The sequence below is a fragment of the Auraticoccus cholistanensis genome, from assembly GCF_009742705.1.
GTDB classification, from domain to species: domain Bacteria; phylum Actinomycetota; class Actinomycetes; order Propionibacteriales; family Propionibacteriaceae; genus Auraticoccus; species Auraticoccus cholistanensis.
Genome location: NZ_WPCU01000005.1, coordinates 729,950 through 772,195 on the forward strand (window position 1 = coordinate 729,950; position 42,246 = coordinate 772,195).

At 73.8% G+C, this 42,246-nt stretch carries 43 protein-coding genes (1 of these 43 running past the window's edge); 17 read left to right on the top strand and 26 right to left on the bottom strand.

Annotated features, from left to right (window positions below):
• The 4 genes from GC722_RS09215 to dapE form a co-directional block, all read right to left on the bottom strand.
• Positions 1 to 131: the 5' end (the start) of an iron chelate uptake ABC transporter family permease subunit gene (locus GC722_RS09215; protein WP_197429922.1), read on the bottom strand. Its footprint begins 916 nt before the window's first position; 131 of the gene's 1,047 nt are visible here — the first part of the coding sequence; the start codon lies at positions 129 to 131; the stop codon falls past the left edge of the window.
• Positions 128 to 1,174, bottom strand: a complete 1,047-nt coding sequence (locus GC722_RS09220) for an ABC transporter permease (RefSeq protein WP_197429923.1) — start codon at positions 1,172 to 1,174, stop codon at positions 128 to 130. The genes GC722_RS09215 and GC722_RS09220 overlap by 4 nt, the downstream gene beginning before the upstream one ends.
• The gene (locus GC722_RS09225) at positions 1,171 to 2,172 is read right to left on the bottom strand and encodes a siderophore ABC transporter substrate-binding protein (RefSeq protein ID WP_156609606.1); all 1,002 of its coding nucleotides are present in this window, start codon (positions 2,170 to 2,172) and stop codon (positions 1,171 to 1,173) included. The genes GC722_RS09220 and GC722_RS09225 overlap by 4 nt, the downstream gene beginning before the upstream one ends.
• Positions 2,173 to 2,297: 125 nt before the next feature.
• A complete protein-coding gene (gene dapE, locus GC722_RS09230; protein ID WP_156609607.1) occupies positions 2,298 to 3,368 on the bottom strand; it encodes a succinyl-diaminopimelate desuccinylase in 1,071 nt (356 codons plus the stop codon).
• An 82-nt stretch (positions 3,369 to 3,450) separates the two neighbouring features.
• On the opposite strand from dapE, the gene dapD reads away from it, so the two are divergent.
• The 3 genes from dapD to GC722_RS09245 all read left to right on the top strand — a co-directional run bounded on the left by dapD (position 3,451) and on the right by GC722_RS09245 (position 5,842).
• Entirely contained in the window at positions 3,451 to 4,371 is a 921-nt protein-coding gene (gene dapD, locus GC722_RS09235; RefSeq protein ID WP_156609608.1) for a 2,3,4,5-tetrahydropyridine-2,6-dicarboxylate N-succinyltransferase, read from the top strand.
• 22 nt (positions 4,372 to 4,393) lie between these two features.
• A complete protein-coding gene (locus GC722_RS09240) occupies positions 4,394 to 5,284 on the top strand; it encodes a hypothetical protein (protein WP_156609609.1) in 891 nt (296 codons plus the stop codon).
• A gap of 90 nt (positions 5,285 to 5,374) precedes the next feature.
• The gene (locus GC722_RS09245; RefSeq protein ID WP_156609610.1) at positions 5,375 to 5,842 is read left to right on the top strand and encodes a hypothetical protein; all 468 of its coding nucleotides are present in this window, start codon (positions 5,375 to 5,377) and stop codon (positions 5,840 to 5,842) included.
• A 19-nt stretch (positions 5,843 to 5,861) separates the two neighbouring features.
• On the opposite strand, the gene GC722_RS09250 is transcribed toward GC722_RS09245, so the two are convergent.
• From GC722_RS09250 to GC722_RS09265, 4 genes are all read right to left on the bottom strand, one after another.
• Positions 5,862 to 6,608, bottom strand: a complete 747-nt coding sequence (locus GC722_RS09250; RefSeq protein ID WP_331714601.1) for an SDR family NAD(P)-dependent oxidoreductase — start codon at positions 6,606 to 6,608, stop codon at positions 5,862 to 5,864.
• Positions 6,605 to 7,456 carry a fumarylacetoacetate hydrolase family protein gene (locus GC722_RS09255; protein WP_156609611.1) on the bottom strand — a complete coding sequence of 284 codons (852 nt, stop codon included), beginning with the start codon at positions 7,454 to 7,456 and terminating at the stop codon, positions 6,605 to 6,607. The genes GC722_RS09250 and GC722_RS09255 overlap by 4 nt, the downstream gene beginning before the upstream one ends.
• Before the next feature lie 62 nt (positions 7,457 to 7,518).
• Positions 7,519 to 8,493, bottom strand: coding sequence for an aldo/keto reductase (locus GC722_RS09260; RefSeq protein WP_197429924.1), 975 nt, complete (start codon positions 8,491 to 8,493; stop codon positions 7,519 to 7,521).
• A complete protein-coding gene (locus GC722_RS09265) occupies positions 8,490 to 9,350 on the bottom strand; it encodes an amidohydrolase family protein (RefSeq protein WP_197429925.1) in 861 nt (286 codons plus the stop codon). The genes GC722_RS09260 and GC722_RS09265 overlap by 4 nt, the downstream gene beginning before the upstream one ends.
• Positions 9,351 to 9,471: 121 nt before the next feature.
• Here GC722_RS09265 and GC722_RS09270 point away from each other — a divergent pair, with 121 nt between their 5' ends.
• On the top strand, positions 9,472 to 10,179 hold the full coding sequence (locus GC722_RS09270; RefSeq protein WP_156609613.1) for a FadR/GntR family transcriptional regulator: 708 nt from the start codon (positions 9,472 to 9,474) through the stop codon (positions 10,177 to 10,179).
• On the opposite strand, the gene dapC is transcribed toward GC722_RS09270, so the two are convergent.
• From dapC to GC722_RS09290, 4 genes are all read right to left on the bottom strand, one after another.
• Complete coding sequence (gene dapC / locus GC722_RS09275) at positions 10,166 to 11,290, bottom strand: succinyldiaminopimelate transaminase (protein ID WP_331714602.1); 1,125 nt, start codon at positions 11,288 to 11,290, stop codon at positions 10,166 to 10,168. The two genes, GC722_RS09270 and dapC, sit on opposite strands and share 14 nt — an antisense overlap.
• Before the next feature lie 68 nt (positions 11,291 to 11,358).
• Complete coding sequence (fdxA, locus tag GC722_RS09280; RefSeq protein WP_331714603.1) at positions 11,359 to 11,685, bottom strand: ferredoxin; 327 nt, start codon at positions 11,683 to 11,685, stop codon at positions 11,359 to 11,361.
• A gap of 96 nt (positions 11,686 to 11,781) precedes the next feature.
• A complete protein-coding gene (locus GC722_RS09285; RefSeq protein WP_156609614.1) occupies positions 11,782 to 13,521 on the bottom strand; it encodes a VanW family protein in 1,740 nt (579 codons plus the stop codon).
• Positions 13,522 to 13,638: 117 nt separating this feature from the next.
• Positions 13,639 to 14,484, bottom strand: a complete 846-nt coding sequence (locus tag GC722_RS09290; RefSeq protein ID WP_156609615.1) for an SDR family oxidoreductase — start codon at positions 14,482 to 14,484, stop codon at positions 13,639 to 13,641.
• A 75-nt stretch (positions 14,485 to 14,559) separates the two neighbouring features.
• On the opposite strand from GC722_RS09290, the gene GC722_RS09295 reads away from it, so the two are divergent.
• A complete protein-coding gene (locus GC722_RS09295) occupies positions 14,560 to 15,654 on the top strand; it encodes a lipoate--protein ligase family protein (protein WP_331714604.1) in 1,095 nt (364 codons plus the stop codon).
• Positions 15,655 to 15,660: 6 nt separating this feature from the next.
• On the opposite strand, the gene GC722_RS09300 is transcribed toward GC722_RS09295, so the two are convergent.
• A complete protein-coding gene (locus GC722_RS09300; protein ID WP_156609616.1) occupies positions 15,661 to 16,173 on the bottom strand; it encodes a flavin reductase family protein in 513 nt (170 codons plus the stop codon).
• Positions 16,170 to 17,078, bottom strand: coding sequence for an N-acetyl-1-D-myo-inositol-2-amino-2-deoxy-alpha-D-glucopyranoside deacetylase (gene mshB, locus GC722_RS09305; RefSeq protein WP_331714605.1), 909 nt, complete (start codon positions 17,076 to 17,078; stop codon positions 16,170 to 16,172). Before mshB ends, GC722_RS09300 begins: the two co-directional genes overlap by 4 nt.
• 74 nt (positions 17,079 to 17,152) lie before the next feature.
• Between mshB and GC722_RS09310 the strand changes: the two genes are divergently transcribed.
• Complete coding sequence (locus GC722_RS09310; RefSeq protein WP_197429927.1) at positions 17,153 to 18,043, top strand: hypothetical protein; 891 nt, start codon at positions 17,153 to 17,155, stop codon at positions 18,041 to 18,043.
• A 93-nt stretch (positions 18,044 to 18,136) separates the two neighbouring features.
• Here GC722_RS09310 and GC722_RS09315 read toward each other — a convergent pair whose 3' ends face one another.
• The 7 genes from GC722_RS09315 to pepN all read right to left on the bottom strand — a co-directional run bounded on the left by GC722_RS09315 (position 18,137) and on the right by pepN (position 27,411).
• Positions 18,137 to 18,901 carry an alpha/beta hydrolase gene (locus GC722_RS09315; RefSeq protein WP_197429928.1) on the bottom strand — a complete coding sequence of 255 codons (765 nt, stop codon included), beginning with the start codon at positions 18,899 to 18,901 and terminating at the stop codon, positions 18,137 to 18,139.
• Between the two features lie 91 nt (positions 18,902 to 18,992).
• Complete coding sequence (locus GC722_RS09320) at positions 18,993 to 20,051, bottom strand: ABC transporter ATP-binding protein (protein WP_156609618.1); 1,059 nt, start codon at positions 20,049 to 20,051, stop codon at positions 18,993 to 18,995.
• Positions 20,048 to 21,145: an ABC transporter ATP-binding protein gene (locus tag GC722_RS09325; protein WP_156609619.1), complete on the bottom strand. Its 1,098-nt coding sequence runs from the start codon at positions 21,143 to 21,145 to the stop codon at positions 20,048 to 20,050. Before GC722_RS09325 ends, GC722_RS09320 begins: the two co-directional genes overlap by 4 nt.
• Positions 21,146 to 21,152: 7 nt before the next feature.
• Positions 21,153 to 22,103, bottom strand: coding sequence for an ABC transporter permease (locus GC722_RS09330; protein ID WP_156609620.1), 951 nt, complete (start codon positions 22,101 to 22,103; stop codon positions 21,153 to 21,155).
• Positions 22,096 to 23,016 (bottom strand): ABC transporter permease, encoded by a 921-nt coding sequence (locus tag GC722_RS09335; protein ID WP_331714606.1) that lies wholly within the window; start codon positions 23,014 to 23,016, stop codon positions 22,096 to 22,098. Before GC722_RS09335 ends, GC722_RS09330 begins: the two co-directional genes overlap by 8 nt.
• 104 nt (positions 23,017 to 23,120) lie before the next feature.
• Complete coding sequence (locus GC722_RS09340; protein WP_156609621.1) at positions 23,121 to 24,761, bottom strand: peptide ABC transporter substrate-binding protein; 1,641 nt, start codon at positions 24,759 to 24,761, stop codon at positions 23,121 to 23,123.
• A gap of 184 nt (positions 24,762 to 24,945) precedes the next feature.
• Positions 24,946 to 27,411 carry an aminopeptidase N gene (pepN, locus tag GC722_RS09345; RefSeq protein WP_156609622.1) on the bottom strand — a complete coding sequence of 822 codons (2,466 nt, stop codon included), beginning with the start codon at positions 27,409 to 27,411 and terminating at the stop codon, positions 24,946 to 24,948.
• A gap of 80 nt (positions 27,412 to 27,491) precedes the next feature.
• Between pepN and GC722_RS09350 the strand changes: the two genes are divergently transcribed.
• Together GC722_RS09350 and GC722_RS09355 are read left to right on the top strand one after the other, a co-directional pair.
• Positions 27,492 to 28,667 (top strand): GNAT family N-acetyltransferase, encoded by a 1,176-nt coding sequence (locus GC722_RS09350; RefSeq protein ID WP_197429929.1) that lies wholly within the window; start codon positions 27,492 to 27,494, stop codon positions 28,665 to 28,667.
• A gap of 45 nt (positions 28,668 to 28,712) precedes the next feature.
• Positions 28,713 to 29,714, top strand: a complete 1,002-nt coding sequence (locus GC722_RS09355) for an LLM class F420-dependent oxidoreductase (protein WP_231747553.1) — start codon at positions 28,713 to 28,715, stop codon at positions 29,712 to 29,714.
• On the opposite strand, the gene GC722_RS09360 is transcribed toward GC722_RS09355, so the two are convergent.
• Complete coding sequence (locus GC722_RS09360; RefSeq protein WP_156609624.1) at positions 29,695 to 30,279, bottom strand: TetR/AcrR family transcriptional regulator; 585 nt, start codon at positions 30,277 to 30,279, stop codon at positions 29,695 to 29,697. The two genes, GC722_RS09355 and GC722_RS09360, sit on opposite strands and share 20 nt — an antisense overlap.
• An 89-nt stretch (positions 30,280 to 30,368) precedes the next feature.
• Here GC722_RS09360 and GC722_RS09365 point away from each other — a divergent pair, with 89 nt between their 5' ends.
• On the top strand, positions 30,369 to 31,349 hold the full coding sequence (locus GC722_RS09365; protein WP_197429930.1) for an alpha/beta fold hydrolase: 981 nt from the start codon (positions 30,369 to 30,371) through the stop codon (positions 31,347 to 31,349).
• A gap of 81 nt (positions 31,350 to 31,430) precedes the next feature.
• Positions 31,431 to 32,861, top strand: coding sequence for a hypothetical protein (locus tag GC722_RS09370; RefSeq protein ID WP_156609625.1), 1,431 nt, complete (start codon positions 31,431 to 31,433; stop codon positions 32,859 to 32,861).
• Between the two features lie 25 nt (positions 32,862 to 32,886).
• On the opposite strand, the gene GC722_RS09375 is transcribed toward GC722_RS09370, so the two are convergent.
• On the bottom strand, positions 32,887 to 33,924 hold the full coding sequence (locus tag GC722_RS09375; protein ID WP_156609626.1) for an alpha/beta hydrolase: 1,038 nt from the start codon (positions 33,922 to 33,924) through the stop codon (positions 32,887 to 32,889).
• A gap of 4 nt (positions 33,925 to 33,928) precedes the next feature.
• Positions 33,929 to 34,267, bottom strand: a complete 339-nt coding sequence (locus GC722_RS09380; protein WP_331714607.1) for an HIT family protein — start codon at positions 34,265 to 34,267, stop codon at positions 33,929 to 33,931.
• 79 nt (positions 34,268 to 34,346) lie between these two features.
• On the opposite strand from GC722_RS09380, the gene ligD reads away from it, so the two are divergent.
• The 3 genes from ligD (at position 34,347) to GC722_RS09395 (ending at position 38,505) form a co-directional block, all read left to right on the top strand.
• Positions 34,347 to 35,972 carry a non-homologous end-joining DNA ligase LigD gene (gene ligD / locus GC722_RS09385; RefSeq protein WP_156609628.1) on the top strand — a complete coding sequence of 542 codons (1,626 nt, stop codon included), beginning with the start codon at positions 34,347 to 34,349 and terminating at the stop codon, positions 35,970 to 35,972.
• A gap of 71 nt (positions 35,973 to 36,043) precedes the next feature.
• Positions 36,044 to 37,021, top strand: coding sequence for a non-homologous end joining protein Ku (ku, locus tag GC722_RS09390; RefSeq protein ID WP_331714608.1), 978 nt, complete (start codon positions 36,044 to 36,046; stop codon positions 37,019 to 37,021).
• Between the two features lie 71 nt (positions 37,022 to 37,092).
• Positions 37,093 to 38,505 carry a serine hydrolase domain-containing protein gene (locus GC722_RS09395; protein ID WP_156609629.1) on the top strand — a complete coding sequence of 471 codons (1,413 nt, stop codon included), beginning with the start codon at positions 37,093 to 37,095 and terminating at the stop codon, positions 38,503 to 38,505.
• Positions 38,506 to 38,517: 12 nt separating this feature from the next.
• Here the strand turns inward: GC722_RS09395 and GC722_RS09400 are convergent, their stop codons facing one another.
• A complete protein-coding gene (locus GC722_RS09400; RefSeq protein ID WP_156609630.1) occupies positions 38,518 to 39,156 on the bottom strand; it encodes an NAD(P)-dependent oxidoreductase in 639 nt (212 codons plus the stop codon).
• Positions 39,157 to 39,352: 196 nt separating this feature from the next.
• Here GC722_RS09400 and GC722_RS09405 point away from each other — a divergent pair, with 196 nt between their 5' ends.
• From GC722_RS09405 to GC722_RS09420, 4 genes are read left to right on the top strand one after another with little or no spacing between them, the layout of a single operon-like run.
• On the top strand, positions 39,353 to 39,703 hold the full coding sequence (locus tag GC722_RS09405) for a PadR family transcriptional regulator (RefSeq protein ID WP_331714609.1): 351 nt from the start codon (positions 39,353 to 39,355) through the stop codon (positions 39,701 to 39,703).
• 2 nt (positions 39,704 to 39,705) lie between these two features.
• Positions 39,706 to 40,065, top strand: coding sequence for a DUF1048 domain-containing protein (locus GC722_RS09410; protein WP_156609631.1), 360 nt, complete (start codon positions 39,706 to 39,708; stop codon positions 40,063 to 40,065).
• Between the two features lie 25 nt (positions 40,066 to 40,090).
• A complete protein-coding gene (locus GC722_RS09415) occupies positions 40,091 to 40,924 on the top strand; it encodes an ABC transporter ATP-binding protein (protein ID WP_156609632.1) in 834 nt (277 codons plus the stop codon).
• The gene (locus GC722_RS09420; RefSeq protein ID WP_156609633.1) at positions 40,921 to 41,685 is read left to right on the top strand and encodes an ABC transporter permease; all 765 of its coding nucleotides are present in this window, start codon (positions 40,921 to 40,923) and stop codon (positions 41,683 to 41,685) included. The genes GC722_RS09415 and GC722_RS09420 overlap by 4 nt, the downstream gene beginning before the upstream one ends.
• 63 nt (positions 41,686 to 41,748) lie before the next feature.
• On the opposite strand, the gene GC722_RS09425 is transcribed toward GC722_RS09420, so the two are convergent.
• A partial coding sequence (locus tag GC722_RS09425; protein WP_156609892.1) for an MFS transporter occupies positions 41,749 to 42,246 on the bottom strand: 498 nt, incomplete at its 5' end.

Consider the following 42,246-nt stretch of genomic DNA (forward strand, 5'->3'; position numbering starts at 1 on the left):
GCCAGCGCCACCAGGGTGAGCCGCACCCGGCGACGACGGCCGCACTCGACGTCGCTGTGGACGACCGCCGGCTCCTGCGGCGACAGACCCGGAGCGCCCCGCCCGGTGGTGGCGGGGGCGGAAGCGCTCACAGCGTGCTCCCGGCGTTGCGCGGCGACCCGGCGGCTCTGAGGATCAGCAGCACGAAGACCACACCGCCGACCACCCCGGCGATGGTGCTCGCCGGGATCTCGTAGGGGAAGCGGAGCAGCCGGCCGACGACGTCGCAGACGAGCACGAACCCGGCACCGGCCAGCGCGGTCACCGGCAGCACGGCACGCACGTTGTCGCCCAGCAGCAGGCTCACCACGTTGGGCACCACCAGCCCCAGGAAGGGCAGCGCGCCGACCACCACCGTCACCACGGCGGCCATCACCGAGACCACCACCAGCCCGGTGTACAGCACGACCCGGTAGTTGACCCCCAGGTTGGTGGCGAAGTCCGCGCCCATCCCCACCACGGTGAAGCGGTCGGCGAACAGGTAGCCGACCACCCCGGCCAGCACCACCACGAAGATCGGCTCGTAGCGGCCCTCGAGCACGCCGGAGAAGGAGCCGGTGGTCCACACGTCCAGCATCTGCAGCAGGTCGAGCTGGTAGGCCACGAAGGTGGTCACCGCGCTGATCACGCCGCCGTACATGATCCCGACCAGCGCGACGACGATCCCGTCGTTGTGCCGGATCCCCTCGAGCAGCCGCAGGAACACCAGCGTGCCGGCGATCGAGGTGACGATGGCCACGAGCATCTTGACCACCAGCGGCGCCGAGGCCATCAGCAGGGTGGCCAGCAGGATGCCGAGCACCGCCGACTCGACCGTGCCGGAGGTGGAGGGGCTGACGAACCGGTTCTGGGTGATCCGCTGCATGATCAGCCCGGCGACGCTGAGGGCGGCACCGGCCAGCAGCACGGCCAGCAGCCGCGGCACCCGCGACACGGCCAGCAGCTCCCACTGCTCCGGCGTGGGGCTCAGCAGGTCGTGCGGGCGCAGGTTCGACACGCCGACGCCCAGGCTGAGCCAGGACGCCAGCAGCAGCCCGGCCGTCATCACGGCCAGGTGCCAGGGACGCAGGCCGGAGCGGACGCCAGGCGTCCGCTCCGGTCTGGTGCCCCGCTCCCCGCGGGTCGAGGTGGTCACGAGGCCGAGAAGGCCCGGTCGACGTCGGCGGTCATCTGCTCGATGGAGGACGGTGCGGCGTTGGCCAGGTACCAGGCGAACCCGTCGACCTCGAGGACCTTGCCGTTGCGGGCGGCGGTGGTGGAGTTCACCAGGCCGTTGTCGAGCACGTCGAGGGCCGGGGTCTCGTCGTCGCCGATGGCCTTGGCGCGGTCCAGGACGTAGACCACGTCGGGGTCGTACTCGGCGAAGAACTCCGCGGAGATCTCCTGGCCGTGGCCGCCCTCGTCGTCGACGGGGGCGTCGGTGGGCACGAAGCCGTAGTCGGAGTAGATGGTGCCGAAGCGGGAGCCGGGGCCGTAGGCGCTGGCGGTGCCGCCGGAGACCTGGACGAACATGGCCGTCTCGCCGGACTCCTCGGCCTTGGCCGCGACCTCCTCGACGGCGGCCGTGGCCTCGGCCATCCGCTGCTCGGCCTCGGCCTCCAGGCCGAAGATCGACCCCAGCTGCACCACGCGCTCGGTGGTCAGCGGCAGGGTCTGCTCCGGCGTCTCGGGACGCACCGACATGTCGACCACGGCCGGGGTGATCTTCTCCATCTCGGCCACGATCTCGGGCGTGCCCGAGCGGGAGCCGACCAGCACCACGTCGGGCTCCAGGGCGTTGATCGCCTCGTAGTCGAGCTCCTTCACGCCGCCGATCTTGGGCACCTCGTCACCGGCGTAGCGGGCCAGGTCCTCCGGCAGCGCGCCGGCCGAGGACGGCACGGCGTCGACCTCGACACCGAGGTCGTTCAGCGTGCGCACCACGCTCCAGTCGGTGGCGACGACGACCTCGGGGTCCTTCGGCACGGCCACGGTGCGGCCCTGGGAGTCGGTGATCGAGACGGTCTCGACGGGCCCGGTCTCGGCGTCGGCGGTCCCGGTGCCGCAGCCCGCGGCGGTCAGGGCCAGCGCGGCGGCGATCGCGGGGACGGTGAGCAGACGACGTCCGCGGGCACCGAGGTGCAGGTCGGTCATGACCGGCGGTCCTTCCAGATAGGTGAACCTCACTTAGGTGAGACAAACCTAAAGCCGCTCCCACGGTGGTGGCCACTCCGTCTCAGGTGGGATGGATCACACCCCACCCCGTCGTCCGGAGTCCGTCAGACACCGAGCCAGCGGCGCAGCGCCTCCGCGCAGGTCTCGAGGTCGGCCACCGGGCAGAACTCGTCGTCGGCGTGGGCCTTGCTGGGGTCGCCGGGGCCGAAGTTCACCGCCGGGACCCCCACGGCGGAGAAGCGGGCCACGTCGGTCCAGCCGAACTTGGCCTGCGGCTCACCGCCGACGGCGGCCACGAAGGCCGCGGCGGCGGGCTGGTCCAGACCGGGACGGGCCCCGGCGGAGAGGTCGACCACCTCCAGCGCGTGGGGGGCGAAGAAGTCGCGGACGAACTCCACCGCCTGCTCGGGGCTGCGGTCGGGGGCGAAGCGGAAGTTGACGTCGACCACGCACCGGTCGGGGATGACGTTGCCGGCGATGCCGCCGCTGATGGCCACCGCGTTGAGGCCCTCGTGGTAGCGCAGGCCGTCCACCACGACCTGGCGCGGCTCGTGGTCGGCGAGCCGCTGCAGCACGTCGGCGGCGTCGTGGATGGCGTTGTGACCCATCCAGGCCCGGGCGGAGTGGGCGGCGGTGCCGCTCAGCTCGATCCGGGTCCGCAGCGTGCCCTGGCAGCCGCCCTCGACGCGGGCGTTGGACGGCTCACCCAGCACCGCGAAGGACCCCTCCAGCCACTCGGGGTGGTTGCGCGAGATGCGGCCGAGCCCGTTGCGCTCGGCCTCGACCTCCTCCTGGTCGTAGAAGATCCAGGTCACGTCGTGCACCGGCGTCACGGCCCGGGCGGCCACGGCCAGCGCGACGGCCACACCGCCCTTCATGTCGCAGCTGCCGCGCCCCCAGACGGCGTCGACGCCGTCGACCAGCAGCCGTCGCGACGGGAGGTTCCCGGCCACCGGCACCGTGTCGAGGTGGCCGGCGACCACCACCCGCTCCGCCCGGCCGAGCTCGGTGCGCGCCACCACCGTGTCGCCGTCGCGGTCGACGCGCAGGTGGCCGCAGCCGCGCAGCGCCTGCTCGACCTCGTCGGCGATCCGGGCCTCGTCCCCGCTGACGGACTCGAGGTCCACGAGGGCCTGCAGCAGGTCGGGCAGCGGGGCGGTGAGGTCGAGGGCCATGGCCGCGACCCTATCCGCGCCCGGCCGCCGTCCGGGTGCCAGCCGGACGGCGCTGTCGCCGGCAGCCACTACGCTCTGCGCCATGCCCGACGACATCCGCACCGCCTCCGGCTGGGGCCTGGCCACCGTCACCGACGGCGGCCAGGTGCTCGACACCTGGTTCCCCGCGCCCGCGCTGGGCGCCGCTCCGGCCGAGGCCCCGGCCGAGCTGGTCGCCGCCGAGGACCCGACCCGGCGCGTGCGCACCGAGGTCGTCCGCGTCGAGATCGACCTGGACGAGTCGCCGAGCGGCACCGCGGACGCCTACCTGCGGCTGCACCTGCTCAGCCACCGCCTGGTCCGCCCGCGCGAGCTGAACCTCGACGGCCTGTTCGGCGTGCTGCCCAACGTGGTGTGGACGACCGCCGGCCCCTGCGCCGTCGACGGCTTCGAGCAGGTCCGGGCCGCGCTGCGGGCCCGTGACGGCCACGTCACCGTGCTCGGCGTCGACAAGTTCCCGCGGATGGTCGACTACGTGCTGCCGGCGGGGGTGCGGGTGGCCGACGCCGACCGGGTCCGCCTCGGCGCCCACCTGGCCCCCGGCACCACGGTGATGCACGAGGGCTTCGTCAACTTCAACGCCGGCACGCTGGGCGCCTCCATGGTCGAGGGGCGGATCAGCCAGGGCGTGGTGGTCGGGGACGGCTCCGACATCGGCGGCGGCGCCTCCATCATGGGCACCCTCTCCGGCGGCGGCACCGAGGTGGTCTCCATCGGCGAGCGCTGCCTGCTGGGCGCGCAGTCCGGGCTGGGCATCGCCCTCGGTGACGACTGCGTGGTCGAGGCGGGGCTGTACCTCACCGCCGGGACCAAGGTGACGCTGCCCGACGGCCGGGTGGTCAAGGCCCGCGAGCTCTCCGGCGCCGACGGGCTGCAGTTCTGGCGCAACTCCACCACCGGGGTGGTGGAGGCCCGTCCGCGCGCCGGCAGCTTCAGCCTGAACGCCGACCTGCACGCCAACTGAGCCCGCCGCCGGACCAGCTGCGATGCCACCGCCTGCACGACGGACCCGGCTGCTGCGCTCCCTCGGCTGCCTCGGGCTGGCCGTGGTGGTGCTGCTCGGCCTCGCGGTGGGCGGGTTCGCCCTGCTGCGCTCGCGCGGCCTGGCCGACCCCTCGCCGTTCGAGCCGCGCTGCGTCGCGGTGGCCAACGACCTCGCGGTGACGATCACCCCCGACCAGGCCCACTACACCGCCATCATCACCGGGGTGTCGGTCGAGCGGGGGCTGTCCCCGCGGGCGGCCTCGATCGCGATGGCGACGGTCTACCAGGAGACCGGGATCCGCAACCTCGACGGCGGCGACCGGGACTCGGTGGGGCTGTTCCAGCAGCGCCCCTCCCAGGGCTGGGGCACGGTCGAGGAGATCATGGACCCCTACTACAGCACCGGACGCTTCTACGACGCCCTGGTGGAGGTCGACGGCTGGGAGACCGGCGACATCAACGACGTCGCCCAGGAGGTGCAGCGCAGCGGCTACCCAGAGGCCTACCGCGACCACGAGGCCGACGCCCGGGTGCTGGCCAGCGTCTTCACCGGCCACTCCCCCGCCGCGCTGCGCTGCTCCCACGGCGAGCTGGGCCGGGCCGACGTCGACGGGCTCACCGAGTCCCTCACCGACACCCTGGGAGACCTCGAGACGACCGAGGCGCCGGCCGGCGAGGACGGCACCCCCGCGTCGCTGTCGGTCCGCGCCCCGCGGGAGACGCTGGCGTGGACGGTGGCCGCCCACGCCGTCGCCAACGCCGGCCGCCACGGCGTGCAGTCGGTCGAGGTCGCCGGCACCACCTGGACCCACGACCCCGACGGGCTCGGCGAGTGGCTGCCGAGCGCCGCCACCGACCCCGACGCCGTCCGCATCACCTTCACCGCCGGCTGAGGGGCGCACCCGGCGAGGTGGCCACCATCACACCCCGGGCGGCCCTGCGAGGCCCCGCACGTGGCACCCGCGCTCCCTAGGCTGCCCGGCATGTCGACCTCCTTCCGCCCGCTGTGGCTTGCCGTCCCCGCCGTCCTCCTGCTCGCCGGCTGCGGCAACGCCGCAGAGGTGGCGATCGGGGAACCGGCGGAGATCGCGAACGGGACGCTGACGGTGACCGAGGTGAGGCAGGGCACGGCGCAGGACGTCGAGGTCCTGGACCTCGAGGACCTGCAGCAGCACACGCCCTACTTCGTCCGCTACCAGGTGGCCTTCGAGGAGGGCACCCCCGAGAACGAGCAGAACCTGTCGACCGCCCTCTGGGACGGGGAGGCGACCGGAGGCGAGATCTCGCCGGTGTGGGTGCAGCAGCTCGGTGACGTGTTCCCCTGCAACGGCGTGGCCGAGGTGACCGCCGGGAGGGGCGAGGGCTGCCAGCTCCTCATGGTCGAGCCCGGTGAGACCCTGGAGGCGGTGGAGTACGCCGGTCGCGCACGGTGGCCGGTCAACGGCAGCTGACCGGCCACCGCCGACCGGCTCAGGCCGGGCGCAGCCTCAGTGCCTGCATCCCGCCGTCGACCGCCAGCTCCACCCCGCTGGTGGACGAGCTGAGCGGGCTGGCCAGGTAGGCCACCGCCTGCGCGACCTCGTCGGGGCTGACCAGGCGCCCGTGCGGCTGACGGGCCTCCAGCGCCGCGCGCTCGGCGGCGGGGTCCTCGGCGCTGTCCAGCAGCCGCTGCACCCACGGGGTGTCGGCGGTGCCGGGGTTGACGCAGTTGACCCGGATGCCCTCGCGCAGGTGGTCGGCCGCCATGGCGCGGGTCAGCGCCGACACCGCGCCCTTGGTGGCGCTGTAGAGGGCCCGCTGCGGCAGCCCGGCCGTCGCGGCGATCGAGGAGGTGTTGACCACCGCCGCGGCGGGCGAGCGCCGCAGGTGCGGCAGGGCGGCGCGGGCCACCCGCACCATGCCCACCACGTTGACGTCGAAGACCCGGTGCCAGGTCTCGTCGTCGTTGGCGCTGACGTCGCCCTGGGCGCCGATGCCGGCGTTGTTGACCACCACGTCGAGCCGGCCGTGCCGCTCGACCACCGCGGCCACGGCCGCGTCCACCGACTCGGTCGAGGACACGTCGCAGCGGATGGAGGTGAAGGGGCTGTCGGGGTCCGGACGAAGGTCGAGCACCGCCACGGTGGCGCCGCGGCCGGCCAGCACCTCGGCGGTGCGGGCGCCGATGCCGGAGGCGCCGCCGGTGACCACGGCCACCAGGCCGTCGAAGTCGTTCACGACTGCTCCCCGCTCCGGTAGATCTGACGCTGCCGTCCCAGACCGTCGATCTCCAGCTCGACCACGTCGCCGGGCTGCAGGTAGGGGAAGCGGCCGGACAGCGCCACGCCCTCCGGGGTGCCGGTGAGGATGAGGTCGCCCGGCTCGAGGGTCATGTACTGGCTCAGGTCGCGGACCAGGTCGGCGACGGAGAACACCATGTCGCTGGTGCTGGAGTCCTGGCGCGGTTCGCCGTTGACCCAGCTGCGCAGCCGCAGCGCGGCGGCGTCCACCTCGTCGGGGGTCGCGACGTAGGGACCGAGCGGCAGGAAGCCCTTGCAGCACTTGCCCTTGCTCCACTGCCCGCCGCTGAGCTCGATCTGGAAGGTGCGCTCGGAGAGGTCGTTGGCCAGCACGTACCCGGCCACGTGAGCCAGCGGGTCGTCGTCGGGGCCGAGGTTCGCGGCCTCGGCACCGATCACCACGCCGAGCTCGACCTCCCAGTCGGTCTTGGTGGAGCCGCGCGGGATGGTCACCTCGTCGTCGGGGCCGGCCAGCGTGGCCGGGGACTTGAGGAAGATGATCGGCCGGCTCGGCGGCTCCGACCCGCTCTCGGCGGCGTGGGCGGCGTAGTTCATGCCGATGCAGATGAGGGCGCCGCCGCGGGGCAGGGCCGCGCCCACCCGCTCGCCGTCGACCGTGGTGGCCGGCAGGCTGCCTGCCGCCACCGCCTCGGCCAGCCGGGCCGGGCCCTCGGCCCAGAAGTCGTGCCCGAAGTCGGGGGTGAGGCCGCTGGCGTCGTAGTGGCGCCCCTCCACCTCGACCACCGGACGCTCGGCGCCCGGCGCGCCGATCCGCATCAGTCTCATCTGCTGCTCCTTCTCGTTTCTCGGGTGCCCGGCGGACCGGGCGGCTCTGGGGGTGGCCCCGCTCAGCCCGGCGCGGGCACCAGCCCGGCGGCGTCGAGGGCCTCGAACAGCTCGTCGGGGACCTGCTGGGCCACCCGGGCGAGGTTCTGGCGGACGTGGTCGGGGCTCTGCATCCCCAGGGCGACGCTGACCACGGCCGGCTCGCGCAGCGGGTAGGCGATGGCGGCGGCGGGCAGGGTGGTGCCGAACTCCCGGCACAGCTCGCCGATCGCGCGGACCCGGGTCAGGACGTCCTCGGGCACCGCGCCGTAGTTGTAGTGGCTGGCGGCACCCGGGTCGTCCTCGGCGAGCACCCCGGAGTTGAAGACGGCGGCGCAGACCACCGCCACCCCGGTGCGCCGACAGGTGGCGAAGAGCTCGCCCGCCCGCTGCTCGAGCAGGGTGTGGCGCCCGGCCAGCATCATGACGTCGGCGTCGGTCTCGGCGGCGAACCGCTGCAGCATCCCGGCCTGGTTCATGCCGGCCCCCCAGGCGCGCACCAGCCCCTCGTCCCGGAGCCGCGACAGCTCGGGGACCGCGCCGGCCATCGCCTCCTCGAAGTGGTCGTCGGGGTCGTGGATGTAGGCGATGTCGAGGTGGTCCAGCCCCAGCCGCTCCAGGCTCTCGTGGACGCTGCGACGCACCCCCTCGGCGCTGAAGTCCCACACCCGGACGAGGTCGTCGGGGACGTGGAACTCCCCGTCGCGTCCGGTGGGCGAGGGGTTGGGCCGCAGCAGCCGGCCCACCTTGGTCGAGAGCACGTACTCCTGCCGCGGCCGCTCCCGCAGGGCACGGCCGAGACGACGCTCGGAGACGCCCAGCCCGTAGTGCGGGGCGGTGTCGAAGTAGCGGATGCCGCCGTCCCAGGCCGCGGCGACGGTGGCCTCGGCCTGCTCGTCGTCGATGGCCTGGTACAGGTTGCCCAGCTGCGCGGTGCCGAGCGCCACCGGGGTGGGGTGCACGCCGCGGTCGTGCAGCCGCGAGGCCGGCGCGCTCACCGGACGTCCCAGCGGTAGGTGCGGCGGGCGGTGCCTCGCAGCAGCTCGTCCAGCTCCGTGCCGCTCGCCCCCGACTCACGCGCGACCAGGCCCACCCACTCCGACCAGGAGCGCCCCGGGGCGCTCCCCAGCGAGGACACCGGCCAGTCCGAGCCGACCACCGCGCGGTCGGTGCCGAAGAGCTCCAGGCCACGACGGACGTACCAGGCGGCCTGCTCGGCCAGCGGCTGGTCGGGGTCGGACTCGGCTCCGAGCCCGGACACCTTGAGCACCACGTTCGGCTGCCCGGCGAGCGCGCGGACGTCGTGCAGCCAGCCGTCGCGCAGCTCCGGCCGGCGCAGCGGCGGCTTGCCCAGGTGGTCCAGCACGAACCGCACCGAGGGGCTCCGGCGGACCAGCTCCACGACCTCCCCCAGCTGCGTGTGGCGGACCGTGACGTCGAAGACGAGGTTCCGCTCCGCCACCTCCGCCAGCCCGGCCAGCATCGCGTCGGTGACGACCGCACCCTCGGGCTCGTCCTGCAGCAGCCGTCGCACCCCCGTGACCAGCGGGTGCTCGGCCAGCCGGTCGAGGTGGTCGACCAGGCCGGGGCCGTCGACGGGGGCGGCGGCGACCATGGCCACCAGCCGCAGACCGCTCCCGCGGCCCGCCTCCGCCTGCTCCTCGACCCAGCGGACCTCGTCCAGCGACTGCTCGGGCAGGCAGTCGGCCTGCACCACCACCGACGCGGCAGCGGGGACGTCGACGGCCGCCTGCTCGACCAGGTGCGGGCGGGCGAGCTCGGGCGTGGCGTCCAGCCACGGGTAGCGCAGCCGCTGGGTATCCCAGAGGTGGAGGTGGGTGTCGACGACGTCCAACGCGGCTGTTCCCTTCGACGGCGAGCCAGAGATCCGACAACTTGCCGCCCACCGCTGGACGGTCCGGTGGCCCGCTCGACTCACCCTAGTGACGGCCTCCGACATGGTCCACACTGGTCCGATGAATGGTCCACGGTCGCAGACCGATGTGGTGGTCACCGGCGTCCAGCAGATGATCCTCGACGGCACCTTCGCCCCCGGTTCGCAGCTGCCGGTGGAGAAGGTCCTGGCCGAGCAGCTCGGCGTCTCCCGGGGTTCGCTGCGCGAGGGGGTGAGGGCGCTGTCGGCGCTCGGGGTGCTCGAGACCCGGCAGGGAGCAGGCACCTTCGTCACCACGCTGGCGCCGGAGCGGCTGCTGGGCGGTCTCGGCTTCTGGGTGCAGCTGCAGGCCGGACCCTCGGCGGCGCACGCCCACACGGTGCGCCGGGTGCTGGAGGTCGAGGCCGTGCAGCGGGCGGCGGAGCGTTTCACGCAGGCCCACACCGCCCGCGCCCGCGAGCTGCTGGACGGAGCGAGGCGGGCCATCGACGCCGACCCGGTCGACCACGAGGCGGCGATGCGCTCCGACCTCGGCTTCCACCGGCTGATCTCGGAGGTGGCGGGCAACCCGGTGCTGTCGGCGCTGATCGACGCCATGTCGGCGCCCACGCTGGCCGCCCGCTGGCAGGCGCTGTTCAACTCGCCCCGCCTGCACGACACCCACCGCGAGCACGAGGCCATCCTGGCCGCGCTCACCGACCGGGCACCGGACCGGGCCCGCGCCTGGATGGAGGTCCACCTGCACGGCGTCGAGGCGACCCTGCCGGAGTCGCCGGTCAGCCCGCGGTGAGCCGGGCCGCCGCGGCGGCGATCCGCTCGTCGGTGGCGGTCAGCGCCACCCGGACGTGCTGCCCGGTGACCTCGGGCTCGCCGTAGAAGTCGCCGGGGGCGACCAGGATGCCCAGGTCGGCCAGCCGGTCGACGCTGCGCCGGCAGTCCTCGCCGCGGGTGGCCCACAGGTAGAGGCCCGCGGTGGAGTGGTCGACGCGGAACCCGGCGGCCTCCAGCGCCGGCCGCAGCAGGTCACGGCGGGCGCGGTAGCGCTCGCGCTGGAGCGCCACCTCGGAGTCGTCGTCGAGCAGCGCGGTCATCGCCGCCTGCACCGGGGCCGGGACGATCATCCCCAGGTGCTTGCGGACCGCCAGCAGGGCGGCGACGAGGGCGGCGTCGCCGAGCACGAAGCCCGCCCGGTAGCCGGCCAGGTTGGACCGCTTGGACAGCGAGTGCACCGCCAGCAGACCGCTGTGGTCGCCGTCGCAGACGTCGGGGTGGAGCACCGAGACCGGCTCGGCCTCCCAGCCGAGCTCGCCGTAGCACTCGTCGGACGCCAGCACCGCACCGCGCTCGCGGCACCAGCGCACCCACTCCCGCAGCCGCTGCGGCGCGAGCACCTCACCGGTGGGGTTGGAGGGGGAGTTGATCCAGACCAGGGACGGCCGCAGGTCACCCAGCTCGTCGGGGTGGTCGGCGGCCACCGCGCGCGCCCCGGCCACCAGGGCCCCGACCCGGTAGGTGGGGTAGGCGGCGCGCGGGAAGACGACCGACGGGGGCGTGCCGTCCGCGGCGGGCGCCAGCCCGAGCAGGGTGGGCAGCCAGCCCACGAGCTCCTTGGTGCCGATGACCGGCAGGCACGCGTCGGGCGCCAGGCCCTCGACGGCCCAGCGGCGGGCCGCCCAGCCGGCCATCGCCCGGCGCAGCGCCGGCGTGCCGGCGGTGAGCGGGTACCCGGGCGCGTCGGCCGCGCCGGTCAGCGCGTCGCGGGCCCGGGCCGGGGTCGGGTCGACCGGGGTGCCGACCGACAGGTCGACGATGCCGTCGGGGTGGGCCCGGGCGCGCGCCGAGGCGTCGGCCAGCGAGTCCCAGGGGAAGTCCGGCAGGCCGCCGGCGATGCCGGAGCTCACCGCGCCCCCCGGACGGTCGCCGGGGCGGACGTCACGCGTCCGGCCCGGTGCGCTCCCGGGGAGGAGCCTCACTCATCGTGCTCCTGCGGCGGCAGGGCGGAGACCAGCTCGTGGTCCTTGTCGATGGGGCCCATCTTGGCCGCCCCGCCCGGCATGCCGATGCCGTCGAAGAACTGCACGTTGGCGTCGTAGTAGGCCTTCCACTCCTCGGGGACGTCGTCCTCGTAGAAGATCGCCTCCACCGGGCAGACCGGCTCGCAGGCGCCGCAGTCGACGCACTCCTCGGGGTGGATGTACAGCATCCGGTTGCCCTCGTAGATGCAGTCCACGGGGCACTCCTCCACGCAGGCACGGTCCTTCAGGTCGACACAGGGCTGCGCGATGACGTACGTCACTTCAGAACTCTCCTCTGGTGCGTGTGCGGTGCCGAGACGGCGACACGTCCCAGTATGGCTGCTCGGGGCGGGTGGTGCAGGCCAGGTCCACCTGGCTCACCGGCAGACGATCTCGTCACCGGGGTCGTAGGTCCAGGTGTAGCTGTCCCGCTTGACCTCCTTGCCGTCGCGGATGAACGCGCGGTGGTAGCGCGCGGTCAGCCCCGGCGTCGGCGCCTGGTACTCGCAGTCCGGCGCGTCGCTCTCGATGCGGCGGCCGGAGGTGAAGTCGGACTTCGTCGGCTCCGGGGTGCGGATCTCGTCCCAGACCTTGGTGCTCCAGATCTTCACCGTCAGCGAGCCCTGGTCGCGACCGGCGGAGCTGCGCCGGTCGGCCTGGATCACGACGCCGTAGGGGGTGTTGTTCTTGAACCTCAGGTCGAGCGAGCCGTAGTACACGGTCGCCTCCCGGCCCGCCGGGTAGCGCTCGAAGTAGAGCGTGTGCGGGTGGTGCTCGACGTCCTCGAGCCCGGCGGCGAAGGCGGCGTTGAACAGCGTGGTGGCGCCCTGCGAGACACCGCCGCCGGACTCCTTGACCAGCGTGCCGCCCTGGATGACGTAGCCCTCGGCGAAGCCGTTCTCGGGGGTGCGCTCCCCCACCACGTCGTTCATCGAGAAGGTCTCGCCGGGAGCCAGCCAGTAGTTGTCGACCCGCTCGGCGACCTGGCCGAGGTTGATGTCGCGGTACTCCGCCGGCGGGTAGTAGGTGGTGAACTCCCCCACCACCTCGGTGACCTTGGCCTCCTCCGCCTCGGCGGTGGTGAACTCGGGCTCCTCCTCGGTCAGCTCGACCTCGGCGGAGCGCTCCCGGCCGGACTTCGCGAGCACCGGCTGGACGGCGGTGAGCAGGTCCTCGGCGGCGACGGTGGCCCCCTTCTCGGCCTCCACCAGGGTGGGCTCGCCACCCTCGAGGCGCCAGTAGGCGTCCTTCGGCTCGTCGACGTCGAGCTCGGCCTCGATGCTGTCCTCGCTGCCGGCGAGCAGCTTCTCGGCGTCGTAGCGGGCCACGTAGGTGCCCTCGGCCACCTCGAAGCGGGTGGCGGCGGCGATGGCCTCCGGCGGCACCTCGAAGCTGCCGGCCTCGCCGGCGTCGACCCGGACCGGTCCGTCCACGGCCGGCTCGGCCACCTCCTCGGCGACCTGCTCGGCCTCCTCGGTGGTGACCTCGGGCTCGACGACGCTGGCGGCGGCCTCGACGGAGGTGCTGCTCAGGTAGGCCTCGGCCAGAGCCTCGGCGGTGAGGTCGCGGTCCACGGTGACGCCCGGGGAGGACTCGCCCACCTCCACCTCCAGCCCGTCGTAGGCGAGGGTGGCGTTGCGGGGTTCGCCGTCGACCTCCTCGGCGAAGTCGGCCACGGCGGCGTCCAGGGCTCCCTGGTCGACGCGGACCACGGGTTCACGGGCGCTGCCGCCGGTGAGCACCTGCCAGATGTGCAGCGGGTCCCAGGACCGGCCGGCGCCGGCCTCCTCGACCGAGGCCGCGGCGTCCAGCGCCAGACCCGCCTCGGCCGGCTCCACCTCGCTGCTGACCTCCCCCGCCGTCAGCGTGATCGGCGCGGTGGCGCGGGGCGCCAGCTCGCGCTCGAGGGTGGCCACCGCGTCCTCGCGGCTGAGTCCCCCGATGGGCACGCCCCCGACGGAGGCGTTGCGGGGTGCGCGGTCGCCGGCGAGCAGGTAGCCGGCCAGGTAGATCCCGCCCAGGACCAGCACGACGGTGGCGACGGCGACGCCGACGACCAGCCCCCGGCTGCGCCTGGGGCGGTTCGGGGACGTCGTGGCGGTGGTCTTCTCGGTCAATTCAGACAGCCTCGGTTGACTGGGCCTGGGCACGCTGGATGCGCGCCCGAGGGGGCACGGACTGCACGATCCTACGACAGCGGGGTGCGCCGCCGCGGTCGGACGACGGCGCGGCCGTCAGGCCCAGCGGCGGAACCCGCCCTCGGAGTCGATGACCTGCCCGACCACCCAGCGGCCGTCGTCGCTGACCAGCCAGGCGATCAGCCGGGCGGGGTCGTCGGGTTCGCCGAACCGTCCTCCAGGGAAGGCGGCGAGCACCTGCTCCAGCACCGCCGGGTCGCGGTCGGTCGTCGCGACGTCGAGGTAGCCGGTGTTCACCGGTCCGGGGTTGACCGCGTTGACCACGATGCCGCGCTCGATGAGGTGGTCGGCCACCGTGCGCAGGGCGCCCAGCAGGGCACCCTTGGAGGCCACGTAGGCCACCTCGTCGCGCATCGGGCCGAGGTGCTGGCCCGAGGACAGCCACACCACCCGGCCCGGCGGCTGCTGACCGGGGCGCCAGCCGTCGAAACCGGGCTGGGCGGCGAAGGCCTTGGTGAGCAGCAGCGTGGAGCGCGCGTTCACCTGCCAGTGGCCGTCGAGCATCTCCGGCGTCTGCTGCGGCAGGGCGGCGTCGCCGCCGGAGCGGGCGTGCACGCAGACCAGGGCGTCCAGGTGGCCGAGCTCGGCCGCCAGGGCCGCGACCACCCGGTCGGGGGCGTCGGGATCGGCGAGGTCGGCCGGCACCTCCGCCAGCCGGGCCCCCGGCACCAGCTGCTCGCGCAGCTCGGCGGTGACCGCGGCGGGGTCGTCGGCGCCCCAGGGCTGGGCGGCGTCGTGGGCGGCGTGGGAGGTGAGGGCCAGCGAGGCGCCCATCCGGGCCAGCCGCGAGGCGACGGCGAAGGCGATGCCGCGGCGCCGGCTGACGCCGGTCACCAGCGCGGTGCGCCCGTGCAGGGGGTGTTCGGAGCTCACCGTCGGCATGCTGCCGCAGCGCCGGCGCGGGCACCACCGTCTTTCCGGCTGGCATAACCGGGGCGCCCGCGGCGTTGCGCCGACGTGCACACGAACACGTCGCCCGGCCCCGTCCAGCAGCAGCCCGGCCGGTACCACGGGGAGTACAAGGTCACCGAGGGCAAGCTCGTGGTCGCCGACCTGAGCGTCGAGGACGGCCGGATCGCCTCGGTCGTCCTCTCCGGGGACTTCTTCCTCGAGCCCGACGACGCGCTGGGCTGGATGAGCCGGGCGCTGGTCGGGCAGCCCGCCGACGCCACGGTGGCCGAGCTCAGCGACGCGGTCGACCGGGCCGCCGGCGCCGCGGTGCTGGTGGGCTTCGACGCGCGGGCGGTCGCCCTGGCCGTGCTCCGCGCGCTCGGCCGCTCGACGAGCTGGTCCGACCACCGCTTCGAGCTGCTGGAGACCGGGCCGCAGCACCCGGCCATGCAGATGGCGCTGGACGAGGTGATCGCCCGCCAGCTCGGCGAGGGGCGGCGGGGACCGGCGCTGCGGGTGTGGCAGTGGGCCTCCAACGCCGTCATCATCGGCTCCTTCCAGTCGCTGTCCAACGAGGTGGACCTGGCTGCGGCCGCCCGCCACGAGGCGACGGTGGTGCGCCGGATGTCCGGCGGCGGCGCCATGTTCGTGGAACCGGGCAACACCATCACCTACTCGCTGTACGTGCCCTCGACGCTGGTGGAGGGCCTCAGCTTCGCCGAGTCCTACGCCTTCCTCGACGCCTGGGTGGTGCGGGCGCTGCGCGGGCTCGGGGTGGACGCCCGCTACGTCCCGCTCAACGACATCGCCTCACCCGCGGGCAAGATCGGCGGGGCGGCCCAGAAGCGGCTGGCCAGCGGGGTGGTGCTGCACCACGTGACCATGTCCTACGACATCGACGCGAGGAAGATGCTCGACATCCTGCGCATCGGGCGGGAGAAGGTCTCCGACAAGGGGATCGTCAGCGCGGCCAAGCGGGTGGACCCGATCCGCTCCCAGACCGGTCTCCCGCGCGACGCCGTGGTGGAGGCGATGACGAGCCACTTCCGTGACAGCTACGGGCTGCAGCCGGCCGACGTCGACGCCGCCACGCTGGCCGAGGCCGAGGCGCTGGCCGTCTCGAAGTACTCCGACCCCGCCTGGCTGGCGCGCGTCCCCTGACCCGGCTCAGCCGGTGAGGTAGCGGCGACGGCGGTACAGCAGGGCGGGGTCGTCGCGCTCGCCGGGGTCGGTGGCGACGACCCGGCCGATCACCACGGTGTGGTCGCCGGCGTCCACGACCCGCTCGGTGCGGCACTCCAGCCAGGTGAGGGCGCCCACCACGACGGGCGTGCCCGAGACCGGGCTGGGGCGCAGCTCGATGTCCGGCAGGCTGGCCAGCCGCTGCGGCCGGGGCCTCGACAGCGCCCGTGCCACCGGCTCCTGGTCACCGGCCAGCAGCGAGACCACCCAGTGCCCGGCCGCGCTCAGGTGTCGGCGGAAGCTGCCCTCCTGGCGCACGCTGACCATCACCATGGGCGGGCGCAGCGACAGCGAGGTGAAGGACGTGCACGTCATGGCGTCGAACTGGCCCTGCTCGATGTCGCTGCCCGGACCGCCCAGCGCCGCCACCACGCTCACCCCGGCGCCCAGGTGGCTCATGGCACGGCGCAGCTCGTCCCCGCTGACCCCCTCGCTCACAGCAGCCCGGCGAAGACGTCGTCGGCCATCCCCTCACCGGGGAAGGGGACGCCCTGGGCCAGCCGGTAGTACTCGTCGGACCAGCCCTCCCCGGAGGTGATGAGCCGCCAGAACGGGTGCTCGAGGTCCACCTGGCTGCGGTGGGCCCGCAGCGCGGCCGCCTTGTGGCCCGCCCAGTCGTCGCCCGGGATCCGGACGTCGATGTCGTCGTCGGCCACCAGCGTCGGCGGGATCTCGTCGCCCTCGACGTCCCAGTCGCTGAAGGACTCCGTGTCACCGGACTCGCGCAGCCGCTGCAGCGCCCGCCGCATCGCCGAGACGGCCATCGCCGACCACAGCAGCCGCGAGACCGTCCAGGCCGGCCCGAGGTCGCGGCGGTAGCTGGCGGTCTGGGCCAGCGCCACCGCGTAGGTGGTGACGCGGTGGGCCTGGACGTGGTCGGGGTGGCCGTAGCCGCCGAACTGGTCGTAGGTGATCACCACCTGCGGGCGCCGGTCGCGGATCAGGGCGACCAGGTGGTCCGCGGCCTGCAGCAGGTCGGCCCGCCAGAAGCTGTCCTCGTGCACCACCGGGGCGGGGACGACGCCACCGCGCTCGTCGTAGGCCATGCCGGAGTCGCGGTAGGTGCCGTCACCGCCGAGCCGGACGAAGTCCTCCACCCCGAGGGCGGCCATCGCCTCGGTCAGCTCGGTGACCCGGTGCCGGCCCAGCGCGTCGTCCTCGCGCAGGTGGGCCAGGTCCTCGGCGACGATCTCGCCCTCCTCGCCCAGCGTGCAGGTCACCAGCGTGACCTGGGCCCCCTCCGCGGCGTAGCGGGCCATGGTGGCCGCCGTCTGGCTGGCCTCGTCGTCGGGGTGGGCGTGCACGAACATCACCCGGCGCTCGGCCGGCGGGCTGGAGGTCACCCGCCCGATCCTAGACCGGGCCGACGCCGGACCTGGCCGGGTGGCGCCCGCGCGGGCGCCCGTAGGCTGCCGCCGTGCCCGCCGCCGACCCGTGGATCCGCCCCGAGCCCGGAGGTGCCCCGCGGTGGGGCCACCGCGAGGGCCTCAGCGTCGGGCTGCCGCCGCTGCTCGGCCCGCGGGGGCTGCTGCGGGTGTACGCCCCGTACCTCGGCCACGAGCCGGAGCGGATGGTGAACTACGTGGCCGTCGAGCCGCGTCCGCGCCGCCGCTGGCGCCGTGGGTTCTCCGAGCTGGAGCGCAGCCGCCTCGACGACGACCAGGGGCTGCGGCTGTGGACGGGCGAGGACGGCCCAGACCCCGGCACCGTGGCCGAGGTGGACGGCGTGGCGACGCTGACGGTGCTGGTGCACTGCGAGCGCTTCGCCAACGGCGCCGAGGTCGACGTGCGCGTCCGCTTCCGCGCCGACCGGCCCCACGAGGTCGAGCTGGCCGCCGCGGCCCGGCCGGGGTCGGCCCCGCTGGCCAGCTGCGTGCTCACCGCCACCATGGGCAACTACGCCCGGCTGCGCACCCTGCGGCTGGCCGACGGCCCGGTCGGAGCCGGGCAGCTGTGGCCCCGCCACCGGGGACGCCGGTTCACCCGCCGGGCCCGGTTCGGCCTGGACCGGCTGCCCCGTGACGCCGACGGCTGCGCGGTGGTGGCGGTCACCGGGGACGAGCCCGACCCCGCGGCCGCCGTCTACGCACCGGGCGTGGCGGCGCACTGGCACTGGCACGGGCTGCCCGCCGAGCAGGCCTGGGTCGTGCCCGACCCGCACCCGCGGCTGGTCGCGGCCGTCAACGGTCGCGTGACCTACTGGGCCAGCGACGCCCCCATCCCCGGCGGGGTGGCCTTCGAGAACGTCGAGGTGGTCGAGCCCTACCGTCCGCTGCGGCCGCTGCGGTTCCGCGTCGAGCCGCGCTGATCCGACGGCGGGCGCCCCGGTGCTCCGACCTCGGACACGGCGGAGCCCGTCCTGCTGCGTAGTCGCAGCGGAACGGGCTCCGCTGCCGGGCCGTCAGGAGATCTCGGAGAACCACCGCAGACTCTCCACCACGTGAGGCCGGAGGACGGAGTGCCCGCCGTCGAACTCGTGGTAGGTCACGTCGTAGCCGTCGCGGCGCAGGGCCGGGACGAGACGGCGGCTGGTGCGCCCGATCGGCAGCACCTCGTCCCGGGTGCCGTGGGTGACGAAGAACGCCGGCCGGCCCTGACGGCGGTCGGCCGCCTGGAAACCCGGCGAGAAGGCCACCACCTTGCCGAAGACGTCGCCGTTGGCCAGCCCCAGGGACAGCGCGTACGAGGCGCCGTCGGAGAAGCCGGCGACGCCCACCTCGGACGGGTCGAAGCTGTGCTGCTGGAACAGCGCCTGCAGCGCGGCGTCGAGCGCGGGGGTGTCGGGATCGGCGCCGCCGCGGACCATCGACCAGGTGGGGCCGGCGCTGGCAGGCGCCAGCACGACCAGGCCGAACTCGTCGGCCACCGGCTCGAAGAGACCCAGCGCGTCAGCCGGTGCACCGCCGGCGCCGTGCAGCGCCACCACGAGACCGGACACCTCGCCCCGCGGCACCCGGAGCAGGCCCTTCCGGCCGTTGGTCAGGTCGAGGGTCGTGGTGCCGGGCGACGGCGACGACGACCCGACGGGTCCCGGGCGGGCCCTGAGCTGCAGCCGCGACCGCGGCGACGGCGGCGGCGGCGGCGGCGGCGGCGGCGAAGGGTGGCAGGCCGCCGCCGCGAGCAGCAGCCCGCTCAGCACCCAGCGACGGCTCATCCGGCTCAGCACGGACGAGCACTACCCGCACCCCGCGCCGGCTCACCGGTCGGACGTCACGGAGCCTGGTCCCCGCGGGGCCCGGCCGGACGCCAGGCTGCGCTCAGGAGACGTCGACGGTCTCCACGATGGTCCGCGGCTCGGCGAAGTGGCAGGCGGAGTCGTGCGCCGACACCCCGTCCGGGCGCGGCGCGAGCGGCGGGGGCTCGACGGCGCAGACGTCCTGGGCCTTCCAGCAGCGGGTGTGGAAGCGGCAGCCGGAGGGCGGGTTGGCCGGGCTGGGCACGTCACCGGAGAGGACGATCTCCTCCCGCCGGCCCCGCAGCGTGGGGTCCGGCACGGGCACGGCCGACAGCAGCGCCTGGGTGTAGGGGTGGGTGGGGCGTTCGTAGATCTGCTCCTCGTCGCCGAGCTCGACCATCGAGCCCAGGTACATCACCCCCACCCGGTCGGAGATGTGGCGCACCACCGACAGGTCGTGGGCCACGAACACGTAGGACAGCCCCAGCTCGTCCTGCAGCCGCTCCATCAGGTTGACCACCTGCGCCTGCACCGACACGTCCAGCGCCGACACCGGCTCGTCGCAGACCAGCACCTTCGGGTTCAGGGCGATCCCCCGGGCGATCCCGATGCGCTGGCGCTGGCCGCCGGAGAACTGGTGGGGGTAGCGGTTGATGTGCTCGGGGTTCAGCCCCACCAGCTCGAGCAGCTCCTGCACCCGCCGGCGGCGGCCCTGCCGCGGCTCCACGGCCGGGTGGATGTCGAAGGGCTCCTGGATGATGTCGCCCACGGTCTTGCGAGGGTTGAGCGAGGTGTAGGGGTCCTGGAACACGATCTGGACGTCGCGGCGCAGCTGGCGCAGCCGGTTGCCGTCGGCGGCCACCATGTCGACGACGTCGGGGGCGCCGGCGTCGAGGTCCTCCACGGTGCCGCCGAACGCCAGCCGCCCGCTGGTGGGGCGCTCCAGCTGCACCAGCAGCCGGCCCAGGGTGGACTTGCCGCAGCCGGACTCGCCGACGATGCCCAGCGTCTCGCCCTTGTACAGGTCGAAGCTGACGCCGGCGACGGCGCGGACCTGCCCGGTGGTGCGGCGCAGCACGCCGGTCCTGATCGGGTAGTGCTTGACCAGGTCGCGTGCGCTGAGGATGACCTCGCGGCTCATCGTCCCTCCTCCTGGGCTCCCGGGTGCGTGTGGTCGAACTCGACCTCGCTGTCGGCCAGCACCCGGTCGGTGAAGTGGCAGGCCGAGCGCCGGCCGGGGCGCACCTCGATCAGCGGCGGCGGCGGGTCGTGCCGGCAGACGTCCTGGGCGTAGGGACAGCGCGGGTTGAACGGGCACCCCGGCGGGATCCGGGTCAGGTTGGGCGGCAGCCCGCCGATCGCCGACAGCTCCTGGCCCTTCTGGTCCAGCCGCGGGATGGAGGCCAGCAGCCCCTTGGTGTAGGGGTGCGCGGGAGCGGCATAGATCGGGTGGACGTCGGCGGTCTCGACCAGCCGCCCGGCGTACATCACCGCGATCCGGTCGGCCACGTCGGCCACCACGCCGAGGTCGTGGGTGATCAGGATGAGGCCCATCCGGCGCTCCTCCTGCAGCTCGGCCAGCAGCGCCATGATCTGGGCCTGCACGGTGACGTCGAGGGCCGTCGTGGGCTCGTCGGCGATCAGCACCGCCGGGTCGAGAGCGATCGCCATGGCGATCATGATCCGCTGCCGCATGCCGCCGGAGAACTGGTGCGGGAAGGCGTTGACCCGCTGCCGGGCCGCGGGGATGTTCACCCGCTCCATCAGCCGGATCGCGCCCTCGCGGGCGTCGCTGCGGTTGGCCCCGCGGTGCACCCGCAGCATCTCCGCGATCTGCCAGCCCACCGGGAACACCGGGTTCAGCGAGCTCAGCGCGTCCTGGAAGATCATCGAGATCTCCGGGCCGCGGACCTCACGACGCTGCTTCTCGGTCAGCCCCAGCAGGTCGGTGCCGCAGTAGCGGATCCGGCCGCCGGTGATGAAGCCGGGCGGGCTGTCCAGGATGCCCATGATCGCCTGGGCGGTCACCGACTTGCCGGAGCCGGACTCCCCCAGCACGGCCAGCGTCTCGCCCTCGTCGAGGGAGAAGCTGACGCCGTTGATGGCCTTGGCCACCCCGTCGCGGGTGCGGAACTCGACGAAGAGGTCCTCCACGTCGAGCAGCCGGCCGTCGACCGGGGTCCAGCTGGACTCGGCCGGCACCGGACGTCCGGCGCCCTGCAGGGTCTCGCTCATGCTCGCCTCACCTCAGCTTGGGATCGATGGCGTCGCGGACGGCGTCGCCCAGCATGATGAACGCCAGCACCGTCAGGGACAGGAACAGCGACGGGAACAGCAGCATGTGCGGCGCCGCCCGGACGAGGCCGATGCTGGAGGCGATCGAGATGTCGTTGCCCCAGGAGATGGCCGGGTCGCGCAGGCCGATGCCGAGGAAGGCCAGCGTCGCCTCGACCGCGATGTAGGTGCCCAGGTTGATGGTGGCCACCACGATCATCGGCGCCACCGCGTTGGGCAGGATGTGCCGCACGATCAGCCGGGGTGCCGAGGCGCCGAGCGCCCGCGCGGCGTTGACGTAGTCGTTGGGCTTGACCTGCAGCACGGAGCCGCGCATCAGCCGGGCCAGCGACGGCCAGCCGAAGACGACCAGCACCGCCACCACCCGCAGCACCTGCGAGACCAGGCCCGAGCCGGGGCCGGGCTGGAAGAGGTAGGCGGCCAGGATGCCGGCCAGCAGCAGCGGGATGGCGAAGAACACCTCGCCGATGCGCGACAGCAGGGCGTCCAGCCAGCCGCCGTAGAAGCCGGAGACGAGCCCGACGACCGAGCCGACGACCACGGTGCCGACGGTGGTCAGCAGCCCGACCATGATGGAGGCCCGGGCGCCGTAGACCACGCGGGCGTAGACGTCGTAGCCCTGGCTGGAGGTGCCGAAGACGTGCTCGGCCGACGGTGGCTGGCGGGCCACGGCCAGGTCGCCGTAGAACGGGTCGGCGCTGGTGAAGAGCTGCGGCGCGGCCGCCATCAGCAGGAACACCAGGATCAGCGCCGAGGACACCCAGAACAGCGGGTTGCGCCGCAGCGAGTCCCAGGCGTCGGACCACAGCGAGCGGACCTGGTCCTGGCCGGCGCTGCGCTCCTCGCCGGCGGGCTGGGTGCCGAACTCGGAGACCGCGATGCCGGCGGGGTCAGTCATGGCTGATCCTCGGGTCCAGGACGCCGTAGAGGACGTCGACGAGCAGGTTGGCCAGCAGGTACACCAGCACCAGGCAGGTGATGGTGCCCACCACGATGGAGCCGTCCTTGGTGTTGATGCCGTAGAACAGGTACCCGCCGATGCCGTTGATGTTGAAGATGCGCTCGGTGACCACCGCCCCACCCATCAGCGCACCGATGTCGTAGCCGATGAAGGTGATGACCGGGATCAGCGAGTTGCGCAGCGCGTGCACCCCGATGGTACGTCGCGGCGTCAGCCCCTTCGCCCGGGCGGTGCGCACGTAGTCGGCGCGCAGGTTCTCGATCAGGGTGCCGCGCATCAGCCGGGCGATGTAGGCCACGGAGAAGGCGCCGAGCACCAGCCCGGGCAGCACCAGCTCGCCCCAGCTGCCGCCGGTCGAGGTGACCGGGAAGAGGCCGAAGCGGATCCCCAGCACCAGCTGGGCCAGGCCGCCGACGACGAAGACGGGGATGGAGATCACCACGAGGCTGGAGACGGTGACCAGGTAGTCCAGGAAGCGGCCGCGGCGCAGCGCGGCCAGGATGCCGGCGGCGATGCCGATCAGCGTCTCGAAGACGACCGCGATCAGCGCGACCTTCACCGTGGTGGGCCAGCGGTTGAGCAGCTCGGTCGCCACCACCTGGCCGTTGAAGGCGGTCCCCAGGTCGCCCTGGAGGACCTTGAGCATGTAGAGCCCGTACTGCACGACGAGCGGCTCGTCGAGGTTGTACTCGGCCCGGAACTGGGCGATGTAGGCCGGCGGGCAGGGCCGGTCGCCGCACCGTCCGGCGGCCGGGTCGCCGATGGCGAACACCATGACGAAGATCAGGAAGGTGGAGCCGATGATCACGGGGACCATCTGCAGCAGCCGGCGCAGCACGTAGGTTCCCACGCGACCTCCTCGGCCCCGACGGGCCAATCGGACTTCAGACGGACACGGACGGACACGCCACGGTCGGCCCCGGACGAACCGGGGCCGACCGTGGCGTCAGGGCCTCAGCCCGTCACCTGCACACCCGCGACGTCCGGGACGCCGAACGGGTTGATCTTCACGTTGCTGACCCGGTCCGACCACGCGACGGTGGTCTTGCGGTAGGTCAGCGGAGCCGTCGGGAAGTCCTTGCCCAGCTCGGCCTCGGCCTGCTGGTAGAGGCTGTTGGCCTCGGACTCGTCGGCCGCGGCCGCCTGGGCGAGCAGCTCGTTGAAGCGCGGGCTGGCGTAGTCGGACCAGTTGGAGTCCGCGCCCTCCTGGTAGATCGGCGCCAGGAAGTTCTCGATGGACGGGTAGTCCATCTGCCAGCCGGAGCGGAACATGCCGGTGTACTCGTCGCTGTCGATGCCGTTGTTGAAGGTGGCGAAGTCGACGACGCCGTTGAACTGGCAGTCCAGACCCAGGTTGTTGCTGATCTGGTTGCAGATGGCCTCACCGATCTGCTGGTTGCCCGCACCGTCGGTGTTGGCGGTGTAGGTCAGCGTGCCCTCGTAGCCACCGGCCTGCTCGTAGAGCGCCTTGGCCTTGGCGGCGTCGAAGACGCACGCCTCGCCGCAGGCGTTCGGCTGGTAGCCGTCGACCACCGGCGAGACCCAGCCGGTGGCCGGGACCTCGGAGTTGCTCAGCACGGTCTGGGCGATGGCGGCCCGGTCGATGGACATCGAGATGGCCTTGCGCAGGTCGGGGTTGTCCGCGAGCTGCTCGTCGGCCGGGGAGAAGGTGATGTAGCGGATGCTGCCGGCCTCGCGCTGGGCGGTGCGGTCGGGCAGGTCGGAGAGGTAGGCGTCGCCGATCAGGTTGTCCGGCGGGACCTGGTCCAGGATGTCGAGGTTGCCCGCGACCACGTCGGCGTAGGCGGCCGAGATGTCCTGGTAGATGCGGTACGTGACCTTGTCGACGGTGGCCGGGTAGTCACCGGAGTAGTCGGCGAACTTGGTCAGCACCATCTCGGTGCTGCTGATGGACTCGACCTGGAACGGGCCGGCGCCGATCGGCTTGGCCTCGTAGCCCTCCTGGTCGTCGAAGAAGGAGTCCGGCAGCGGGGCGAAGGCGCTGTAGCCCAGGCGCACCGGCAGGTTGGAGACCTTCTCGGTGGTGGTGATGGTGAAGGTGTAGTCGTCGACGACGGCCAGACCGCTCATCGAGTCGGCCTCGGCCGGGTTGGCGTCGCAGTCGCCGTCGTCGCCGCACTGGACGTCGTCGAAGCCCTCGATCGGGGTGAAGAAGTAGGAGCCGGCCTGGGCGTTCTCGGCGGCCGCGGTGAAGTTCCAGGCGTCGACGAAGTTCTTGGCCTTGACCTCGGTGCCGTCGTGGAACTTGTAGCCCTGCTTCAGGGTGACGGTGAAGTTCTGGTTGTCCTCGGTCTCGATGGACTCGGCGATGTCCATCTCGGGCTCGGCGGTGTCGACGTTGTAGTGCACCAGCTTCGAGACGAAGGCGTCCAGCACGTTGCCACCGCACACCTCGGAGGTGCCACCGGGGATCAAGGGGTTCTCGGGGGTGCAGCCGTTGATGGTGATCTCCCCGCCGCCCTGTCCGGTGCTGGCCTGGGGTTCCTCGGTCGAGTCTCCGCCGCCACAGGCGGTCGCGAGCAGCGCGACCGACGTGAAGGCGGCGACGACCATCGCGCGAGAGCGTGCCCGCATGTGGTGTCCTCCTTGGGGACGGCCGCCCGGATCGCGGACGGCCAGTGACGAGGGACGACGAAATATCTCGCGCATCCCGGTGCGTATGCCGATCTTTCTAGTCGACCACCCGACCACCTGCAACCAGGGTGCCGGTCGGCGCGGCAGGCGCAACACAATCGTGACCTCGGCCCCGACGCGCCGCTCAGGCCCGGCCGAAGCGCTGCACGGACGTCAGCGCGCGCCGCAGCGCGTCCCCGCAGTCGACCAGCGGACGCCTCACCGCCGGGTCCAGGTCGTCGCGCGCCAGCACCGCGTCCACCTGCTCCAGCGTGCCCGGGTCGACGTGCGCGGCGGGGAAGGAGCGGGTCACCACCGTGCTCAGCGACCAGCCGCTGCGGAAGCCGCTGGTGGCGGCGACGCCGTCGAGCCACCGCGGCACGAGCGGGGCGGTGAGCTCGTGCTGCTCGGGCAGGAAGAGGCCGTCGGCCACCGCGTAGACCTCGTAGGCGCTCAGCTCCGAGGGCTGCAGCACCACCTGCAGGGCCCACTCCTTCGCCGCCGCGGTGGGCAGCGAGGCACGGCAGCGGGCCGCCTGCGCCCGCCCGACCGCCGTCGGGTGGCGCTCGAGGGTGGGCTCCACCACCTGGTCGCGGCCGAGCACCGACATCCGGACCGCGATCCGCCAGGTCAGGTCCTCGTCCAGCTCGCGTCCCGGCGGCAGCCCGGTGCCCTCCCACCAGCCCGTCAGCCGGTCCTGGTCGGTGGTGGTGTCGATCAGCGTCCGCCAGGCCACCAGCTGGCGGTCGCCGCCGGGCTCGGCCCCGGTCAGCAGCGTCTCGGCCAGCGCGGCCAGCCGGGCGGCCACGGCCGGACGGTCGGCCGCTGCGGTGTACGGCCCGGCCCACGTCCCCGCCGCGGCCCCCAGCACCGTCTTGACCACCACGTCGCTCGGCTCTGCCGGCAGCTGCTCCTCGAGCAGCGTGAGCGCCGCCGCCGGGTCCAGCTCGGCGGACAGCACGCCGTCGCGGACGCTGTTCCACACCACGATGCGGGCCGGGGTGGACTCCAGGGAGGCGAGCGCGTCCAGCCCGGACCAGCCGTCGGCCAGCCGCACCCGGGCCCAGGTGGCGTCGTCGGCGTCGGGGACGACGAGCGACCCGGCCGGCAGCCCCAGCCTGACCGGGCTCGCCGCCACGGTCACCGCCTCCCGCGCCAGCTCGCGGCCGTCGGCGCCGAAGGCGGCCACCTGCACGGCGTGGCTGCGCCCGCTGCCGCCCTCGGGGGCCACCCGGGTGAGCCGCCAGCCCTCGTCGTCGCGGGCGACCTCCAGCCGGTCCATCCCGCTGGTCTGCAACCAGGCCCGCTGCCAGCCCTCGAGGTCGACGGCGCCGGCCCGGGTCCAGGCGGCCATCAGGTCGGCCAGCTCCGCGTTGCCGTAGGCGTGACGGGCGAAGTGGTCCCGCAGCCCGGCGAGGAACACCCTGTCCCCCAGGTGCACGGCGAGCTGACCCAGCACGGCCGCGCCCTTGGCGTAGGAGATGCCGTCGAACTGGCTGAGCGCCTCCGCCGCCGTGGCCGAGCCGTTGCCGGCGACCGGGTGGGTCGAGGGCGCCTGGTCGGCCACGCTCCCCCACGCCTTGCGGACGATGCCGAAGTCGCTCCACGCGTCGTAGCCGGTGGCCTCTGAGCAGACCCGCTGGGCCATGTACTCCGCGAACGACTCGTTGAGCCACAGGTCGTCCCACCACCGCATGGTGACCAGGTCGCCGAACCACATGTGGGCCATCTCGTGGGCGATCGTGCTGGCCCGTCCGCAGCGCTCGAACTCCCCGGCGGCCCCGGTGAACACCATCTGGTCGCGGAGCGTGACGCAGCCGGGGTTCTCCATCGCGCCGGCGTTGAAGTCGGGGACGAAGGCCTGGTGGTACTCCCCGAAGGGGTACCGCAGCCCGAACAGGCGGTGGTAGGCGTCGAAGGAGGCCCGGGTGACGGCCAGCACGTCGGGGGCCTCGCGGCGCAGCGCCTCGGCCAGCGACGCCTTGGCGTGGACCCCCAGCGGGATGCCGTCGTGCTCGTCCAGGACGCTGGCCCAGGGCCCGGCCACCAGCGTGACGAAGTAGCTGGCCAGCGGGCGCGGCTGCCTGATCTCGACCAGCCCGGGGGCCAGCTCGACCGCCGGCCCGTTGCCCAGCACCCGCCAGGTCCCGGGCGCGTGCACCAGCAGGGTGACCGGGGCCTTGAGGTCGGGCTGGTCGAAGCAGGCGAACCAGCGCGGCGCCGCGTCGAGGAAGCTCATCGCGTACAGGTAGGTCTCGCCGTCGGCGGGGTCGACGTGGCGGTGCAGACCCTCGCCGTCGGAGCTGTAGGCCATCTCGGCCTCCACCACCAGCTCGTTGTTCAGCTGGTCGCCGTCGAGGGCGAGCCGGCCGTCCACCACGTCGGCATCCAGCTGCACCCCGTTGAGCACCGCCCGGTGCAGCCGCACGCAGGACACGTCGACGAAGGTGCGCCACGTCGCGCCGCCGGTGCCGGTGGAGAAGTGCAGGGTCGTGGTGGAGGTGAAGGTGTCGGCGGTGCGGGCGTCGCGGAGGTCGAGCTCGACCCGGACCGAGTGCACCGAGAGGAGCGCGGCGCGCTCGCGCGCCTCCTCCCTGCGGAGTGATGGCATGGGCACAACCTAGGGCGGGAGCGGGGCGCCGGGGCGTGAACCCGGTGGCCGGCGACCGCCGGGGGGAGCAGGATGGGCCGGTGCCCACCGAGATCCGCGAGCTGACCGCCGACGACCTGCGTGCCGCGCACGCCCTCAGCCACGAGGCCTTCGGTCCGCCGCGGCTGGCCGACGACGCCGAGCCGGGCCCCTACCCGCCGGGCCGGCGGATCGTGGGCGCCTTCGCCGACGGCCGGCTGGTGGCCAAGCTGAGCGGGATCGACCACCGGGCCTGGTGGCACGGCGCCGAGCTGGCCAGCCTGGGCATCGGCGGGGTCACCGTGGCGGTCGAGCACCGGGGCGCCGGACTGCTGGCGCGGCTGTTCGAGGACGCGCTGGGGGCCGCCCGGGAGGCGGGTGCGGCCGTCTCGACGCTCTACCCGACCGCTCCGGCCATCTACCGCGGACAGGGCTACGAGGTCGTGACCGACCTGCTCACGGTGGCCGTGCCCACCCGGGCGCTGGCCACCCTCCGGGTCCCCGAGGGGGTCCGGCTGCGACGCGCGGAGCCCGCCGACGTGCCCGCGGTGCGCGAGGTGTACCGACGGTGGGCCTCGGTCCACAACGGCCCGCTCACCCGGACCGGGCCGGCCTTCCCGGCCGGCGACGCCGAGCTGCTGGCCGAGCCCAGCGGGATCACCCTGGCCGAGCGCGACGGCGAGCTGCTCGGCTACTGCAGCTTCGAGCGCGGCACCGGCTACGGCCCGGAGGCCAAGGTGGAGGTGCCCGACCTGATGGCCAGCGGGCCCGAGGGCTACCTGGCGCTGCTGGCCTCGCTGGGCAGCCACTCCTCGGTGGTGGGCCGGATCGAGATCCGCACCTCCGGCGACGACCTGGTCCGGCTGCTGGCGCGCACGTCGGACTGGCAGGTCGTCGACCGCCACCCGTACATGCTGGCGGTGCTCGACGTGGCGGCCGCCTGCACCGGACGGCGCTGGCCCCCGGTCAGGGCGACGGTCGGCTGGACGGTGGCCGACGCGGCCGGCGGGCGCGGCTGGACCCTGGAGCTGGACGGCGAGGGCGGCGCCTCGTGCACGCCCGGTCCCCGGCGCGAGGACGTCCCCACGTTCTCCCGCCGCGGCTTCGCCGCCCGCTACTCCGGCCACTGGTCGTGCGCGAGCCTGCGCGGGGCCGGTCTGCTGACCGGGCCGACCGGCTCCGACGCCCTGCTGGACGCCGTGTTCACCGGCGAGTGCCACGTCCGCGACTACTTCTGACGGGCCCGCGGCGGAGCCGTCCGGGCCCCGGTCTAGGGTGACGCCATGCCTGCGACGATGGAGTTCGGACTGTTCGTGCCACAGGGGTGGCGTTTCGACCTGACGGAGGTCGAGGACGCCCGGCAGTGGCCGGTGATGCGCGACCTGGCCCAGCGGGCCGACCGCGGCGAGCACTGGCAGAGCCTGTGGGTCTACGACCACTTCCACACCACCCCGCTGCACAGCGAGGAGGCCACCCACGAGGCCTGGACGCTGATGGCGGCGCTGGCCGCCAGCACGGACCGGATCCGGCTGGGCCAGATGTGCACCTGCATGGCCTACCGCAACCCGATGTACCTGGCGAAGGTGGCCGCCACCATCGACCACGTCAGCGACGGCCGGCTGGAGATGGGCATCGGCGGCGGGTGGTACGAGCACGAGTGGCGCGCCTACGGCTACGGCTTCCCGCGCGCCGGTGTGCGGCTCGGCATGCTGGACGAGGGCGTGCAGATCTTCAGGCAGGCCTGGGAGACCGGGCACGCCACCCTCGACGGCAAGCACTACCAGGTCGACGACGCGCTCTGCTTCCCGCTCCCGCGCCAGGCCGGCGGCCCGCCGCTGTGGATCGCCGGGGGTGGTGAGAAGGTGACGCTGCGGATCGCCGCGCAGCACGCCCGCTACACCAACTTCGACGGCTCCCCGGAGGGCTTCGCCCACAAGTCGGAGGTCCTCGCCGGGCACTGCCGCGAGCTGGGCACCGACTTCGACGCCATCACCCGCTCGGCCAACTACAACGTCTTCATCGGGCGTGACGAGGCCGAGGTCGAGGAGCGCCGCCGCGCCTACGTCGACCGCGTGACCCCCCACCTCGGCGAGGAGCGCGTGCAGGCCCAGCTCAAGGGCTTCGACGGCCTGCCGGGCACCGGCACCGTCGAGCAGGTGGTCGAGAAGCTGCAGCAGGTCAAGGACCTCGGCATGACCTACGGCATCTTCTACTTCCCCGAGGCCGCCTACGACACCTCCGGCATCGAGCTGTTCGAGAACGAGGTCATCCCCGCGCTCCGCTGACCGGCGGCCCTCCGGCCGCCGGGAGCAGGCCGACGAGGACCTCGGCCGCGGCGGCGGAGTCGAAGCCGGGGTCGCGCATCTGCTCGGCCACGATCGCGTCGATCCCGCCGCCGACCACGAGGGCCAGCGCCCGGTGGTCGCCGGGCTGGCCGGTGGCCGCCTGCAGCAGGGCGGCGAGCGGGCCCCAGCGCGCGCTGGAGTCCTCCGCCGGCGTGCCGGTGTGGACGAGCGCCTCCACCATCATCCGGGCGTGGCGGGGGTGCTCTCGGAAGTGGGCGACCATCTCGCGCACGTAGGCCGCCGGCGCCCCGGCCGGGTCGGCCGCGTCGACCGCGGCCGACACCCGCTCCACCAGCGCGGACAGCACGGCCTGCTGGGCGGCGGCCACCACGGCCGACTTGGAGGCGAAGTAGTACAGCACCGCGGGCTTGGTGATGCCGGCCGCGTCGGCGATCCGCTGCAGCGACGTGCCGGCGTAGCCGTGCTCGGCCACCAGGTCGATCGTCACCTCGACCAGCTGGGCGCGGCGCGTCTCCTCGGTCAGGCTGGTCCGTCCCTCCCTCATGCCGTCCTCCTCGCAGGTCCGTCAGCCGGTTGGCAGAGCGACTCTTTTACCGTACGGTAGAAAAACCTACCATGCGGTAAGGAGATGTCGTGGCAGTCGCCCGCTCACGCCCCCGCCGGACCGGTCGGCTCGTCCTGGCCGGGACGGCCCTCGTGGTCGTCCTGCTCGTCGTCGCCGTGCTGCGGCCGTCGGCGCCCGTCGGGCACTGGACGTCCGCCGCGGGTCACGACGCCTTCGTCGAGGCCTACCGCCGCGCACTGGCCGAGATGCCGGCCCCCGCCCGCACCCTCGACCTGCGCACCGACCACGGCGTCGTCCGCGTCTACCGCTTCGACGGGCCCGCCGCGGGCGCCACTCCCCTGGTGCTGCTCCCCGGGCGCGCCTCGGCCTCGCCGGTGTGGGCGGACAACCTGCCCAGCCTGCTCCGGGTCGGCGACGTGTACACCGTCGACCTGCTGGGCGAACCGGGGCTCAGCGTGCAGGAGCGACCGGTGGAGGACGACGCCGACCAGGCCGCGTGGCTGGCGCAGGTGCTCGAGCAGCTGCCCGAGGAGTCCTTCCACCTCGTCGGTCTCTCCATCGGCGGCTGGACGGCGGCCAACCTCGCCGTGCACCGGCCCGAGCGCGTCGCGAGCCTGACCCTGGTCGACCCGGTGTTCGTCTTCGCCGACCTGTCCCCCGAGGCGGTGCTGCGCTCCGTGCCGGCCAGCGTCCGCTGGCTGCCGAGGTCGTGGCGCGACCGCTTCACCTCCTGGACGGCGGGCGGGGCCCCGGTCGAGGACGTGCCGGTGGCCGACATGATCGAGCTCGGCATGCAGCACTACGCGCTGGCCCTGCCCGCGCCGGCCCGGATCGAGGAGGCGGCGGTGGCCGGCATCACGGTGCCGACCCTGCTGGTCGTCGCCGGCAGCTCGGTGATGCACGACCCCGAGCAGGTCGCCGCGAACGCCCGGCGGCTGCTGCCGGAGGCGACGGTGCGGGTCTACGCCGGCGCCTCGCACGCGGTCAACGGCGAGCAGCCGGAGCGGATCGCCGACGACCTGGCCGAGCACACCGCCCGGCGCCGCTGACGGGGCTCGGGCCGTCGCCGCGAACCCCGGCCGTGGCAGGCTCTGCCGGGCGGGAGGCCGACCAGCACGGGGAGGAACGAGATGGCTGAGCCAGGACGCGAGGGCGCAGAGGCCGCGACGACGCCGGGGGACGTGGGCCACGGGGGCTTCGCGGCGGGCGACGCGGTGCAGGCCAGGCGGCTGACCGAGGCCGAGCTGGCGGTCCTGCTCGAGCGGCTGCGCGAGCAGGACGACCTCGGCAGCCGGTTCCTGGTGGCCGCGGCCGACCGGGGCGGGCTCGGCGCCGTCGGTGACGGCATCGCGCTGCTGGCGCGGGTCGACCGGTACTCCCACGTCCCCGGTGTGCTCAAGGGGATGCCCAAGGTGGCGGCCGGCGACGTCCTGGTCGCGGCCGCGCTGGAGGTGGTCGACGACCCGCGGACGGCCGAGCAGCACAACGGGGCTCCGACGAGGCTGGCGGTGCCCCTGCTCGAGCTGTGGGCGCTGGCCGCCCTCGCCGTCCGGGCCGACCCGGCGGTGGCCGACCGGCTGGCCGAGGCGCTGGAGGGCGACTACGTCGCCCAGCGCATCCCGGAGCTGCGTCGCTCCGGCGAGCGCGCCACCAGGTCTCAGCCCAGCACCGCGACGGCGCCGGAACCGGGCGTCGACGAACCGCCCCAGAAGGTGTCCCAGGTGAAGGAGTGGCTGCGCCAGCACCCCGACCCCGACCCCGAGGTGCTGGCACCCCGGCCCCGGCAGAAGGCGGCAGCCGTGGTCGCGGCCGTCCGGGCGCTGGGCACCATCGCCACCCCCGCCGCCCTGGACGTGATGACCCGCTACGCGACCGACCAGCCGTCCTCGGCGCTGCTGACGGAGCTGCACCGGGCCTGGCCCCGGTTCGACCGGCGCACGTTCGCCGCCGCCGTGTTCCTCCCCCGCGCCGGCGGGCTCGACCTCGACGTCTGCAGCGACCTGACCGGGATCGACGCCGTGGCGGGGCTGCGGCGCCTGCGGCTCGTCGTCCTCGACGAGCTCGACCTCGCCCCGCTGGCCGGGTGCACGGCGCTGCAGGAGCTCACCGTGCTGGTCAACGGCTCGCCCGGGGTCCGCGACATCACCCCGCTGACCGCGCTGCCCGAGCTGCGGGCCCTCACCCTCGTCGGCCAGACGGCCCAGTTCGACCTGGGTCCGCTGGCACGGCTGCCGCTGACCCGGCTGCGGCTCTCCCTCGACGGCGCCGAGGGCAGCGTGCTGACACGGATCCCCTCGCTGCGACGTCTCAGCCTCTCCGGCGCCGACGGCGCCGGCCGGGTCCACCCGCAGCTGGCCGAGCTCGTCCTGTCGCTGGTGGCCGCCGGCGTCGAGGTGGCGCTCTACCGCCACGAGCACCAGTGGGTCGACGCGCTGGTCGAGGGCTGCGGCTCCGCGTCGGACGTCCACGTCGCCGCCACGAACGGCAAGGTCGGCCTCACCCGCGACCCGGACCGCGTGGCCGACCTGGAGCGCGCGCTGTACCTCAACACCTTCCACTGACGCCCGTGCCCGCCGCCCGCCCGGCCTAGCCCGGGGCCGGGGCGGTGACCCGCTCGAGGAACCCCAGGATCCGGGCCAGCGCCTGCCGGCCCTCCGGGCGGTCCAGGTCGAACTGGTACTCGTGGCCGACGCCCGGCCGGTGGTCGGCGGGGAAGAAGAGGCTGTCGACCTCGACGTCCTGGGCTCGCAGCGCCTCGGCCAGCGCGTGCGAGTGCGGCTCCAGCGGGTCCTCGTCGCCCGCGGTGAGGAAGGTCGGCGGGTAGGCCGGGGTCACGTGCTGCGGGATGGAGGCGTAGGCGATACGGGGATCGTCCTCGAAGTGCTTCTCGCCGGTGTAGGCCCACAGCAGGTCGCGCTGCACCCGCCCCATGACCCCGTCGGAGTAGTCGGGGATGGTCAGGTCGTAGGCGCCGCAGGCCAGCACCACACCGCGCAGCTGGGACGCGCGGAGGGCCCGCGGCAGACCGGCGGCCGCGGCGTAGTCCCCGTCGGTGACGGCCAGCGCGGTCTGCGAGGCGATGTGGGCCCCGGCCGAGTCGCCGGCCAGCACCATCCGGGCGGTGTCGACGTGGAGCCGGCCGGCGTGGGTCTGCAGGTGCTGCAGGGCGGCCGCGACCTGCTGCACCTGCAGCGGGTAGCGCCCCTCCGGCGCCTTGGTGTACTCCACCGAGGCCACGGTGTAGCCGGAGGCGGCGAGGATCTTGGCGTAGGCCGTGGTGCCGTCCTTGGTGCCGGCCACGAACGCACCGCCGTGCACCCACACCACCGTGGGCAGCGCCTCGGTGGTGCCCTCGGGGTAGAACACGTCCAGCCGGGCGTCCGGGTCGCCGGCGTAGGCCTCGTCCACCACGCCGGTGACCCCCGGCGGCACGTGGGCCTCGAGCGCCGCCAGCGCGGCCTGGCCGTTGACGTCCGGGGAGTAGCGCACCAGCAGCGTGGTGGGCCAGGGGCTCACCTGGAACGCCACGACGACCCCGAGCACGACCGCGGTCAGCACCACGAGGGACCAGCGCAGGACGCGGCGGACCGGGCGCGCGCCGGTCCCGCTCCCCTGCCCGACCACCCCGCTACCGCACGTCGCCGCAGTGCACGTGGACGTGCAGGTGCTTGGAGTCCTGGTAGGCGCCGAGGTTGGTCTCCACGCAGGCGGCGCCGTAGCGCTCCTCCACCGTGCGGGCGACCTGCTGCACCACGACCAGCAGCGCCCGCAGGTCCTCGGCGTCGGCGGCGGTCGCCGTGGTCAGCGAGGAGATGTGCCGCTTCGGCACCACCACCAGGTGGACGTCCCAGAACGGGCGCGTGTGGTGGTAGGCGAGCACCCGTTCGTCCTCGTGGACGACGTCGAGGGCGGCGGTGTCGCGGAGGGCGACGTCGCAGTAGAAGTCGGACCCGGTGTACGGCTGCACGCGCTCATCATCACAGCCGACCGGGCCCCGCGGCAGCACCCCGTGGCAGGTCGCGGCGGCGACGTGGCACGGTGGGACCATGGCGCGGGCGCGGACCAGCAGGTCGGAGCAGGACGTCCCGCTGGCCCGGTACCAGTCGATGCGGGACTTCAGCCGGACCCCCGAGCCCGCCGGCTCCCCCGCCCCCGAGCCCGCCGGTGGCCGGCGACGGTTCGTGGTGCAGCGGCACCGGGCGCGGGCGCTGCACTACGACGTCCGCTTCGAGATCGACGGCGTGCTGGTCAGCTGGGCGGTGCCCAAGGGTCCGACGCTGGACCCCGACGTCCGTCGGCTGGCCGTCCACGTCGAGGACCACCCGGTGGAGTACATCGACTTCGAGGGCGTCATCCCCAGCGGGGAGTACGGCGGCGGCGACGTCATCGTCTGGGACGCCGGGACCTGGGAGCCCGCCGAGGGCGTCGACCCCGCCGAGGAGCTGGCCGGCGGCACGCTGCACGTCGACGTGCAGGGGCAGAAGATCCGTGGCCGCTTCGTGCTGGTGCGCACCAAGGAGCGGGGCAGCCGCGGCAAGGAGCAGTGGATGATGCTGCACAAGCACGACGAGCACGCCGTGAGCGGCTGGGACGCCGAGGACCACCCCCGCTCGGTGCTGAGCGGGCGCACCAACGACGAGGTGCGCGACGACCCCGACCGGCTGTGGCGCTCGGACCTGCCGGCCGACCGGGCCTCGATCGCGCTGCGGGTGCCCGTCCCCGACCCGCCGGGCGCCGACGAGCTCGCAGCCCTCGACGAGATGGGGGTCAAGGGCACCTGGGAGGTGTTCGGCCGCTCGCTGCGGCTCACCAACCTCGACAAGGTGCTGTTCCCCGCCCGCGAGGGCGGCGAGCCGGTCACCAAGCGCGACCTCGTGCGCTACACCGCGCAGGTCGCCCCGGTCGCGCTGCCCTACCTCGCCGGCCGGGCGCTGAACATGCACCGCTACCCCAACGGCGCCGGCACCAAGGGCTTCTGGCACAAGGAGCTGCCCGGCCACGCCCCGGACTGGTTGCCGCGCTGGGAGAACCCGGAGGCCGACCCGGGCGAGACGCGCACGTACCTCGTCGTCGACGAACCGGCCGCGCTGGTGTGGGCGGCGAACTTCGGGGCGCTGGAGTGGCACCCGTGGACGTCGCGCACCGGGTCACCGCACCGGCCCTCCTACGTGCTGTTCGACATCGACCCCGGCGAGCGGACGTCGTGGGAGGACACCCTGCTGATGGCCCGGCTGCACCGGACCGCGCTGGAGCACCTGGGGGTGCACGGCCGTCCCAAGGTCACCGGCCGCCGCGGCATCCAGATCTGGGTGCCGATCTGCGAGGGACCCGGCTTCGACGAGACCCGGGCCTGGGCCGAGACCGTCTCCCGCAGCGTGGGCGCGGTGGTGCCGGAGCTGGTCAGCTGGAAGTGGAACGTCAGCGACCGCGGCGGGCTGGCCCGGCTGGACTACACCCAGAACGCCATCAACAAGACCCTGGTGGCGCCCTACAGCCCCCGGCCCGCCCCGGGCGCTCCGGTGTCGGCACCCATCGACTGGGACGAGCTCGACGACCCGACGCTGCGCCCCGACGGGTTCACCCTGGCGGCGATGGCCCGGCGGCTCGCCGAGCGCGGCGACCTGTTCGCCGACGTCCAGCGCCACGACCAGCAGCTGCCCGCCGTCCGGTGAGCCGGGCGGTGCGCGGGTAGAGCAGCAGCGAGCACCCCGAGGACACGGGGACGCAGCAGAGAGGAGAGGTCGTGGCGAGGTCGATCTGGACGGGAGCGCTGTCCTTCGGACTGGTCAGCGTGCCGGTGGGGCTGTACACCGCCACCTCCGAGCACGAGGTCCGCTTCCACCAGTTCGAGGAGGGCACCACCTCCCGGATCCGCTACAAGCGGGTCAACGAGGACACCGGCGAGGAGGTCCCGCACGAGCGCATCGTCCGCGGCGCAGAGGTCGAGGACGGCCGCTGGGTGGTGCTCACCGACGAGGAGCTGGACTCGGTCGCCCCCGGGCGCAGCCGCACCATCGACATCACCGACTTCGTCGACGCCGCCGAGATCGACCCGGTGCACTACCAGAAGAGCTACTACCTCGCCCCCACCGACGAGACCGCCGCCAAGCCGTACGCGCTGCTGGTGGCCGCGCTGACCAAGGCGCAGCGGATCGCCGTGGCCACCTTCGTCATGCGGGGCAAGCAGTACCTCGCCGCGGTGCGCCCGTCGGGCGACGTGCTCGTGCTGGAGACGATGTACTTCGCCGACGAGGTGCGCGACCCGGCCGAGGTGCTCGACGACGTGCCGAAGATGGCGTCCCCGCGCAGCAAGGACGTCCAGATGGCCATCGACCTGATCGAGGCGATGAGCGGGCCGTGGGAGCCCGAGCGGTACACCGACACCTACACCGAACGGGTGGAGGAGCTGATCGCGGCCAAGCGGGAGGACCGCGAGGTGGTCACCGAGGACGAGCCCGACCGCGGCGGCGAGGTCGTCGACCTGGTGGCGGCGCTGCGGGCCTCGCTCGACGCCGCCAAGGGCCGGCGCGGTGGCGGCTCCGCGGGCGGGAGCGGGAGCGGCGGGAAGGCCGGCGGGAAGCAGGCCGACCTGTCGGGGGCCTCGAAGCAGGAGCTGTACGCGCGGGCGCAGGAGCTCGAGCTGCCAGGACGCTCGTCGATGACCCGCGACGAGCTGGCGGCCGCGGTGGCCGAGGCCGAGGGGTCGCGCCGGGCCGGCTGAGCACCCCCGGGCGGGACGCTCGCTGGTCGGCGGGTCGGCCGGCCGCCCCCGCGGGGTCTACGGTGATCGCCATGACGCCACTGCCCCGCAGCACCCCCTCCGCCCAGCAGGTCGACGCCGGTGGTGTGCTGGCCCTGCTCGATGCGCTGGACGCCGCCGGCACCGAGATGCACAGCCTGATGGTGCTGCGCCACGGCCACGTGGTCGCCGAGGGCTGGTGGGCGCCGTACACCGCCGAGCGCCGCCACCTGCTGTACTCGCTGTCGAAGAGCTTCACCTCCACCGCAGCCGGGTTCGCCGTCGCCGAGGGGCTGCTCGACCTCGACGACACCGTGCTGTCGCACTTCCCCGAGCTCGACGCCGAGGTGACCGACCCGCGCAGCCGGGCGATGCGGGTGCGCCACGTGGCCGCGATGGCCAGCGGGCACACCGGCGAGACGCTGCAGCGGGCGGTGGCGGTCGACCCGGTGGACGTGGTCCGCGGCTTCCTGCTCACCCCGCCCGAGGCCGAGCCGGGCACCGTCTTCGCCTACAACCAGCCGTGCACCTTCACGCTGGGCCGGATCGTGCAGCGCCGCTCGGGCCACCGGCTGACCGAGTACCTGCGGCCGCGGCTGCTCGACCCGCTGGGCATCGGCGAGGTGGGCTGGCTGCGTCACGGCGAGGACGACATGGGGTTCACCGGGCTGCACGCGCGGACGGAGGACATCGCCCGGCTGGGACAGCTCTACCTGCAGCGCGGACGCTGGGACGGCGTCCAGCTGCTCGACGAGGAGTGGGTGGCCGACGCCACCCGCGCGCACGTCTCCAACGAGCGCGAGCCCAACCCCGACTGGCAGCAGGGCTACGGCTTCCAGTTCTGGATGAGCCGGCACGGCTACCGCGGCGACGGCGCCTACGGCCAGTTCTGCCTGGTGCTGCCCGAGCAGGACGCCGTCGTGGCCACCACCGCCGCCACCGAGGACATGCAGACCGTGCTCGACGCCGTCTGGGCCCACCTGCTGCCCGCCCTGGGCGCCCACCCCGACGCCGACGCCGAGACCGAGCTGGCGCAGCGGCTGCAGCAGCTGCGGCTCGACCCGGTCGCGGTCGGCTCGGGCCCCGCCGCACCCGACGCGACCCCCCGCGAGCTCACCGTGGTCGACGCGGACGACCGCACCCCGCCCGGGCTGACGGCCGTCACCGTGCAGGCCGGCGAGGAGCTGGTGCGGCTGACGCTGCACCAGCGCACCAGCCGGCTGGAGGTCGGCGCTGCCCCGGGCGACTGGCTGGTCGGCGAGGCGGCCGGCCGGCAGGGACCGGTCCCGGTGGCCGCCTCGGCCGGCTGGCCGCAGGCCGGCACGCTGCAGGTGGAGGTCGCCTTCCTGGAGACCCCGCACCGGCTGGTGGTCACCTGCTCCGAGGCCGACGGCACGGCCACCGCGCGCTGGCGCACGGTCCCGCTGCACCAGGGCGAGCTCGACACGCTGCGCTGCCCGGACTGATCCGGGCCGGCCTCAGTAGGCCACGCCGATGTGCTCGCGGTGGTGGGTCGGGTTCTCGATCTCGTCCACCACCGCGGCGGCGAAGTCGGCACCGGAGATGCGCGATCCGCCCTCGGCGTCGACGAGGGCGACCTCGCCCCCGACGCGGTAGCGGCCGGTCCGCTCCCCCGGCGCCCAGGCGCCGTAGGAGCCGGCCGGGCTCACGAACACCCAGTCCAGCTGCTCGGGGGCCCGCTCGGCGAGCATCACCCGGGTCGCCTCCCCCTCCAGCGCCTCCGCGCGGTACTCCTCCGCCAGTTCCCCCTCGACGAAGCGGGGTGCCCCGGGAGCCGGACGCAACGAGCTGAAGCCGCCGATCTGCAGGTAGCGAGCCCCGGCGTCGGCAGCCAGCCGGGCCAGCTCGGTGTAGACCTCGACCAGCCGTCCGGCCATGTCGCCGCGCGGCGACAGCGTGGCGACGACGGCGTCAGCGCCGGGCACCACGTCGGCGGCCACCTGCTCGGCCGGGCCCGTCACGTAGCGCACGCCCTCGACCGGGTCGTGCGGCCGTGAGCGGCTGACGGCGACGACCTGGTGACCGCGGGCGACGGCCTCCCGGACGATGGCGGCGCCGGTGTAGCCGGTGCCTCCGACGACGACGATGCTGGCCATGGGCTGCGCTCCTCCTCGGTGGACGGGTCTTCTCGAGCCTGCAACCCGCGAGCCCGGCCGGTTAGTCCCGTCGCGGTCCGGCGCCGCGGGCGTCCTCCTCGCACCACCTCGGTATTCAGTGTTGCTATCTACCGGTACTCGTGCTTACTATGTACCAGTACTCAACGTCACCAAGTAGCAGCGAGGAGCAGGACCTGTGAGCAAGCAGCGGACCGAGATGCTGAAGGGCACCCTCGAGGGGATCGTCCTGGCGCTCCTGGCCTCGCAGCCGGCCTACGGCTACGAGATCACCGCGCGGCTCCGCGACCAGGGCTTCACCGAGATCGCCGAGGGCACCGTCTACGCCCTGCTCGTCCGGATCGAGCAGCGCGGCCTCGTCGACGTCGAGAAGGTCCCCTCGGAGAAGGGCCCGCCACGCAAGGTCTACTCCCTCAACGCCGACGGCGGCGAGTACCTGGACGAGTTCTGGAGGACCTGGAGCTTCCTCTCAGAACGCCTCGAACAGCTCCGCACCGACATCCAGCACACCCCAGACGAAGGAGCCTGACCATGGCCGCGAAGTGGATCGAAGCACTCACCGGCTCGCTCGAGCAGAAGAAGCAGTACCGGCAGTTCATGGCGAGGCTGGAGGCGCTGCCCGAGCCCTACCGCGGCGCCGCCAAGGCCTTCCACCGGTACTTCCTGCACTACGGCGGATTCGTCGAGGGCGACACCCTCGTCACCATGCTCGGCGACCTCGCCGACCTGTGGGAGCGGGCGGCCGCCGACGGCACGTCCGTCAGGGACATCGTCGGCGACGACCCCGTCGGGTTCGCCGAGGACTTCACCCGCTCCTACGAGGGCGCGCGCTGGATCGACAAGGAGCGCCAGCGGCTGACCGAGGCCATCGACCGCGCCGCCGGCGCCTGACCGCGACCTGAGAAGAGGGAGCACCATGACTACCACCCAGACCCCCGACCCGGTGATCCGCGTCCGGGGGCTCCGCAAGGCCTACCAGGACCTGCAGGTGCTGCAGGGCGTCGACCTCGACGTCCGGGCCGGCAGCATCTTCGCGCTGCTCGGCTCCAACGGGGCCGGCAAGACCACGCTGGTCCGCATCCTGGCCACCCTGCTCCAGCCCGACGCCGGCTCCGCGACGGTGCACGGCTTCGACGTCGTGGCCCAGCCCGGCGACGTCCGCCGCTCCATCAGCCTGACCGGGCAGTTCGCCGCCGTCGACGAGGTGCTCACCGGCCGGGAGAACCTCGTGCTGGTCGCCCGGCTCCGCCACCTCGACGACCCGGGCGCGATCGCCGACCGGCTGCTGGCCCGGTTCGGGCTGAGCGAGGCCGGGGACCGCAGGGCCTCCACCTACTCGGGCGGGATGCGGCGCCGGCTCGACATCGCCATGAGCCTGATCGGCGACCCGCCGGTCATCTTCCTCGACGAGCCCACCACCGGCCTCGACCCGCAGGCGCGGGCGGAGGTGTGGCGGACGGTGCAGGACCTCGCCCGCGGCGGCACCACGGTGCTGCTCACCACCCAGTACCTGGACGAGGCCGAGCAGCTCGCCGACCGCATCGCCATCCTGCACCGCGGCACCATCATCCAGAACGGCACCCTCGCCGAGCTCAAGCAGCTGCTGCCGCCCGCCCGGGTGGAGTACGTCGAGAAGCAGCCCTCCCTCGAAGACGTCTTCCTCGCGCTCGTCGGTGACGACGGCGCGACCACCACCGCCGACGGCGGTCCCACCCGCGGGACCGGCCCGGCAGGAGAGGAACCCCGATGAGTACCACCGTCCTCGGCGACACCGGCGTCCTGACCGGCCGCTCGCTGCGCCACGTCCTGCGCAGCCCCGACACCATCATCACCACCGCGGTCACCCCGGTCGCGATGATGCTGCTGTTCGTCTACGTCTTCGGCGGCGCCATCCAGACCGGCGCACCGGAGTCCTACGTCAACTACCTGCTGCCCGGCATCCTGCTGATCACCATCGCCTCCGGGGTCGCCTACACCGCCTACCGGCTGTTCCTCGACCTGCAGGGCGGGATCCTCGAGCGCTTCCAGTCCATGCCGATCGGGCGCTCGAGCGTGCTCTGGGCCCACGTCCTCACCTCGCTGGCCGCGAACCTGGTCTCGGTGGCGGTCGTGGTGGGGGTGGCCCTGCTGATGGGCTTCCGCAGCGGCGCCTCCGTCGGCGCCTGGCTGGCGGTGACCGGCATCCTGGTGCTGTTCACGCTGGCGCTGACCTGGATCGCCGTCCTGGTCGGCCTGACCGCCAAGACCGTGGACGGGGCCAGCGCCTTCAGCTACCCGCTGATCTTCCTGCCCTTCATCAGCTCGGCGTTCGTGCCCACCACCACCATGCCCGGACCGGTCGCCTGGTTCGCCGAGAACCAGCCGGTCACCTCCGTGGTGGACACCATCCGGGCCCTGCTCGCCGAGCAGCCGGTGGGCTCCGACATCTGGGTCGCCCTCGGCTGGCTGGTCGGCGTCCTGGTGCTCGCCTACGGGGTGGCGAGCGCCGCCTACCGCCGCAGGACCCGCTGACCCCCGTCCGTGACGTCCGGCCCGCCGCAGGCGCGCCGGACGTCCGGGCGTCCGGGACCGGGCTCAGTCGGTGAGCGGGCGGCCCTTGAGCTCCGGCAGCCAGAAGGCGGCCGCGGCGGCCACCGCGAAGGCCGCCCCGAAGACGGCGAACACGGTCGGGTTGCCGCCCAGCGCCGCCAGCGGCGGGACCACCAGCGGGGCGATGATCGAGGCGATCCGGCCGAACGCGGCCGCCGCCCCGGCACCGGTGCCCCGCACGCCGGTCGGGTACAGCTCCGGGCCGACCGCGTACAGCGCCCCCCAGGCGCCCAGGTTGAAGAAGGACAGCATCATGCCGAAGGCCACGATGGTGGCCGGCGCGTCGGCGGTGCCGAACAGCAGCGCGCTGATCGCCGAGCCCACCAGGAAGGTGGCCAGCGTGGCGCGGCGTCCCCACACCTCGATCAACCACGCCGAGACGGCGTAGCCGGGCAGCTGGGCCAGCGTGATGGTGAGCGTGTACTGGAAGGACTTGACCAGGGTGAAGCCCTCGTCGACCAGCAGGGACGGCAGCCACAGGAA

Coding starts and splice junctions, on each gene's coding strand:
- GC722_RS09245 (WP_156609610.1), top strand. CDS start 5,375: ATGTCGACCTCCTTCCGCCCGCTGTGGCTTGCCGTCCCCGCCGTCCTC.
- GC722_RS09360 (WP_156609624.1), bottom strand. CDS start 30,279: ATGAGGGAGGGACGGACCAGCCTGACCGAGGAGACGCGCCGCGCCCAG.
- dapD (WP_156609608.1), top strand. CDS start 3,451: ATGCCCGACGACATCCGCACCGCCTCCGGCTGGGGCCTGGCCACCGTC.
- GC722_RS09270 (WP_156609613.1), top strand. CDS start 9,472: ATGAATGGTCCACGGTCGCAGACCGATGTGGTGGTCACCGGCGTCCAG.
- GC722_RS09410 (WP_156609631.1), top strand. CDS start 39,706: ATGGCCGCGAAGTGGATCGAAGCACTCACCGGCTCGCTCGAGCAGAAG.
- GC722_RS09340 (WP_156609621.1), bottom strand. CDS start 24,761: ATGCGGGCACGCTCTCGCGCGATGGTCGTCGCCGCCTTCACGTCGGTC.
- GC722_RS09400 (WP_156609630.1), bottom strand. CDS start 39,156: ATGGCCAGCATCGTCGTCGTCGGAGGCACCGGCTACACCGGCGCCGCC.
- GC722_RS09355 (WP_231747553.1), top strand. CDS start 28,713: ATGCCTGCGACGATGGAGTTCGGACTGTTCGTGCCACAGGGGTGGCGT.
- GC722_RS09240 (WP_156609609.1), top strand. CDS start 4,394: ATGCCACCGCCTGCACGACGGACCCGGCTGCTGCGCTCCCTCGGCTGC.
- GC722_RS09415 (WP_156609632.1), top strand. CDS start 40,091: ATGACTACCACCCAGACCCCCGACCCGGTGATCCGCGTCCGGGGGCTC.
- pepN (WP_156609622.1), bottom strand. CDS start 27,411: ATGCCATCACTCCGCAGGGAGGAGGCGCGCGAGCGCGCCGCGCTCCTC.
- GC722_RS09290 (WP_156609615.1), bottom strand. CDS start 14,484: ATGCCGACGGTGAGCTCCGAACACCCCCTGCACGGGCGCACCGCGCTG.
- GC722_RS09420 (WP_156609633.1), top strand. CDS start 40,921: ATGAGTACCACCGTCCTCGGCGACACCGGCGTCCTGACCGGCCGCTCG.
- GC722_RS09320 (WP_156609618.1), bottom strand. CDS start 20,051: ATGAGCCGCGAGGTCATCCTCAGCGCACGCGACCTGGTCAAGCACTAC.
- GC722_RS09395 (WP_156609629.1), top strand. CDS start 37,093: ATGACGCCACTGCCCCGCAGCACCCCCTCCGCCCAGCAGGTCGACGCC.
- GC722_RS09325 (WP_156609619.1), bottom strand. CDS start 21,145: ATGAGCGAGACCCTGCAGGGCGCCGGACGTCCGGTGCCGGCCGAGTCC.
- ligD (WP_156609628.1), top strand. CDS start 34,347: ATGGCGCGGGCGCGGACCAGCAGGTCGGAGCAGGACGTCCCGCTGGCC.
- GC722_RS09255 (WP_156609611.1), bottom strand. CDS start 7,456: ATGAGACTGATGCGGATCGGCGCGCCGGGCGCCGAGCGTCCGGTGGTC.
- GC722_RS09370 (WP_156609625.1), top strand. CDS start 31,431: ATGGCTGAGCCAGGACGCGAGGGCGCAGAGGCCGCGACGACGCCGGGG.
- GC722_RS09225 (WP_156609606.1), bottom strand. CDS start 2,172: ATGACCGACCTGCACCTCGGTGCCCGCGGACGTCGTCTGCTCACCGTC.
- GC722_RS09330 (WP_156609620.1), bottom strand. CDS start 22,103: ATGACTGACCCCGCCGGCATCGCGGTCTCCGAGTTCGGCACCCAGCCC.
- dapE (WP_156609607.1), bottom strand. CDS start 3,368: ATGGCCCTCGACCTCACCGCCCCGCTGCCCGACCTGCTGCAGGCCCTC.